The sequence below is a fragment of the Methylovulum sp. genome (assembly GCF_028687615.1).
Taxonomy (GTDB): domain Bacteria; phylum Pseudomonadota; class Gammaproteobacteria; order Methylococcales; family Methylomonadaceae; genus Methylovulum.
Window position 1 is genome coordinate 1 of sequence record NZ_JAQTZU010000010.1, and the last position, 57,671, is coordinate 57,671.

At 48.7% G+C, this 57,671-nt stretch carries 54 protein-coding genes and 2 pseudogenes; 24 read left to right on the top strand and 32 right to left on the bottom strand.

Annotated features, from left to right (window positions below):
* The coding region (locus PHH59_RS07635) for an integrase core domain-containing protein (protein WP_300013645.1) at positions 1-596 on the top strand (596 nt) is incomplete at its 5' end.
* Between the two features lie 329 nt (positions 597-925).
* Here PHH59_RS07635 and PHH59_RS07640 read toward each other — a convergent pair.
* The 10 genes and pseudogenes from PHH59_RS07640 to PHH59_RS07685 all read right to left on the bottom strand — a co-directional run bounded on the left by PHH59_RS07640 (position 926) and on the right by PHH59_RS07685 (position 13,199).
* On the bottom strand, positions 926-1,795 hold the full coding sequence (locus PHH59_RS07640) for a hypothetical protein (protein ID WP_300013648.1): 870 nt from the start codon (positions 1,793-1,795) through the stop codon (positions 926-928).
* A gap of 11 nt (positions 1,796-1,806) precedes the next feature.
* Positions 1,807-4,986 carry a tubulin-like doman-containing protein gene (locus PHH59_RS07645; protein ID WP_300013651.1) on the bottom strand — a complete coding sequence of 1,060 codons (3,180 nt, stop codon included), beginning with the start codon at positions 4,984-4,986 and terminating at the stop codon, positions 1,807-1,809.
* Positions 4,987-4,995: 9 nt separating this feature from the next.
* Positions 4,996-5,802, bottom strand: a complete 807-nt coding sequence (locus PHH59_RS07650) for a hypothetical protein (protein WP_300013654.1) — start codon at positions 5,800-5,802, stop codon at positions 4,996-4,998.
* Positions 5,803-5,826: 24 nt separating this feature from the next.
* A complete protein-coding gene (locus PHH59_RS07655; RefSeq protein ID WP_300013658.1) occupies positions 5,827-7,362 on the bottom strand; it encodes a caspase family protein in 1,536 nt (511 codons plus the stop codon).
* A gap of 248 nt (positions 7,363-7,610) precedes the next feature.
* Positions 7,611-8,201 (bottom strand): hypothetical protein, encoded by a 591-nt coding sequence (locus tag PHH59_RS07660; protein WP_300013661.1) that lies wholly within the window; start codon positions 8,199-8,201, stop codon positions 7,611-7,613.
* Positions 8,202-8,223: 22 nt separating this feature from the next.
* Complete coding sequence (locus PHH59_RS07665; protein WP_300013664.1) at positions 8,224-8,976, bottom strand: DUF4384 domain-containing protein; 753 nt, start codon at positions 8,974-8,976, stop codon at positions 8,224-8,226.
* Positions 8,977-9,088: 112 nt separating this feature from the next.
* Positions 9,089-9,325: pseudogene (locus PHH59_RS07670) on the bottom strand (transposase family protein); the annotation flags it as partial.
* A 317-nt stretch (positions 9,326-9,642) separates the two neighbouring features.
* Positions 9,643-12,471 carry an excinuclease ABC subunit UvrA gene (gene uvrA / locus PHH59_RS07675; protein ID WP_300013667.1) on the bottom strand — a complete coding sequence of 943 codons (2,829 nt, stop codon included), beginning with the start codon at positions 12,469-12,471 and terminating at the stop codon, positions 9,643-9,645.
* Positions 12,472-12,778: 307 nt separating this feature from the next.
* Complete coding sequence (locus PHH59_RS07680) at positions 12,779-13,048, bottom strand: Uma2 family endonuclease (RefSeq protein ID WP_300013670.1); 270 nt, start codon at positions 13,046-13,048, stop codon at positions 12,779-12,781.
* Positions 13,008-13,199, bottom strand: a complete 192-nt coding sequence (locus tag PHH59_RS07685) for a hypothetical protein (protein ID WP_300013673.1) — start codon at positions 13,197-13,199, stop codon at positions 13,008-13,010. The genes PHH59_RS07680 and PHH59_RS07685 overlap by 41 nt, the downstream gene beginning before the upstream one ends.
* Before the next feature lie 128 nt (positions 13,200-13,327).
* Between PHH59_RS07685 and trxB the strand changes: the two genes are divergently transcribed.
* The 4 genes from trxB to infA all read left to right on the top strand — a co-directional run bounded on the left by trxB (position 13,328) and on the right by infA (position 16,070).
* On the top strand, positions 13,328-14,299 hold the full coding sequence (trxB, locus tag PHH59_RS07690) for a thioredoxin-disulfide reductase (RefSeq protein ID WP_300013676.1): 972 nt from the start codon (positions 13,328-13,330) through the stop codon (positions 14,297-14,299).
* A gap of 68 nt (positions 14,300-14,367) precedes the next feature.
* Positions 14,368-15,063, top strand: a complete 696-nt coding sequence (gene aat, locus PHH59_RS07695; protein WP_300013679.1) for a leucyl/phenylalanyl-tRNA--protein transferase — start codon at positions 14,368-14,370, stop codon at positions 15,061-15,063.
* Positions 15,060-15,761: an arginyltransferase gene (locus PHH59_RS07700; protein ID WP_300013682.1), complete on the top strand. Its 702-nt coding sequence runs from the start codon at positions 15,060-15,062 to the stop codon at positions 15,759-15,761. Before aat ends, PHH59_RS07700 begins: the two co-directional genes overlap by 4 nt.
* A 90-nt stretch (positions 15,762-15,851) precedes the next feature.
* A complete protein-coding gene (gene infA / locus PHH59_RS07705) occupies positions 15,852-16,070 on the top strand; it encodes a translation initiation factor IF-1 (protein ID WP_023494599.1) in 219 nt (72 codons plus the stop codon).
* A 36-nt stretch (positions 16,071-16,106) separates the two neighbouring features.
* On the opposite strand, the gene clpA is transcribed toward infA, so the two are convergent.
* Both clpA and clpS read right to left on the bottom strand, forming a co-directional pair.
* Positions 16,107-18,374 carry an ATP-dependent Clp protease ATP-binding subunit ClpA gene (gene clpA / locus PHH59_RS07710; RefSeq protein WP_300013692.1) on the bottom strand — a complete coding sequence of 756 codons (2,268 nt, stop codon included), beginning with the start codon at positions 18,372-18,374 and terminating at the stop codon, positions 16,107-16,109.
* Positions 18,375-18,383: 9 nt separating this feature from the next.
* Positions 18,384-18,707, bottom strand: coding sequence for an ATP-dependent Clp protease adapter ClpS (clpS, locus tag PHH59_RS07715; RefSeq protein ID WP_300013695.1), 324 nt, complete (start codon positions 18,705-18,707; stop codon positions 18,384-18,386).
* Positions 18,708-18,898: 191 nt separating this feature from the next.
* Here clpS and PHH59_RS07720 point away from each other — a divergent pair, with 191 nt between their 5' ends.
* The 6 genes from PHH59_RS07720 (at position 18,899) to lipA (ending at position 24,687) form a co-directional block, all read left to right on the top strand.
* Positions 18,899-19,360 (top strand): NUDIX hydrolase, encoded by a 462-nt coding sequence (locus tag PHH59_RS07720; protein ID WP_300013698.1) that lies wholly within the window; start codon positions 18,899-18,901, stop codon positions 19,358-19,360.
* Positions 19,353-20,456, top strand: coding sequence for a tRNA 2-thiouridine(34) synthase MnmA (gene mnmA / locus PHH59_RS07725; RefSeq protein WP_300013701.1), 1,104 nt, complete (start codon positions 19,353-19,355; stop codon positions 20,454-20,456). Before PHH59_RS07720 ends, mnmA begins: the two co-directional genes overlap by 8 nt.
* A gap of 9 nt (positions 20,457-20,465) precedes the next feature.
* Positions 20,466-21,857: an ethanolamine ammonia-lyase subunit EutB gene (locus PHH59_RS07730; protein ID WP_300013704.1), complete on the top strand. Its 1,392-nt coding sequence runs from the start codon at positions 20,466-20,468 to the stop codon at positions 21,855-21,857.
* Between the two features lie 387 nt (positions 21,858-22,244).
* Complete coding sequence (gene eutC / locus PHH59_RS07735; protein ID WP_300013707.1) at positions 22,245-23,048, top strand: ethanolamine ammonia-lyase subunit EutC; 804 nt, start codon at positions 22,245-22,247, stop codon at positions 23,046-23,048.
* 74 nt (positions 23,049-23,122) lie between these two features.
* Positions 23,123-23,731, top strand: coding sequence for a lipoyl(octanoyl) transferase LipB (gene lipB / locus PHH59_RS07740; protein ID WP_300013710.1), 609 nt, complete (start codon positions 23,123-23,125; stop codon positions 23,729-23,731).
* Complete coding sequence (gene lipA / locus PHH59_RS07745; protein WP_300013713.1) at positions 23,728-24,687, top strand: lipoyl synthase; 960 nt, start codon at positions 23,728-23,730, stop codon at positions 24,685-24,687. Before lipB ends, lipA begins: the two co-directional genes overlap by 4 nt.
* A 275-nt stretch (positions 24,688-24,962) precedes the next feature.
* Here the strand turns inward: lipA and PHH59_RS07750 are convergent, their stop codons facing one another.
* From PHH59_RS07750 to PHH59_RS07825, 16 genes are all read right to left on the bottom strand, one after another.
* Positions 24,963-25,736, bottom strand: a complete 774-nt coding sequence (locus PHH59_RS07750) for a TatD family hydrolase (RefSeq protein ID WP_300013716.1) — start codon at positions 25,734-25,736, stop codon at positions 24,963-24,965.
* Positions 25,737-25,973: 237 nt separating this feature from the next.
* Positions 25,974-27,239 (bottom strand): HD-GYP domain-containing protein, encoded by a 1,266-nt coding sequence (locus PHH59_RS07755; protein WP_300013748.1) that lies wholly within the window; start codon positions 27,237-27,239, stop codon positions 25,974-25,976.
* A 423-nt stretch (positions 27,240-27,662) separates the two neighbouring features.
* Complete coding sequence (locus tag PHH59_RS07760) at positions 27,663-28,028, bottom strand: PilZ domain-containing protein (RefSeq protein ID WP_300013751.1); 366 nt, start codon at positions 28,026-28,028, stop codon at positions 27,663-27,665.
* A 2-nt stretch (positions 28,029-28,030) separates the two neighbouring features.
* Positions 28,031-29,020 carry a DNA polymerase III subunit delta' gene (locus tag PHH59_RS07765; RefSeq protein WP_300013754.1) on the bottom strand — a complete coding sequence of 330 codons (990 nt, stop codon included), beginning with the start codon at positions 29,018-29,020 and terminating at the stop codon, positions 28,031-28,033.
* Positions 29,017-29,640, bottom strand: a complete 624-nt coding sequence (gene tmk / locus PHH59_RS07770) for a dTMP kinase (protein ID WP_300013758.1) — start codon at positions 29,638-29,640, stop codon at positions 29,017-29,019. The genes PHH59_RS07765 and tmk overlap by 4 nt, the downstream gene beginning before the upstream one ends.
* On the bottom strand, positions 29,627-30,634 hold the full coding sequence (mltG, locus tag PHH59_RS07775) for an endolytic transglycosylase MltG (RefSeq protein WP_300013761.1): 1,008 nt from the start codon (positions 30,632-30,634) through the stop codon (positions 29,627-29,629). The genes tmk and mltG overlap by 14 nt, the downstream gene beginning before the upstream one ends.
* Positions 30,624-31,466: an aminodeoxychorismate lyase gene (gene pabC, locus PHH59_RS07780; RefSeq protein WP_300013764.1), complete on the bottom strand. Its 843-nt coding sequence runs from the start codon at positions 31,464-31,466 to the stop codon at positions 30,624-30,626. The genes mltG and pabC overlap by 11 nt, the downstream gene beginning before the upstream one ends.
* A 19-nt stretch (positions 31,467-31,485) precedes the next feature.
* Positions 31,486-32,730, bottom strand: a complete 1,245-nt coding sequence (gene fabF, locus PHH59_RS07785; protein WP_300013767.1) for a beta-ketoacyl-ACP synthase II — start codon at positions 32,728-32,730, stop codon at positions 31,486-31,488.
* An 82-nt stretch (positions 32,731-32,812) separates the two neighbouring features.
* Positions 32,813-33,043, bottom strand: a complete 231-nt coding sequence (gene acpP / locus PHH59_RS07790) for an acyl carrier protein (RefSeq protein ID WP_300013770.1) — start codon at positions 33,041-33,043, stop codon at positions 32,813-32,815.
* Between the two features lie 138 nt (positions 33,044-33,181).
* Positions 33,182-33,913: a 3-oxoacyl-ACP reductase FabG gene (gene fabG, locus PHH59_RS07795; protein ID WP_300013773.1), complete on the bottom strand. Its 732-nt coding sequence runs from the start codon at positions 33,911-33,913 to the stop codon at positions 33,182-33,184.
* Positions 33,903-34,871, bottom strand: coding sequence for an ACP S-malonyltransferase (gene fabD / locus PHH59_RS07800; protein WP_300013776.1), 969 nt, complete (start codon positions 34,869-34,871; stop codon positions 33,903-33,905). The genes fabG and fabD overlap by 11 nt, the downstream gene beginning before the upstream one ends.
* 109 nt (positions 34,872-34,980) lie before the next feature.
* A complete protein-coding gene (locus tag PHH59_RS07805) occupies positions 34,981-35,949 on the bottom strand; it encodes a beta-ketoacyl-ACP synthase III (RefSeq protein WP_300013779.1) in 969 nt (322 codons plus the stop codon).
* Complete coding sequence (gene plsX / locus PHH59_RS07810) at positions 35,946-36,974, bottom strand: phosphate acyltransferase PlsX (protein ID WP_300013782.1); 1,029 nt, start codon at positions 36,972-36,974, stop codon at positions 35,946-35,948. The genes PHH59_RS07805 and plsX overlap by 4 nt, the downstream gene beginning before the upstream one ends.
* A 78-nt stretch (positions 36,975-37,052) precedes the next feature.
* On the bottom strand, positions 37,053-37,238 hold the full coding sequence (rpmF, locus tag PHH59_RS07815; RefSeq protein WP_300013785.1) for a 50S ribosomal protein L32: 186 nt from the start codon (positions 37,236-37,238) through the stop codon (positions 37,053-37,055).
* A complete protein-coding gene (locus PHH59_RS07820; protein WP_300013788.1) occupies positions 37,238-37,780 on the bottom strand; it encodes a YceD family protein in 543 nt (180 codons plus the stop codon). Before PHH59_RS07820 ends, rpmF begins: the two co-directional genes overlap by 1 nt.
* A 471-nt stretch (positions 37,781-38,251) precedes the next feature.
* Positions 38,252-39,154 carry an N-formylglutamate amidohydrolase gene (locus tag PHH59_RS07825; protein WP_300013791.1) on the bottom strand — a complete coding sequence of 301 codons (903 nt, stop codon included), beginning with the start codon at positions 39,152-39,154 and terminating at the stop codon, positions 38,252-38,254.
* An 85-nt stretch (positions 39,155-39,239) separates the two neighbouring features.
* Between PHH59_RS07825 and PHH59_RS07830 the strand changes: the two genes are divergently transcribed.
* The 13 genes and pseudogenes from PHH59_RS07830 (at position 39,240) to PHH59_RS07890 (ending at position 52,949) form a co-directional block, all read left to right on the top strand.
* A complete protein-coding gene (locus PHH59_RS07830) occupies positions 39,240-39,374 on the top strand; it encodes a hypothetical protein (RefSeq protein ID WP_300013794.1) in 135 nt (44 codons plus the stop codon).
* Between the two features lie 175 nt (positions 39,375-39,549).
* Complete coding sequence (locus PHH59_RS07835) at positions 39,550-39,942, top strand: hypothetical protein (protein ID WP_300013797.1); 393 nt, start codon at positions 39,550-39,552, stop codon at positions 39,940-39,942.
* A 583-nt stretch (positions 39,943-40,525) separates the two neighbouring features.
* The gene (locus PHH59_RS07840) at positions 40,526-41,812 is read left to right on the top strand and encodes an integrase arm-type DNA-binding domain-containing protein (RefSeq protein WP_300013800.1); all 1,287 of its coding nucleotides are present in this window, start codon (positions 40,526-40,528) and stop codon (positions 41,810-41,812) included.
* A gap of 251 nt (positions 41,813-42,063) precedes the next feature.
* The gene (locus tag PHH59_RS07845; RefSeq protein WP_300013803.1) at positions 42,064-42,291 is read left to right on the top strand and encodes a DUF6290 family protein; all 228 of its coding nucleotides are present in this window, start codon (positions 42,064-42,066) and stop codon (positions 42,289-42,291) included.
* A complete protein-coding gene (locus PHH59_RS07850; RefSeq protein WP_300013806.1) occupies positions 42,275-42,547 on the top strand; it encodes a type II toxin-antitoxin system RelE/ParE family toxin in 273 nt (90 codons plus the stop codon). Before PHH59_RS07845 ends, PHH59_RS07850 begins: the two co-directional genes overlap by 17 nt.
* 488 nt (positions 42,548-43,035) lie before the next feature.
* Positions 43,036-43,401, top strand: coding sequence for a hypothetical protein (locus PHH59_RS07855; RefSeq protein WP_300013809.1), 366 nt, complete (start codon positions 43,036-43,038; stop codon positions 43,399-43,401).
* A gap of 31 nt (positions 43,402-43,432) precedes the next feature.
* Entirely contained in the window at positions 43,433-43,999 is a 567-nt protein-coding gene (locus PHH59_RS07860; protein WP_300013812.1) for a potassium channel family protein, read from the top strand.
* Positions 44,000-44,095: 96 nt separating this feature from the next.
* Positions 44,096-45,076 (top strand): annotated as a pseudogene (locus PHH59_RS07865) (sigma 54-interacting transcriptional regulator); the annotation flags it as partial.
* A 209-nt stretch (positions 45,077-45,285) separates the two neighbouring features.
* Complete coding sequence (locus PHH59_RS07870) at positions 45,286-48,039, top strand: sensor histidine kinase KdpD (protein ID WP_300013815.1); 2,754 nt, start codon at positions 45,286-45,288, stop codon at positions 48,037-48,039.
* 2 nt (positions 48,040-48,041) lie between these two features.
* Complete coding sequence (locus PHH59_RS07875; protein WP_300013818.1) at positions 48,042-48,737, top strand: response regulator; 696 nt, start codon at positions 48,042-48,044, stop codon at positions 48,735-48,737.
* Between the two features lie 644 nt (positions 48,738-49,381).
* Positions 49,382-50,347 (top strand): serine O-acetyltransferase EpsC, encoded by a 966-nt coding sequence (epsC, locus tag PHH59_RS07880; protein WP_300013821.1) that lies wholly within the window; start codon positions 49,382-49,384, stop codon positions 50,345-50,347.
* A 51-nt stretch (positions 50,348-50,398) separates the two neighbouring features.
* Positions 50,399-51,316 (top strand): family 2A encapsulin nanocompartment shell protein, encoded by a 918-nt coding sequence (locus tag PHH59_RS07885; protein ID WP_300013824.1) that lies wholly within the window; start codon positions 50,399-50,401, stop codon positions 51,314-51,316.
* Positions 51,303-52,949: a family 2A encapsulin nanocompartment cargo protein cysteine desulfurase gene (locus PHH59_RS07890; protein WP_300013826.1), complete on the top strand. Its 1,647-nt coding sequence runs from the start codon at positions 51,303-51,305 to the stop codon at positions 52,947-52,949. The genes PHH59_RS07885 and PHH59_RS07890 overlap by 14 nt, the downstream gene beginning before the upstream one ends.
* 104 nt (positions 52,950-53,053) lie before the next feature.
* Here PHH59_RS07890 and PHH59_RS07895 read toward each other — a convergent pair whose 3' ends face one another.
* From PHH59_RS07895 to edd, 4 genes are all read right to left on the bottom strand, one after another.
* Complete coding sequence (locus tag PHH59_RS07895; protein ID WP_300013829.1) at positions 53,054-53,515, bottom strand: YaiI/YqxD family protein; 462 nt, start codon at positions 53,513-53,515, stop codon at positions 53,054-53,056.
* A gap of 44 nt (positions 53,516-53,559) precedes the next feature.
* A complete protein-coding gene (gene gltA, locus PHH59_RS07900; protein WP_300013832.1) occupies positions 53,560-54,861 on the bottom strand; it encodes a citrate synthase in 1,302 nt (433 codons plus the stop codon).
* Positions 54,862-54,926: 65 nt separating this feature from the next.
* Complete coding sequence (locus PHH59_RS07905; RefSeq protein ID WP_300013835.1) at positions 54,927-55,577, bottom strand: bifunctional 4-hydroxy-2-oxoglutarate aldolase/2-dehydro-3-deoxy-phosphogluconate aldolase; 651 nt, start codon at positions 55,575-55,577, stop codon at positions 54,927-54,929.
* Positions 55,578-55,794: 217 nt separating this feature from the next.
* On the bottom strand, positions 55,795-57,615 hold the full coding sequence (gene edd / locus PHH59_RS07910) for a phosphogluconate dehydratase (protein WP_300013838.1): 1,821 nt from the start codon (positions 57,613-57,615) through the stop codon (positions 55,795-55,797).
* Positions 57,616-57,671 lie beyond the last annotated feature (56 nt).

Below are 57,671 nucleotides of genomic sequence, written 5' to 3' on the forward strand. Positions count from 1 at the left end.
CTGCATTTATGCCCTATGGGTACATCGACATCAAATACCTGCCCCAAATGCCTGACGGGGACAGCCGCCGCTACCGCCTCAAAGCCATTGACCTCGCCACCCGCCGGGTGTTTCTTGCCGTTTACGAGGAGCAGACCTGCGCCAGTAGCGTCGATTTCCTCAAGCGCGTTGTTCGAGCCGCGCCAATGAAAATCGTCAAGCTGCCCACTGACAATGGCACCCAGTTCACCGACCGTTTCACCGGCAAAGGCAAGCAGCCCAGCGGCCAACATGGCTTTGACCAGGCCTGTGCCGGACTCGGTATTGAACATCGCTTAAGTCCACCCCGCCACCCGCAAACCAACGGCATACCCTCTGGGGCACAAGTGGTGGAGCGTTTTAATGGACGGATCAGCGAATTGCTCAAGCAAACCCGGTTTAACTCCGCCGAGGAATTGGAGAAGACCTTGCTCAGCTACCTGGTTATCTATAATCATCATATTCCACAACGCGCCATCAACCATCAAACACCCATGCAAGCCGTCCAAAAATGGCAAGAAGATAAGCCCGAGTTGTTTGTTAAAAAGGATTATGATCAGGAGGGACTTGACAGTTAAGTAATACTTTCCTTAATAAAAACAACTAGACATCCATCCCGACAAGGCAATCCATCTGTGCCTTGTTCCAATGGAAGTGTTGGTTTGGCAGAGTCGATAGCTCGTTGAAGCGTGGCATCTTGTTCTATTTTGCAATTGCCAGTATTTTGCCATATTTTCAACGGGCTATTTTTTTGGCTATGTCACCGTTAATTGTTGAAAAAATTTTATTTTCTGCGAAAAGCCTTATTTCATGCGGATTGTAGTTTTCTCTCAAAGCCGCGTCGTTTAAGGCTTCCATAATTAACGGTGACATAGCCATTTTTTTTGTCATGGATAAGGGGAGAGTTTTACAAACAAAACAACTGATGTTTTTCCAGCGTCCGACGAAAATCTTCCTGCTTACGCAGGTTTTTCAAATCAGAGTCTTTACGCAATATCTCACAATCGTTAAAGCCGAGACTAAGTGCTTTATCCAGCGGCTCCAAGGCGAGATCAGTTTTATTGATGGCTGAGTAATAAGACGCCAGGTTATAAAAAATAACCGAGTCTTTATCGTCGCATTCACTAGCTTTAAGTAAATCTTTTTCAGCCAGATTGAGTTTTTTATCTTGCCAATAAGCGATACCGCGATTCATATAAGCACTAGCAAAACAACGGCCTTTCGCTTCTTCCTGTTTAACGGCGGCATCAAATTCCACCAGCGCATTTTTGATATTTTCACTGCGCGTTTTAGGACTTTGTTTTGCCAATGACACAAACATCATGCCTTGCTTAACATGTTGCTGAGTTTCCAATGAAGGTCCAGGGGCAACCGGTTCGGGTGGTGCAGGAACTACGGGAGCAGCGGGTGGTTGTTCCGGTTCAACGGCGGCAATAGCGGGCGGAGGACTTTCCTGGCTAACATTAGAGGCTTCCATACTAGCCAAATCCATGTCAGCCGATTCGGGTGCCGGTGTATCCGTTCCTCGCATAGCCCATACCAAAATACCGGCTAGACACAAACTCACTATGCCACCGCTGATTGCCATCAAGCGAACCCGTTTACGACGTGCTTGGTCTGTCGCGCTGTTACTGTTAAACCCTTCGGCTTGTAACGCTTGTCTACATTCAGGACATTTGCCATCTTGGGGGATTTCAATTAACTCATTTCTTAATGCCAGATCGCAATTGACGCGATTTGTGCATCTTGCTGTTGCTTGTGCCATTTTAAACTCCAAAAATTAAAAAATCAGGCGGGGCTATCGAGTAACGTGATGGCATTTTTAGTGCTCTCGCGCAATTTGATATAAAAAACATCTTCGACATTATTACCGCGATGCGTTAACACAATTCCTAATTGTTCACGTAATTTAACCTTTAAGGTTTCGCGGTTACTGGCGATCTTGTAATGTTCAGACTTGATCAGCGGATTAACGGCTTTCTCAAGATAAAACACTTGCTCTTCAGTAGCGCTATTGACCGCTTCTTGTAACACGCCGACAGCGACCATATTACTATCGGATGTTACTGTGAACAGCGAAAGTACATCATTCGGATAAAAGTGATATTCAGGCAACCCATCGCTATCCAATGTTTCCAAACGCCAGCGTTGCTTATCGGTGTTAGGATCGTGCTGGATTTGTAGTAATTCCAGTGCCAATGCCAATTGATATAAAGGCAAAATACGCTTGCCCATTTGGTCAGGACGCGGGCGGAATAATTCCGGCAAACGGTCGGCAGGATGATCTTCGATATGCACCTCAAGCCGCGCACGGGTCGGGTTTTGTTGTAGGCGCAAATCATATTTTTCTTTCAGAAATTGCACCGGCTGCAAAAAACGTAGCGGAAAGCCAAACTTAAAACAAACCAATGAAATCTGATTAAGATTACGCGAACTATCAACGATACACATCGTAATGCCGGGGGTTTGATTGCCCATAAACAAACCTGCCAATTCATCACGAAAGCTTTTTACTTCATCGCAACGCGGCAGAATAACCGCCATCACCGCACTGGGAGTAGTGGTGATTTCACTTTGGTTAAAGCGCATAAAGGTTTGGGTGCTGGCAACAATATCGCGAATATAGGTGCGTAATTTTTCCCGATCCTGAAATTGTCCCGCCAAACGTGACACAATATTGGCGCCAATCAAGTGATTATTCAGGCTAGTTGCTTCATCATGCTCCAATTGCGAATTATCACGCGCCACTTGTTCAAGTGTATTTCTTAGGTCACCATGATAGAGCAAGGCGCCGAAATATTTTTCTTTGCTGCGCGAATCAACTTTGTTAGTTTCAGCGGCATTAACAAACTCTGAGCGTGACCGTTGCGCCCATTGTTTTTGCTTGCTTTCCGAGGTCAGCAAGCTACGACAAAACTCCTGCACCTTGTCCGGCTCGTAAAACTTAATCAGATTCTGTTTAATATCGGTACTTTCCCCAGAGCGGCAGGTAGCAGCGCGGCGTTTATCAAAAAATTGCTGTGCGTCTTCGATAGCGCGTTTAAATTCTATAAAATTAACCTGAGTTTTATCACGCAATTCATTTAGACAGCGGAGCAACAGTTGTTCGGCGAAACGCCAGGCGGCATTCCAAGTTTGCAATTCGTAGTATTCCTTCAAGCATTCGGCTTGGCTATCGAAAAGTGCCTCACGTTTTCCCGCCATCTTGCCGAAAATACCGACATTGCCCCAGGCATCCTTGTTTTTGGAGATCAGGTCTAATAATTCGCTACGGCGAATTCCCATTGCCTTCAAACGTTCGGCAATTTTGCCGGTTCTGTTTCTGGTATCTTCGATTAGATCGTTTAGCAGGGTTTGTAAGTCAACAAAACCGTACTCGCCTTCCTGCCATTTTTGATACATCCATGCCTGTACCGCATTACAAACCTCGGCAATGTGGGTATTTTCCCTTCCTAGATCATCCTGTTTGGACTTATAAAAGGTTTCAACACCCGTGTTTCTAAAGTGTTTGTCATAATGTTCCTGAAACGCTTTTTGCAGTAAATCGAGGCGTTCATCGCGTCCGCCTGAAACCGGCACGACCCACGCATTGTTTTTAAGCTCATTCGCCGCTTGCGCCCATTCGCTGCCCAGATCATTCCAATGCGCATTGCTCTCGGTTTCCAGCAAGCCCTCGGATAAGGTAATCTGGTTATTGCTTAATTTCCACGGCCTACGATTAGCCTCTTTTTGGACAAAATCAGCAAAAGACTGGTTTTTAGGTTCGGCACGGAAACGGGTATCGCCAGGCATCCAATTGTTGTATAGCATTTGTAAAATGGCTTGTTCGGCAAAACAGGCGGATAAATGCTCGCGGATTTCCTCGTCTGGAATGACAATTTTTTTCACGCCAAAGGTTTGCAAACGCACGGTGCGCAATTTGAAATTATTGTCGCTGGCTTTGGCTTCATCAGGAATATTAAAATTTTCCAGTGAAATAGCTGATTTAACGTTTTGAGGAATGGAAGCCGCCGGATCGTCCAACAAAAATACCCGCTGATACAGCAATTGTGCAAACAACTGAGTGACTTCTTGCACAGGTATCTTAATGCTGGCTTCGTTGACATTATCCAGAATAAAACAGCCCTGCAAACGGTCTTTTAGCTTGGACGCATTGCCCAAGCTGGTGTTTTCAAAGCGCTGTGTTTGTCTAGTCAAATCAATTGGTGCGAATAAAGGGCCGCCTTTATTCGGGGTTTCGCTGGCATCGGAAACCAGATAAGCATTTAATTCCTGTAATGCAGCGTAACCATTAGCGTAGTAATTGGTTTTTTCGCCATTACTCGCCCAAGGTGAATTTTCTTCAGGTAACAGCAGATATAAAAAGATGGGATAGTGCGAGGAGTTAGGAAATTTGGCGCGTAATTGTGCAATCACATGCAAAAAAGAACCACTACCCGTTCCGCCAGCCAAACCGCTACAAACATGAAATTGCACGCCTTGTTGGGTACTGGCGCTTTCTAGTTGATGTGTAAGTGTCAGTACATGGATGCCAAAATTACTACATTCGGGTTCAAAGAGAGCCACACCCAAGCGGCGAATTTGTCCGCCCGCCGTTTCATTAATATTCATCGACGAAAAAATTTCCGCCCAGTCTTCTTTTTTACCAATATAACGGTGGGTAATCGGATAATTTTGTACGTCATTCAGACGCACACTCAAATTATTTTGTGAAATGGGGAACAGGCTTTCCTTGTTTAAACCAATATCACTACCAATATCATCTTGCGTCCGCCATTGCTCGCTTGCTGCCAAATCCGGCTTGCTAGAATCGACATACAGGTATTTGAGATAAATAGAAGAATCCGGCTTAAAACGCGATTGGTTCGGATCATTACAACGAAACTCCTCGTAAATCGCTTTTCGTAAATTTTTAATTGTTTTACCGCCAGTACCGCCCAAGCCGATAATTAGGTGATTGTTTGACATGGTATGTCTCTATGAGTTTATAGAAGGTGGAGTGTGTGCGGAATGAATGCGAATCTGGCTCAAAGCTGCATAAGCTATCCAGCCCAAACATATCGAGTAACACAAGGCCGTAAATAGAATCAGCAGCACACGGGTGATAAAAATAATGCGGGGAATCTGTGGTTCCAATTCGCGGTAAATTTGCTCGACCGCTAGTTGAATGCCGCGTGTATGCGGATAACTGGTGCCCGGATTAGCCTTGAAATAATTGCTTACATCCTCGCTAACCGCATTCGCCGATATGGCTGGTTTAGTACCGATAATGATGGATAGCAGTGGGAAATTGAAATTAAAGTTTTCAATCGCTGCTTCGGCGGTCATCTGACTCAGTTTGATACGTGTTTCTGTGTGATTCGCTGGAATCTTCTCACCACCTTGTTCCGGCGCTGGATAGGTGGAAAAATCCTCAAGTTTCATGTTTTTAATTTCATGATATTGGCTAGTAAATTGTTTATTCTGCCAAGCTTGACTACTCGCCAGCGCGTCACGCCAATGGGCAATAACCGCTGCAAAAGTCGGCGGCAAATACACGGCAGCAATATAAGTTGGCACAGTAACCGTCACCATCACGGCAAGCAACCCACAAAGGATATGCTGACCCATGCTTAAACGGTAAGGCTTATAAAACAAACGGCCAAAAAAAGTGCACAAAAGCCATAAGATTGAAGCAAGAGCCAGACCTGATAGCAATAACAGCACAAAGTATTTCGGATCGTGATCGATAAGCCTATGGATAGCGTCAGAGAATATCGCAAAAAAATTGACGATATAGTTCATGGTGTTTTCCGGTTGAGGAGTGGGTTATCTCGATAAATCAAAGTTGATACATTCATTGGGAGTACTGATCATTTCTGGGGTTTGTGAACAGTTTTCGAGACTATCGCTAACTACTTTTCTGGTTCTAATCCTTGCGTAATCAAATGCAGGGAATATTTGTCCATGAGAATTTTGCAAACCTTTCGCTAAATAATAAGTAAAATATGAAGTAGGCACTTTATCTGAATCAAATTGAGACTTTTCGTCACCGCTAGTGGCGGTGAGAATGATTTTTCCTTGCTGTTGTCGAATATTGGTATTGCCAAAAGCCGTGCGGAAATTTTCCATCATTTCATAATTATAATTTTCCCCTGACTGTGTTACTTTAAATTTATTTGTATCTGTCAAAAAAAGACTCTTGCTACCTTTACTGTTACATTTTTCCTGATCAGCGATAAGCTGTTGCTGGGTTTTTATACCAGAAAGTGCCGTGTTGTTATAACTACTAGCACTGCACATTTTACCACTACCAATTAAGTCACTTTTATTTTCAGCATTTAAGCTTTGTGAATAGTTTTGTTCACGTTCTACATATTGCGCACCCCCTACAGGATAAGTTAAAGCCCCCAGTGCTGCGCCGCTGTAACATGTATCAAGAACAGCAACGAACTTGTCGGTGTTAATGCCCGTTATAAAATCTTGTATATCATCAAACGACACTGCCGTTTTTAAGGTTGCAATTCGCTGTTTTACTATTTTTATAATGGCATCGTCACCGCTTTCATTCTTATTTATTTTGTCTGCAAGGGCTTGAACATCTTCCGTTTTTAAATCTGATTTAAGGTCGTATGGAATGATCCCCATTTTCCCAAAAGTATTGGGCGGAGTACCATGTGTGCTAATGTAAAACACCACCGAATCATTGGGTGACGCTTTATTCTTCAGTTCTCTCAACGCGTTTAAAATATTGTTTTTTGTTGCTCGCTCGTCTTTAATCAACGTAATGTTTTCTTCTTTAAATCCGCTACTTTTTTTCAACGCATCTTTTATCGATTCAATATCTTTAACGGCTGTTTGTATGCCGCCGATTCCATTTTGAAACTTTGACACCCCGACAAGCAGTGCATACTTTTCGCCTTTGCCACTCAAATTTTGTTGCGGCACATACGATTTAACCAACTTTATTTCTTGTAAATCGCGGGGTGTAACGGGTGAAATGTCCATTGAACTCGTACCGACAACTGTTAAGGCGGTCATGTAGGCTAAATCGACCTGATCTTCATTCAGGTAAGAGCCTTTGAGCTTAATGCGACCAGATTTGTCATAGCCCACAAAACCACCAGGTACACCCGCTTTTTTGATTAGCCTAGAAATCCGTTCACAATCTTCTTCGGCAACTTTAGCTATATCTCCAGGATAAGAAGCAGCGCAACCTTTAGCTTCTTCCTCTTTCGCCAAATCGAGTGCTAAATTGGCGCCTACCGTGGCACAACCTGTTAGCAGTAAGTTACTTGATAAAAAAATCCATATAAGTTGGGTAGTAATTTTTTTTATCAAGAAGGCTTTGGGTACGGCTGGCATAAGAATTCACCATGTAGGTTAAATATTTCCAGCAAATGCTGGATTAATAAAAAGGGCATACTGTGTAGTGTCTGTATGCCCAAGACTTCATATTTTTACTTTCTATTTGGCTTTTTGTTAAATCCGATAAACTTTTTCAGAAACAGTTTGGGTGGATGCTAAACCACATTTGTTAACACCATCATTAGCAACCGTGTAACAGAAATTCAGGACACCTCCTTCAATTTCACTGTTATTAGAAGCGTCAATCAATTTGATTGTCGTGTTATAGACACCTTCTTTATAGGTATGACCCAAGGTAATAAATAATCACCACCACATCCTTTTGTTATTGCCCTACCCGTATTTTTTTCTCCGCCAGAGGTTACATTATTTTTGAATGTAACCTCTTGCTCTTGACCACTTGCACCTGGTGTAGCTAAATCCATTTTAACGGAAATTTTCAAATTTTCTCCAGGGCTGACGACTTGCGCGGGTTGTTGTGCAAATTTGAGTAAAGCTACGGGGTTGCTTGAAGTTGAAGAATAATTCATGCGCCTTTTTACTGACGCACAATCCATTGCAGGTACCGCTTTTTCAGCCGCTTCATCCATAGAAGCCGCCCAAGCGCCCACGGCAGCACCAACCGCCATACCTGCCGCAACGCAAGCAGCAGTATTTTTTCCACCCGTCATCTTATCGCACAAAACACCCGTACCCGCGCCAGCCGCAACACCTGCCAGTATTCCTGTACCGGTAGACCCCATTGCGGTAGAAGCTTGTTGCATCGTTTCGCAACCACTGATTAAAAAAGTGGTAGAGGCAACTAACGCGACGATTTTGTAATTTATTTTTTTCATTATTATTTCCTTTCGGTGATTATTAACGGTGGGTTAAATTGAAATCAACAAACAAAACTTGGCCTTCGTCGAGTGCGGCAGCAGGTACGACTGAATAACTGGCAGGTTCAGCAGAAGTGGTATCTTCCTCGGCAAACATACCCTTAGAACCGGCATTGTGTTTGCTGCGCATACAATCAATACTAGAACCACTTTCTTCGGCGAACATACCTTTACTACCTGCGCCACCACTGTCTGCGCAATCAAAATACCGAGATTGTTCAGTGTAAGCCGCCGTAGTTCCCTTTGCTGAAGGTGTTGGTTCCGAATTGGGTATAGGGAATTTGGCAAGTGCAATAGTGACTTTTTCGTTACTCGGCACATTATCAAAAGCGATTGCGCCATGTGTGGGGATGGTATAAATGTGATTAGGCTCTATCAGGCCTGATGTCTGTCCCTTCGCCGGGTAAAGCGGCGTTTGTTGTCCTGAAGCATCTTGATTCAGGACATACAAATAGCCTTCAGTCTTACTTTTGATTTGCAATTTGATACGGTCACCGCTATGGAAAGTATATCCCGTTGTTACTTTCCGACTACTGCCATCGGCTTCCTGTAAATCAATCCAGTATTGCAAACCGGCATAACTGACTGGGGTTTGTTCAGTTCTATCATTGCGGGCTTGAGAAATAACCCTTGGTTTGGGTCTCGATGTCGTTGGTTTTACTCTGGCAGGCGTTGTATCTGTATTAGCATCTTCATCATTCATCATGACTGATGTGCCTTCATCAGCAAACATAGACTTGGCGCCCGCTTCGGCTAAAGCTAACGTTGGACAAGTTAATGCACACAATGCCGCCGCTAAAATGGCGTTATTGAGAGGTGGCCTTTGCGTCCGGCGCTCCGTGCCGTCAATGATGAATTCCCGCTGGGACGAAGCTTCGAGGCGTTGTTCCGCCGAAACGGGGCCACGCGCCGGCCATCGCCAACGCCTTTTGCAGGATGGTGCTGAGGCGGGCAATCCATTCATGGGCGCGGCCTTGGGACATCCCGAACAGAAAACCCATGACCACCTGTAATGGGTACAACTTGAGGTAAACCAATATGAAAAACAGCCGGTCTTCCGCTGCCCGCAGTGTGGTCGGCACCGCGCCGCCACCGGGCTTGCGCCGCCGTTCCTGGTGGGCGGAGGCGGCCTCAAGGTGTTCTTCCCACGCCTTTTCAAAGTGGCCCGGCAGACCTTCAAATTCAGCGGCATCCAGCCCTGTGAAGCTTCTGAAAACGGAAGGGCAGGTTATGACATTGGCACAAAAAAGCATGGCGTATCAATCTCATTGGGCAAAGGTTTTGGGGCGGGTCCGCTCAATAATGGTGGCTTGGGGGGGGGGAATATAAAAAAACTCAGTTTCAACGTTAATTCGGATAATGTCTAATATTTAGGAAAGATGTCTAATAACTAGACCTGTCAGGTCTTGGTGAGGAAAAACCGCCGCAAATAAGTCCCCGTATGCGAAGCCGGATTTTCGGCAACCGTTTGCGGCGTTCCTTCCGCAACTAACAAGCCGCCGCCATCCCCGCCTTCCGGTCCCATGTCTATCAGCCAATCGGCGGTTTTTATCACATCCAGGTTATGTTCGATGACGATGACGGTGTTGCCGTGGTCGCGCAGGGTGTGCAGCACGGTCAGCAATTGTTTGATGTCGTGGAAATGCAGGCCTGTGGTGGGTTCGTCGAGAATGTACAGGGTTTTGCCGGTGTCGCGTTTAGACAGTTCTTTCGCCAGCTTGACCCGTTGCGCTTCGCCACCCGATAGCGTGGTGGCGTTTTGCCCCAAGGTGATGTAGCTGAGGCCGACTTCCACCAGGGTTTGTAATTTTTTTGCCAGACTTGGCACGGCTTTGAAAAATTCCGCCGCGTCTTCGACGGTCATGTTCAGCACGTCGTTGATGGTTTTGCCTTTGTAGCGGATTTCCAAGGTTTCGCGGTTATAGCGTTTGCCGTTGCACTGTTCGCAATGCACGAAAATGTCCGGCAAAAAGTGCATTTCCACCTTAATCACGCCGTCGCCCGTGCAGGCTTCGCAGCGTCCGCCTTTGACGTTGAAGCTGAAACGCCCTGGCGTGTAGCCGCGTGAGCGGGCTTCGGGCGTGGCGGAGAAAAGCTCGCGTATCGGCGTGAACAAGCCTGTGTAAGTCGCCGGATTCGAGCGCGGGGTGCGGCCTATCGGGCTTTGGTCTATGTCCACGACTTTGTCGAAATGTTCCAAGCCTTCAATCGCATCGCAGGGTGCGGGGATGATGCCCGCGCGGTTGATTAAACGGGCGGCGTGGGCATACAGCGTGTCGTTGACCAGCGTCGATTTGCCGGAACCGGACACGCCCGTGACGCAGGTGAACAAACCCACCGGAAAGGCAATATCGACATTTTTCAGGTTATTGCCGTGGGCGTTGCGGACGATGATTTGTTTGTCGGGGTTGACGGGCGTGACGTTTTTCGGCACGTCTATGCCGGTTTGACCGGACAAATACTGCCCCGTCAACGAATCGGCGTTGCCCAAAATATCCGCCAAGCTGCCTTGGGCGATGATCTTGCCGCCGTGGATGCCCGCGCCTGGGCCAATGTCGACGATGTGGTCGGCGGCGCGGATCGCATCTTCATCGTGTTCGACCACAATGACGGTGTTGCCCAAATCCCGCAAGCGGAACAAGGTGCCGAGCAGGCGTTCATTGTCGCGCTGGTGCAAACCAATGGACGGTTCATCCAGCACATACATGACACCGACCAGCCCCGCGCCGATTTGGCTGGCAAGGCGTATGCGTTGTGCTTCGCCGCCGGACAGCGTGTCGGCGCTGCGGTCTAAGGTCAAATAATCCAAGCCGACATTCACTAAAAATTCCAGACGTTCCTGGATTTCCTTGACGATTTTCACGGCAATTTCGCCGCGTTTGCCCGCCAGATGCAGTTCCGAGAAAAACGCCAGGCTTTTGCGTATCGGCAAGCGGGTGAGTTGGTTGATCGGCAAATCATCGACAAACACATTCCGTGCGGCAATATTCAGCCGCGCACCGTCACAGGCATTACAGACTTTTTGCGATAAATATTTCGCCAGTTCTTCGCGCACCAGGCTGGAATCGGTTTCGTGGTAGCGACGATCCATATTGGCGACGATGCCTTCAAAGACGTGGCGTTTGATTTTTGTCGGCCCCGCCCCGATGGCATATTTGAATTCGATGGTTTCATTGCCGCTGCCATACAAGAGTACATCTTGGATAGTTTTCGGCAATTCGGAATAGGGTATTTCCGGGTCAAAGCCATAATGCGCCGCCAAAGAACAGATGAGTTGGTAATAATAGCCGTTACGCCTGTCCCAACCGCGTATCGCGCCACCCGCTAGGCTGATGTCGGGGTTATGGATAATCAGCGTGGGGTCAAAATGTTGGCGCACCCCCAAACCATCGCAACTGCTGCACGCGCCTTTGGGGTTGTTGAAGGAAAACAAACGTGGCTCCAGCTCGGTCAAGCTGTAGCCGCAATGTGGGCAGGCGTAACGTTCGGAAAACAGCAATTCCGTGCCGCCGTCTTCCAGGCTGGCGGCGATGGCGATGCCATCGGCAATGCGCAAGGCGGTTTCAAACGATTCGGACAGGCGCAGGGCGATGTCGTCGCGGATTTTGAAACGGTCAACAATCACCTCTATCGTGTGTTTCTTTTTTAAATCCAGTGTCGGCGCGTCGTCCAGGTCATACACCACGCCGTCGATACGGGCGCGGATGAAGCCTTGGGCGCGGCAATCGTCCAGCAATTGCACATATTCGCCTTTACGCTGGTTGACGACGGGCGCGAGCAGCATCCAGCGTTGGTCTTGGGGTTGGGCGAGGACTAAATCAACCATTTGGCTAACGGTTTGTGCTTCCAACGAGACTTGATGTTCAGGGCAGCGCGGTGTTCCGGCACGGGCAAAGAGCAGACGGAGGTAATCGTAGATTTCGGTGATGGTGCCGACGGTGGAGCGGGGATTGTGTGACGTGGATTTTTGTTCGATGGAAATGGCGGGGGATAAACCTTCGATATGGTCAACATCCGGCTTTTCCATCATCGACAAGAATTGCCGCGCATACGCCGACAGCGATTCGACATAGCGCCGCTGGCCTTCTGCATAAATGGTGTCAAATGCCAGCGAGGATTTGCCGGAACCGGACAAGCCCGTGATGACGATGAGCTTGTCCCTGGGCAAATCCAGGTCAATGTTTTTTAGATTATGCGTCCGCGCACCGCGTATGCTGATCGTATCCATCAATAAATCCGCCAAATGTAAAGGGTGGCATGATACGTTTAAAAAGGCGTTGTGTGCAAATACATGGAACTTGATGGATTGGACAGGTAGGCTTGGCAAAACGGCTATGGAAAACGTCACCGCCATTAAGTTTACGCGTTAAAATGGCTTTTGGTGATTTTCGAGAAAGAACATACCATCAAAAATCTGATTCGTAGAAAAACTAAAGTCCACGAAAATCACGAAAATCACGAAAAAATAACATGGAGACGTTTTTTCGTGTCTTTCGTGGACAGATTTTTTGGTAAATTCATTGCAGGAAATCACCTTAACTCCATAAGTCCGCCAACGAAAAAGTCACGGCATCAAACGGCGGCACGGCAACGGCGTCATCATCCTTAAGCGTGGCAATCAAAGTCCAGCGGCCTTGTTGCAACTCAAACGCCTCCAAAGTTTGCGCCAACGGATCGACTATCCACACGAATGGTACGCCATAACGGGCATAAATCGGCAACTTCACCACGCGGTCTTTTTGAGCGGTGGACGGCGACAAGATTTCACACACCCAATCGGGGGGCAATATCAAAACGTTGGTCATCGGGAACATTGGGCATCCGCTCACGCCGCCAGCCCGCCAAATCCGGCACGGCGACTTCGACATCACGGATTGCGCTTCGGGTTCTATAAGAGACATCTTTCCTAACCGAGACAAGTTGGGGCTTGATTTCAGGCCAAGCCCGTCTATCCATTCGGTTTGGCTAAACGGTAATTTTCAAATCTGGAAGCTTTTTTGTATAAAGGTCTTAGATATAATTGTCGAAATACGCTTTCACCTGCATAATTTGCTGACTTTCCTTTTTCTTGTAGAGATTTGCCCATGAGTGATTCCAAGCCAACAGATATTAAACATTGCCGCCTGTTGATTTTAGGTTCCGGCCCCGCCGGTTACACTGCCGCCGTTTATGCCGCCCGTGCCAATTTAAAGCCTGTCATGATTACGGGTATGCAGCAAGGCGGGCAACTGACCACCACCACCGATGTCGATAACTGGCCTGGTGATGTCGAAGGTTTGCAAGGCCCTGATTTAATGGAGCGTATGCGCTTGCATGCCGAACGCTTTGACACTGAAATTATTTTCGACCATATCCACACGGCGGATTTATCGGCGAAACCGTTCACCCTAACCGGAGATTCCGGCGTTTATACCTGTGACGCGCTGATTATCGCCACCGGCGCTTCGGCAAGGTATTTAGGGCTGGATTCCGAAGAAGCCTTTAAAGGCAAAGGCGTGTCCGCCTGTGCGACTTGCGACGGTTTTTTCTACCGCAACAAGCCGGTGGCAGTGATCGGCGGCGGCAATACCGCCGTTGAAGAAGCCTTGTATCTCGCCAATATTGCGTCAAAAGTCACGGTCGTGCATCGCCGGGATAAATTCAGGTCAGAAAAAATCCTTTCCGACAAATTATTGGAAAAGGCCAAAAACGGCAATGTCGAAATCGAATGGAACCATGCCCTGGATGAAGTGTTGGGTGATGACATGGGCGTGACCGGATTACGGATTAAAAATGTCGATGACGGATCAGCCAAAGACTTGGATGTGCATGGCGTGTTCATCGCGATAGGCCATACCCCCAACACCAGCATTTTCGAGGGCCAGTTGGACATGGATCACGGTTATATCAAGGTGCACAGCGGCATCCAGGGCAATGTCACGGCGACCAGCGTCGAAGGCGTGTTTGCCGCTGGCGATGTGATGGACTCGGTTTACAAACAAGCCATCACGTCGGCGGGTGCGGGTTGTATGGCCGCCTTGGACGCCGAAAAATATTTGGATGAATTGGCGGGTTGAACACCTTAGCCCCGCTATCGGAAACATTATCGGCGTTTGTCACAGGGGTAGATTGGCATGGCAGATAGATGAAACTGACTATCCTAAATCCGAAAAATCCTGAGCAAGCCTTTCCGTCGGTCACAAAAGCGTTGAAAGAACCGGATGGTTTGTTGGCAATCGGCGGTTGCCTGTCGAAAAAACGCTTGGTCAATGCCTATCGGCAAGGTATTTTCCCTTGGTATAACCCAGGTGAGCCGATTTTATGGTGGTCGCCAGATCCACGCTTGGTGTTGTTTCCCGAAAAATTGCTGATTTCACGGAGTTTACGCAAAACGCAACGGCAACATATTTTTTCGGTGACCCTCGACCAAGCTTTCGATGAAGTCATCAACGGTTGCGCCCAACCCAGGCCAGGGCAATCAGGGACATGGATAACCAAAGACATCAAACAGGCTTATGCTGAATTATTCCGTTTAGGAATTGCCCATTCTGCGGAAACCTGGCTCGATGGAAAGTTGGTCGGCGGGCTTTACGGAATCGCATTAGGCCAGGTCTTTTTTGGTGAATCCATGTTCCACACCCAAACCGACGCGTCTAAAATTGCCTTTGCCGCCTTAGTCGGGCAGCTTAAATCCTGGGATTATCGGTTAATAGACTGCCAGGTGCATTCGCAACATTTGGTCAGCTTAGGCGCAGAAGAAATTCCGCGTGATGATTTTGTGCAATGGCTTGACCACTATTGTGATTTGCCCGCCAGCCCCTTGGCTTGGCGGCCTTTATGAAAAATATCCCTTTATTTGTGACCCAGGAACATCCTTGCAGTTATCTGGAAAATGAAATTGCCCGGTCAGTATTCATACACCCATCCTACGCCATGACTGCCGATTTGTATGGACAGCTTCTGGCACAAGGTTTCCGACGTAGCGGCGACGAAGTTTACAAACCGTATTGCCGGCACTGTACCGCCTGTGTCCCGATCAGATTGGACGTGGTCAAGTTTAAACCTAACAGAAGCCAAAAACGGTGTTGGGGAAAAAACCACGCCACCCAAGTGCAAGTGAAACCGGCAATCTTTGAACAAGCGCATTATGAAATGTACTTGCGTTACCAAGCCAGCCGTCATACGGACGGTGACATGGCGCATTCCAGCCCTGATGATTATATTGGTTTTTTGGGCAGTTCTTGGTGCGACACCCGATTTGTAGAACTGTCGATCAACAACCAATTAGCAGGTATCGCCGTTGTCGATCAGTTTGCTGACGCGTGGTCAGCGGTTTACACCTTTTTTGAACCGTCGTTTTCTGATTACAGCCTCGGCGTTTATGCGGTTTTGTGGCAAATAGAACAAGCCAAACAATCTAGTCGGGAATTTTTGTATTTAGGCTTTTGGATACAGGCGTGTAAAAAAATGGCTTATAAAAGCAATTACCAGCCGATGCAATTATTGCTTAACAAACAATGGACTGAGATGGTTCTTTAAAGCCAAAAAAAACATTTCGAGCCACGCACTTCTGTTGTTAAACACGGGCTTATGTTATAGTGGGGGCTTTTAAATATCGAGGTAATATAAATGGCTAAAGAAGATCAAATTGAAATGGAAGGCAAAGTCATCGACACGCTTCCTAATACCATGTTTCGTGTGCAACTGGAAAACGGCCATATCGTCACGGCGCATATTTCCGGCAAAATGCGTAAACACTATATCCGTATCCTGACTGGTGATAGTGTCAAAGTTGAAATGACCCCTTATGATTTGACCAAAGGCCGAATCTCCTTCCGTATGCGCTAATCCCGCCAGGGATCAGCGCAATCATCCCCATGCCGCTTAACTGTCTTCCGAAACGACCAATTCCTTGCCTTCTATGGCAAAACCCAGTTCGTTGTTTTCCATGTAAATAGTGACATGCCCGCCGTTTGCCAGTTTGCCAAACAACAAATCATTCGCCAGGGGTTTTTTAATTTTCTCTTGTATCAAGCGCGCCATCGGCCTCGCCCCCATTTTGGGATCACAACCATGCTCCGCCAACCATAAACGCGCCTCCGCCTCCAGGGTCAGCGTGACTTGCTTATCCGCCAACAAAGCTTCCAGTTCAAAGATAAATTTGTCAACCACATGCCCGACTATGGAAATGTCCAGCGGTTTGAATTGGATAACTGCGTCCAAACGGTTGCGGAATTCCGGTGAAAAACTTTTTTCTATGACCTTCATGCTGTCGCTGGCATGGTCTTGATGGGTAAAACCAATCGACGCACGGCTACCTTCTTCTGCGCCCGCATTCGTGGTCATGATCATGATGATGTTGCGGAAATCCGCCTTACGCCCGTTGTTGTCCGTCAAGGTGCCATGATCCATCACTTGCAACAACAAATTGAACACATCAGGATGCGCCTTTTCCAACTCATCCAACAACAGCACCGCATGGGGATGCTTGTTGATTTGCTCGGTCAACAAGCCACCTTGGTCAAAGCCAATATAGCCAGGAGGCGCACCTATCAACCGGGATACGGTATGCCGTTCCATATATTCCGACATGTCCAGACGGATCAATTCGACGCCCAGCACTTTTGCCAATTGCCGTGTAACTTCCGTTTTGCCAACCCCCGTCGGGCCAGCGAACAAAAATGAGCCGATAGTTTTTTGGGCGTCCCGAAGACCGGCGCGTGACAATTTGATCGCCGATGCCAGTGCAGAAATCGCTTCGTCCTGACCAAACACCAGCATTTTGAGGTTTTTCTCCAAATTGGCGAGTTTGTCCACATCATTGGAGGAAACTGATTTGGCGGGCACCCGGGCAATTTTGGAAACGATTTCTTCAATTTCGGACGCATCTATCAACTGCTTGCGTTCGGATTCAGCCGTCATGCGTTGTTTCGCACCCGCCTCGTCAATCACATCTATGGCTTTGTCTGGTAAATGCCGGTCAGTGATGTAACGGTCGGACAATTCCGCCGCCAAACGCAGGGCATCGGGCGAGTATTTGACATCATGATGCTCTTCAAAACGCGACTTAAGCCCTTTCAAAATCAAAATGGTGTCGGCAACTGACGGTTCCAAAATATCCACCTTTTGGAAACGGCGGGCAAGGGCATGGTCTTTCTCAAACACGCCACGGTATTCCTGATACGTGGTCGAACCGATGCAGCGTAAATGACCGGAAGCCAAAGCGGGTTTAATTAAATTGGACGCATCCATCACCCCGCCGGATGCCGAACCTGCACCGATGATGGTATGGATTTCATCAATGAAAAGAATGGAGTTAGGTTCTTTTTTCAGTTGGTTCATTAACGCTTTCAGACGTTTTTCAAAATCGCCCCGATACTTGGTACCCGCCACCAACGCGCCCAAATCGAGCGAGTAAATCACGCTTTTCAGCAACACATCGGGCACATCTTCTTCGACGATTTTTTTTGCCAAACCTTCGGCTATGGCGGTTTTGCCAACACCGGCCTCGCCTACCAACAAGGGATTGTTTTTCCGGCGGCGGCATAAGGTTTGTATCGTGCGTTCAATTTCCATCTCGCGTCCAATCAACGGGTCGATCCGGCCTTTCAACGCTTCTTCATTGAGATTGGTGGCATATCTATCCAGCGGGCTGCCTGATTCGGTCTCGGAATTGCCATTATCTGAACTTTGCTCGTGGTTGCCTGGGTTGCCCTGTTCGATTTTAGAAATGCCGTGCGAAAGGTAATTGACGACATCCAACCGCGATATGTCCTGCTTGTTCAGCAAATACACCGCATGGGAATCTTGTTCGCTAAACAAGGCGACGAACAGGTTGGCTCCAGTCACTTCTTTTTTATCTGAAGCTTGGACATGAAAAACCGCACGTTGCAAAACGCGCTGGAAGCCTAGCGTCGGCTGGGTATCGCGCTGGATACCGGGCGGAATCAGGGACATCGTTTCGTCAATAAACTTGGTCAATTGGCTACGCAACAAAGGGATGTTGCAACCACAGGCATTCATAATGGTTTCTGCGGACGCATTATCGAGTAGGCCCAGCAATAAATGCTCAACCGTGATAAATTCATGGCGTTTATCATGGGCATTTTTAAACGCGGTATTTAAGGTAATTTCAAGTTCTTTGCTTAACATAGATGCTCCTTACACGACTTCCATCGAACACAGCAACGGATGTTGGTGTTCGCGCGAATATTCATTGACTATAGTGACTTTCGTTTCGGCAACATCCTTTGTGTACGTCCCACAAACCCCAACCCCTTGCGTATGTATCTGCAACATCACCTGGGTCGCCAATTCCTCGGACATACCAAAAAAATCCATCAACACTTCCACGACAAAATCCATCGGTGTAAAGTCATCGTTCAACAAAATGACTTTGTATAAAGGTGGTATTTGTAACTTGGGCTTGGTTTCCTGAACAACCAAGTCATCATCGTTATCTTGGAATGGATTAAAATCGGACATGGCAACCAAAAAAATAACTTTACGGGTATTAACATAATGCTAAGTGTAGAGTATTTCAAGCTTGTCTACACAACAAATTATCATGACTGCCCTGACGAGGGTAAGTTGTGTGGACAATCGGCAAGCTTTATCAATATCCTGTCACTAAATCGAGTAAAATACTTCATTTAATTCATGCTTGGAGACTATTGATGGTTTGGAAACCCAACGTTACCGTCGCCGCAATTATCGAACAAGACCAACGCTTTTTGCTGGTTGAAGAAGAAACCGCCAATGGCCTGCAATTTAACCAGCCGGCCGGACATTTTGAAGAAAACGAAGACTTGATCACTGCCGTCAAGCGGGAAGTGCGGGAAGAAACCGCCTGGCAATTTGAACCGGAAGCGATAGTCTCCATCCAGCTTTGGCGTAAAAACCCTCACACCACGACCTTCATCAGGGTTTGTTTCGCGGGTTCCTGCCATAGCCATAACCCGCACCAGCCACTCGATACCGGCATCGTCGGCACCCATTGGCTAACCCGTGACGAAATCGCCGCACAGCAACATCGGATGCGCAGCCCTTTGGTGCTGATCGGCGTAGACGAATACCTGCAAGGCGAGCGTTACCCCTTGGCTTTATTAAAATCATTTCTCGATTTGGATCATGAGTAAAAATAGTATCGTCGGCATGTCCGGTGGCGTCGATTCCTCCGTCACCGCCCTGCTGTTGCTGGAACAAGGCCATAAGGTCAGCGGCTTGTTCATGAAAAACTGGGAAGAAGACGATGGCACCGAATACTGCACCGCCATGCAGGATTTGGCGGATGCACAGCAAGTCTGCGACAAGCTCGGCATACCATTAAAAACCGTCAACTTCGCCGCCGAATATTGGGATGAAGTGTTTGAAGTGTTCCTGTCCGAATTCGCCGCTGGACGCACGCCCAACCCGGATATTTTGTGTAACAAACACGTTAAATTTAAAGCGTTTTTAAATTACGCGATTGAAGACTTGGGCGCAGACACCATCGCCACCGGACACTACGCCCGTGTCGCCGAGCGCGACGGCACATTCCAATTGCTAAAAGGCTTAGACCCGAACAAGGAACAAAGCTATTTCCTCTACGCAATGGGACAAAAAGCCTTATCGAAAACCCTGTTCCCCATCGGGCATTTGCACAAACCGGAAATCCGCGCCTTGGCAAAAAAAGCCGGTTTCGACAACCACAAGAAAAAAGACAGCACCGGCATTTGCTTCATCGGTGAGCGCAAATTTAAAGAATTCCTGCAACGCTACTTGCCCACCCAACCCGGCGAAATGCGTACTCCTGAAGGCCAGTATATCGGTAAACATCACGGCTTGATGTACTACACCTTTGGGCAGCGGCAAGGCTTAGGGATAGGCGGAGTCAAAGATGCGCCGGATGAGCCGTGGTATGTGTTGGAAAAAGACTTAGAGAACAATGTGCTGATCGTCGGCCAAGGCCATGACCATCCGCTGATGCTGCACAACAGCCTGGAAGCAGGGCAATTGGATTGGTGTAGCGGCAAACCCTTGCTTGAACCGCTACGTTGCACCGCCAAAACCCGTTACCGCCAAGCTGACCAAGCTTGTTATCTTGAGCCATTGCCAGACGGACGCTGCAAAGCCGTGTTTGATGAACCGCAACGGGCGATTACGCCTGGGCAATCGGTGGTGTTTTATGACGGCGAGGTGTGTTTGGGTGGCGGGATTATTGAATCTAAATCAAACACAACGAGTGGCTTTTAGCTAACCACCATGTACAAAACCCACCTAGCCCAGCAATCCTACGATTTCAAAACCCTACGCAAGCTAATGGCGAAAGCCAGCCCTGCGCGTTCCGGCGATTGTCTGGCGGGTGTGGCGGCGGTGAACCATTTGGAGCGGGTGGCGGCGCAGTGGGTGTTGGCGGATGTGCCGCTGAAACAATTTTTGACCGAAGCCTTAGTGCCTTACGAAAGCGACGAAGTGACGCGGCTGATTATCGACGGGCATGACAGACAAGCGTTTGCGCCCATCAGCCATTTGACCGTCGGCGATTTCCGCAACTGGTTGTTATCCGAACAGGCTGATACGGCAACGTTGACAAAAATCGCCGCTGGCCTGACACCGGAGATGGTCGCCGCCGTGTCGAAAATCATGCGAATCCAAGATTTGATTTTGGTGGCGAAAAAATGCCGCGTGGTCACGCGTTTCCGTGGCACGATAGGTTTGGCGAACCGTTTGTCCACCCGCCTACAACCCAACCACCCCACCGACAATCCCGCCGGTATCGCCGCCAGTATCTTGGACGGTTTGCTCTATGGCTGCGGCGATGCAGTGATCGGCATCAATCCCGCCACCGACAACCTCGAAGCCACGACGCGCTTGTTGCACCTGCTTAACGATGTCATCGAGCGTTACCAAATCCCCACCCAAGCCTGTGTGTTGGCGCATGTCACCACCACGATGAAAGCGATGGCACAAGGTGCGCCCGTGGATTTGGTGTTTCAATCCATCGCCGGAACCCAAAAAGCAAATGATAGTTTCGGTATCAATTTGGCGATGTTACAGGAAGCCCACGAAATGGCCTTAAGTCTAAACAGAGGCACAGTCGGCGACAACTGCCTATATTTTGAAACCGGACAAGGCAGCGCCTTATCCGCCAACGCCCACGAAGGTTTGGACCAGCAAACTTGCGAGGCGCGGGCATACTCGGTGGCGCGGCAATTTAAACCGTTGCTGGTCAACACCGTGGTCGGTTTTATCGGCCCCGAATACCTGTACGATGGCAAGCAAATCATCCGCGCCGGATTGGAAGACCATTTTTGCGGCAAATTGCTCGGCCTGCCGATGGGCTGCGATGTCTGTTACACCAACCACGCCGAAGCGGATCAAGATGATATGGATATGTTGCTGACGCAATTTGCCGTGGCGGGCGGCACGTTCATCATGGGTGTGCCAGGCGCGGATGATGTGATGCTGAATTACCAATCGACCTCGTTCCATGATGCGCTGTATGTGCGGCAAATTTTAGGCTTGCGACCCGCGCCTGAATTTGAGCAATGGTTGCAACAACATCAAATTTTTAATGGTGATAACCAATTGATGCGGCAAGGAATTCCTGCGCTGTTTGGTGGTGTGGGCATTTTGCCTACGAATGGTTCTTAAGATTATGCTACTTACCAAGCTCCTGCTTACCCGCAAGGCATAAAACGATAGGAAGCAAGAGCTTCCCATACTGCGTTCCCAAACTGGAGCTTCACTGTCATTAAGTTAAGTATTTTTACCTTTAATTTCAATAATATAAGTATATTGTAGGGCGCATTAGCGATAGCGTAATGCGCCGGATGCTTGAAATCCAACATGCGGTGCAATACGGCTATCGCCTATTGCACCCTACAAAAGGTGTTTTACAGATTTCTCAACAAATTGATTTTAAAAATAATTCCTTAACTTAATGGCATTGAAGCCGGAGCTTGGGAACGAGCGAATGGAGTCCAAAAACCTGTTTTTGGACTCCATTTCAACACTGACAATTTCTACTCCCAACCAGCCATGAGCAACCCACAGCAAATCACCCCAGACCCTTGGCAAACCCTAAGCCAATTCACCGCCGCGCGTATTGCCTTAGGCCGGGCGGGAATAAGTTTGCCGACCCGTGCCTGTTTGGACTTCCAACTCGCCCATGCCTTGGCGCGGGATGCGGTGAATATCCCGCTGGATTTTACCGAACTTGCCGGACGCTTGGCGGCAAACGGCATTGGCTCTTTAACTTTACAAAGCCAAGCGGAAAACCAACGCCTGTATTTGCAACGGCCTGATTTGGGGAGATTGTTAAGCCCCTCTTCGCAAGAACGCTTAAAAAACCACGCACTATCACCCGCCGATGCCGTTGTGGTGGTTGCCGATGGTTTGTCATCCACCGCCATCGCCCATCATGCCGAGCCATTTTTAAACTTATTGCTGCCGGAACTGCAAAACAACAACTACCAAATCCCGCCCGTTTGCCTAATCAAACACGGGCGTGTCGCCGTGGGCGATGCCATTGCCGAAGCTTTCGCGGCGCGGTTGTGCCTTGTTTTGATCGGCGAACGCCCTGGCCTAAGCTCGCCGGATAGCATGGGCATTTATTTTACCTATCAAGCTAAATCCGGCCTTAGCACCGATGCCGACCGCAATTGCATTTCCAATATCCATCACAATGGCTTAAGTTATGCCCAAGCATTAAAAAAACTGCTATTTTTAATCGCCGAAGCAGAAAAATTGCAACTGTCGGGAGTGAATTTAAAAGATGAAACGACCGAAACAGAGTTAGAGAACTTGCCGCCATCAAGTAATTTTCTCCTAACTCACCGATAGTACAGGGACAGTCCGTACATTGCCTAAGCCATCCCGGCGATTTTCACCGTGCAAACCATCTGTAACGCCAACTAATGCCTCCTACCCTACGCTATCTCAACCAACAAGCCTACGCCGACACCTGGCAAGCCATGCAAGAGTTCACCGTGCAACGCAGCGCCGATACGCCGGATGAACTTTGGATAGTCGAACACCCGCCCGTCTACACCCTAGGCTTAAGCGGCAAGCGCGAGCATTTGCTGGCTATGACCGATATTCCCGTCGTGCACAGCGATAGGGGCGGACAAGTGACTTACCACGGCCCAGGGCAGTTAGTGATTTACACCTTGCTGGACATTAAACGTTTGCAAATCAATATCCGTGAGCTAGTCAGCCTACTGGAAAACGCCATGATCGTCACCTTGGCGGATGTCGGCATCACCGCATTAGCCAAAGCCGACGCGCCCGGCGTGTATGTGCAAGGCAAAAAAATCGGCTCGATTGGTTTGCGTATTAAAAACCATTGCAGTTATCATGGCTTAAGTCTGAACAACTCTATGGATTTGCGCCCGTTTTCGCACATCAACCCGTGCGGCTACTCCGGTTTGCAAATGACCCAACTGGCCGATTTGGGTGCCGCCATTGACACCAATGATTTAGCCGCCCTAGTTATTGAACACATCACCGCAGCCTTACCGTCATGAATTATCAAGCCCCCTCACGCGCCACCCCCGAATCCCACCAACGTAGCGCGGAAAAACTGGCGCGTATCCCGATTAAAGTCGAGCAACCGGAAACGGCGTTGCGCAAACCCGATTGGATACGCATCAAAGTCACCGCTAACGAAGAAATCACCCGCGTCAAGCAATTGCTGCGCGAACATAAACTGCACACCGTCTGCGAAGAAGCCGCCTGCCCGAATTTGGCAGAATGCTTCCAGCACGGCACGGCAACCTTCATGATCATGGGTGATTTATGCACCCGCCGCTGCCCGTTCTGCGATGTCGCCCACGGTAAACCGCTGCCCTTGGATGCCAACGAACCGCAACACTTAGCTGATGCGATAGCCGCAATGGCGTTGAAATATGTCGTCATCACCTCCGTAGACCGCGATGATTTGCGCGACGGTGGCGCGGGGCATTTCGCCGAGTGCATCAGCCAAATCCGCGCCTTGACACCATCCACCAAAATCGAAATCCTAGTCCCCGATTTTCGTGGACGGGTAGAAAAAGCCATCAATATCTTGGTGCAACAACCTTGCGACGTGTTCAACCACAACCTGGAAACCGTGCCCCGCATCTACAAACAAGCGCGTCCTGGTTCGGATTACCAAGGCTCTTTGGATTTATTGCGCCAACATCATGAAGCGTTGCCGCATATCCCGACCAAATCCGGCTTGATGATGGGTTTGGGCGAGGAAACCGACGAAGTGATAGCCGTGATGAAAGATTTACGGGCACATGGTTGCGCTATGCTGACTTTGGGGCAATACCTACAACCCAGCAAAGCCCATTTGCCCGTACAACGCTATGTCACGCCGGAAGAGTTTGCCGATTATGGCAGGGTTGCTAAGGAATTAGGCTTTAAACAAGTGGCTAGTGCACCGCTGGTTAGGTCTTCTTACCATGCGGATTTGCAGGCTAAGGATGTGATTGAATAAGTGGTTGTAAGGAAGGTAACGCAGCACGTAGCACGTAGGGCGCATTAGCGGTAGCGTAATGCGCCAGATGGTTGAAGACCAACATGCGGTGCAATACGGCTATCGCCTATTGCACCCTACGGAGTGCGTCTTGCGAGTTAGGTACAAAGACATATGCAAAGGTTGCCATCCTTGGCAATTCTATTCATTTGGGAGGTCAACGGCGGCAATCCCTTTCTATGGGCATTTCAGATAAGGGGCGATTGCAAAATTATAGGTTTCTGACTGAATCGGTTTTACACAAAATTAAACAACGTATAAAAATTCCGCGTGGACAACCCGGCTATCTCCTCAAACGTAGCCCCGCGCAACTGCGCAATATGTTCGGCGACATGGCGGACATATAGCGGATAATTGGTTTTGCCCCGGAACGGTACGGGAGCCAGATAAGGGGAATCGGTTTCGATCAGGAAACGGTCGGCGGGGACTTTTTTGGCGACTTCTTTGATTTCTGTGGCATTGTTAAACGTGACGATGCCGGAAAAAGAAATGTAGAAATTCAAGTCCATCGCTTTTTGGGCGAATCCCCAATTTTCGGTGAAGCAGTGGATGATGCCGCCGACTTCATCTGCGCCTTCTTCCGCGAGAATTTTCAAAGTGTCTTGCCCGGCTTCGCGGGTGTGGATGATCAACGGTTTTTTCAACGTTTTTGCGGCGGCGATGTGGTTTCTAAAGCGGTTATGTTGCCAGGTTAAATCCCCGTCGCTACGGAAATAATCCAAGCCGGTTTCGCCGATGGCAATCACTTTTTCGTTCTGCCCCAAAGCAATCAGTTCATCGGCACTAGGGTCGCGGCCTTCATGCTCATTGGGATGCACACCGACGCTGACCGAGATTTGCGGGTAATCCGCCACCATCGCCAACATGGCGGGATAGGCTTCCAAATCTATGGCAATGCACAATAAATGCTCGATATTGCTGTTTTGGACTTGCTGCATAAAACAGCTAAAGTCGTTTTGGTAGGGCTTAAGGTCGATACGGTCGAGATGGCAATGGGAGTCAATCAGCATGGCATAACCTAAGTTTTTAAGGAAAGGTATTTTCTAGGATTATTGGTAGTGGCTAGGATGAAATATCTAAAAACTCTTCACATCCTTGGAAACTGAATTTCGCTGCGGGGACTAACGGCTGCAATGTGCCGGAAGGATGGCTTTAATAGCAACAGCCGGCTTAAGCACCACCTGATTTTTTATGGGGCTAGAAGAGTCGCGGAATGCTTAGTTGCTCTTTTATCACGCTCAATTTTGTCAAAGCAACTTGGTAGCAGAAGCCGTTTTTACGCCCAATTCTTTGACAATATATTCGCCAAGATCAATGTCCACCGTGTGCGGCTGAATTACTTTATTAATAAATAACAATGGCTTGCCTTCGTGATCACGAAAACGGTCAAGGTTGATGATTTGTGGCGGATGCCGGATTTCACCCGTGTTGTCGCGGATAACCATGACTGTGGGCAATAAATGTTTATCGGATTTGACCCCGATTACAATGCCAGTACTGCCATTGTTAAGATGTACAATGCTACCGACAGGATAGATGCCCAGACATTTGATAAAGCTTTCGACCAGTTCGGCATCCAACACGGTATCACGCATCGCATAAATGGACTTAAGGGCGTCGGAGCACGATATTTGTGCATTTGGATCGGCACTGTTGCTGATTTTTTCATAGCTATCAACAATTGCGATTATTTTCGACAACAAACTGATTTCGGAGCCTTTTAGACCACGCGGATAACCTGTGCCATCGACCTTTTCATGATGGGAGTAGGTAATCTCGATGACTTCGGCGGAAATTTCCGGAATTTTACCCAACATCTCCGCACCATATTGAGGGTGCAGTTCCATCAATATTTTTTCTTCGCCAGTCAAGCCATGATTGCATTTGTCCAAAATTGCCTTGGGGACTTTTGCTTCGCCAACATCATGCAGTAATGCCGCAATACTCAATTGCGTCAATTGTTCATGGCTCAAGCCCAAATAACGGCCAAACAAAGAGCTAAAAATACAGCTATTAATGCTATGGGCAACGGTGTCTTTCCGGTTTGAACGCAGATTGCTCAATAATACCAATGTGTTATGGTTACGCATGACGCTGCTTACCACGTCTTGTACGCAGGATTTTATCTCCGGCATGGCGATATAGTTATTGAGGCGGAAATTATTCAGCACTTTGTTCAACGAAACCGTGGCATGTTCATAGGTTTCAGACGCTATCGCCAAGTCTTCCACAAAGCTTTTTTTAACGCCGTGTGCGGCATCATGGCGGGCATGTTCCGTTGTAGCGTGGCTGTCGTCTTTTTCGCCAGAGGATTTGAACGCTGTAAACGACAGGGTTTGGACGCTCTGTTCCTCATCAATCTTGACCGTTTTGCAAAAACGTCGAAGCTCCTCGATTTGTTTGTCGTTCTCAATACGAAAGCCTTGAAACATAAATGATGTTTCTAACCACGACCTATCTAAATGAGCAACAAACATACCTATTTCCAGGTCTTTTGTATCAATTTCTATCATGTTCAATTCCTAAAACTGGGCTTTGAGGTAAACGGCACATTCCCCCCCGCCTTAAAGATAAAAATAATAAATTCATAATACCGCACCCAGCACCTGACCGCATGCTGTTGTTCGGGACGGAGTTCACCTTTTGATGAGATCGTTAGCAAATCAAGTCCTTATAGGTAAGGGACCGTTGAAAATACGCAAAAAATCTTTGCCATTGGCACTAATTGCTTGATAAATCGCCGATTATTCCGGCCTTCCGAGCGGCTTGAGTATTAAGCATAGGTTTTCAGGCAGTATTTAGGAGTGCAAACCTAGGTTTGCACTCCTGATTGATTTAAAAAAATTCCTGAAAACTTTTGCACCAGTACTTAGCAAAATACCGGCTTTGGTAACCTCGGCATCCCGTATCGACAAGCCCCACACATTCTACCCCGCCTACATAGTGTGGGTCTGTCGTTCAGAACCCAAAGCCCCTGCCAAATAAGCTTCTATTTTAGTCCGCGCCACACCACCGCCAGCTTCGGTAAATTGGACACCTATGCCTGATGAACGGTAGCTTTGCGATCCTGCGGGGGTTTTCCAGACCACTTTACCCTGTACGGGTATTTTTTCGGTTTCATCCATTAGGTTTAGCAACATAAACACTTCCTGTCCCATTTTATAGGGACGGTTGGTCGGTATGAACAAACCGCCATTAATTAAGAAAGGCATATAAGCGGAATACAGCGATTTTTTGTCTTTGATTGACAGCGTCAATATGCCAGATCTTGGCGTTGTGGTGTTTGAAGTGGAATCTGCCATGTTTACTTACTCTGGTTAAGCTGTGACCAATAAATTAAGATTTCTTCAAAAAGAATCTGTTTGTTGATGGTGGTGTCCAAGCGTTGCCGGCTGCTGAGCAACAAATCATATAAGCCATAAAGTTTTTTTAATGCCATGCCCTGTGCCAAAGCTTGCAGGGGTTTAATCAAATCAGGATTGAACAAGCTATCGGTCGAAGCATGATAAACGCACTTTATTAAATCCATCACCCATGAGCTGATCCAGAAAAGCAATTGTGATGCAGACAGGGCCTGCCAATTTTCAGCAACGACAACCGGATGCGTTTGTTGTTTGGCTATGGCTAACCATTCCTTGAAACAATCATTACGTTGTTTCAGCGTATCTTGATGGGCATATTCTAATGCCAATAACGGGGCGTATTGCGCCAATGCCAACAAAATCGGCAAATCTGCTGATGATAATCCTGGCTTTTGCTCCCTTAACCAAGCACTTAGAATATTTATGCCCGCTGCCGCAATCGCCAATTTTTGGCAACGGCTGACAATAGTCGCTGGCAGTTTGGCGGGTTTGTCGGTGATCAGCAGAATCACCGTCCGCTCAGCCGGCTCTTCCAAGCATTTTAAAAACGCATTCGCCGCTCTGGTGTTCATGGCATCGGCGGGATTAACAATGACGACACGGTATTTATCGTACTGCGGCTTTAAGCTGATGCGCGTGATCAAGGTGCGGACTTGTTCTATGGCAATCCCTTTTCCGGCTTCCTCCGGCTGCAAGGCAATGAAATCAGGATGGGTTTGGGCGGTAAACAGCAGGCAACTAGCACAGGCTCCGCAGGCCAGGCCATCACGTTGGGGATGGTTGCACAGCAAAGCATTGGCAAATTGTTTGGCGAGCTGTTGTTTACCATAGCCTTTTTTTCCCGTAATCAACAATGCCTGGGGTATGCGTTGCTGGACGACATAGTTTTGCAGATGCGTCCAATTTTGTTGTTGCCACGGTAGCAGGGTCATCGCAACAAAATCCGCAAATTTTCCGTTATGGCCTGTTGCACTTCCACCAGCGGCTGGTTGGCTTTAATCAGTTTGATGCGCTGTGGATGCAGTTCCATCTGTAATAAATAGGCCCGTCTGACCCGTTCAAAAAAGCTGGTTTTTTCCGCTTCAAAACGGTCAACCACAACACGTTTTCTGACCCGCGCCATACCAATTTCAACTGGCGCATCCAACAACAAGGTTAAATCCGGCCGTAAAGTGCCTTGGACAAAATTTTCCAGCCACTCAATGGTACTTGCTTTCATATTTCGCCCGCCACCCTGGTACGCATAGGTCGCATCGGTGAAACGGTCGCTCAGCACCCAGTTGCCTTGTGCCAATGCTGGTTCTATCACATGTTTGATGTGCTGTGCCCTGGCTGCAAACATCATCAGCAATTCGGCCTGTTCAGTCACGGTTTCACTACCGGCATCCAGTAATAATTGGCGTATTTTTTCGGCAAGGAACGTCCCGCCCGGTTCACGGGTGACAACAACCGGAATATGATGTTTTTCTAAATAATCTTTGATAAACGCTAGATTGGTGGTTTTACCGACACCCTCGACACCTTCCAGAGTTATAAATTTACCGCGTATCATGTTTCTTCCTCTGGTAATTGTCCACCGCCAGATTATGGGCTTTTAAGCTTGCAGAAAAGACATGGGTGCCATCACCACGCGCAACAAAATAAAGATTATCGGAGTTATCGGGATGTAAGGCGGCGTTAATGGCTTCCCGCCCTGGCATGGCAATAGGGGTGGGTGGCAGGCCAGCAATCACATAGGTATTGTAAGGTGTCAGTGCCCTTAAGTCTTTGTAGGTGATATTGCCTTGATAGGCTTCGCCTATCCCGTAAATGACGGTCGGATCGGTTTGCAGGCGCATCCCTTGTTGCAGGCGGCGGACAAACACGCCGGCAATCTGGCTTCGCTCCGGTTTGGCGGCGGTTTCTTTTTCGACAATAGAAGCCATAATTAACGCTTCGTAGACATTTTTATAAGGTAGGTTTTCGGCTTTTTTAGCCCATTCCTGATCAATTATAGTCTGCATTTTCACGTAGGCCCTTTGCAGCAAAGCGAAATCAGTCGTGTGTTTTTCAAAAAAGTAAGTGTCCGGGAAAAACGCGCCTTCGGGATGTGGAATTTGTGCACCCAACTTAGCCATTAATGAAACGGCATCGCCTTCTTTAAGCGTATGGTCAAGGTGGGGGTTTTTTTCAATTTCTTGCCTTATCTGTTGGTAATTCCAACCTTCTGGAAAAGTGATTGCGTATTGTTTAGTCTTGCCTGACATCAACAAGGCTAAAATGCCTTGCATAGTCAGTCCCGGCGCCAATTCATATTCGCCGGTTTTAAGCCGTTTAAACGCATCATCTTGCAAGGCCAGTAACTTAAACCACACGGGATTAAGGGGCAGTTGTTGTTCCAGCAATTTGTCGGTAATCCGCGCGAAAGAATCGCCTTTGGCAATTTCTACCGTGACCGGATTGCCTGTTACTACAGGCATGTACAGTGCGTCCTGATACCCCAGCCATGCCCAAAAAACCGGGCAAGCCAAAAGCAAAACCAAAATACCAGCCACTTTATGCCGCAACGCCAACACCCGCAAATTTAGATCGGGCCAACCATTGTTGAATTTGCCGGCTTATCGGCCCAACTGAAAAAGGGCTGCCTTCAATTTGCCTGACCGGCCAGATGCCCATAATGGAATTGCTAAAGAAGATTTCATCAGCCGACAGTATGTCGGCTTTTGTGTAGTGATGCTCGATCACAGCCAGCTTGTTTTGCGTACAAAGCCCAATGATAATCTGGCGCATAACCCCGGCAACCCCCGATTGCGTCAATTGTGCGGTATATAAGACATTATTTTTAACATAAAAAATATTGCTCATCGTGCCTTCAATCACATGATCATTCATATCGAGCATAATCCCTTCTTGGATGCCGGGATCTGACCATTCTGCCCTGGCCAAAACCTGTTCAAGGCGGTTCAAATGCTTGATTCCCGCTAAAGCAGGATTTAACCCCAAACGGGTATGGCAGAAACGGGCAATGACGCCCTGTTGCGGGTATGAATCGGGATAATCGGGGAAAGGATGTAAGCTTATGACGCGGGTAGGCTCAATAATATCAGGCTGCCGGTAGCCTCTGCCGCCCGCCCCTCGGGTGAGGATGAGTTTTACAACGGCTTGCCCCATTACAGGGGCAAAAGTACAAACTTTATTAATTTCAGAGACAAGTAGCTTGGTATCGGGTGTAGGAAGATAAAGCCTGGCGCAACCTGTTTGTAAGCGTTGTAAATGCTGTTCCAAAAAAACAGCTTGCCGGTTGAAGATTTCTATGGTTTCAAATAAACCATCGCCGTATTGGAAACCACGGTCTGCTACGTCAATCGTCGTGCTGGCTATGCCGTTGACAAGATACATGTAGAGCAGGCAAGGCAAGCTATCCGTAACGTTTAAAGACCAACGACCCGTTGGTGCCGCCGAATCCGAAGGAGTTGGACATCGCCACATCAATTTTCATGTTTCTGGCGGTGTTCGGGACATAATCAAGATCACACGCAGGGTCTTGATTATCTAGGTTGATCGTTGGCGGGGCAATTTGATGTCTAATGCTTAATGCCGTCAACACCGCTTCAATACCGCCTGCCGCACCTAACAAATGGCCTATCATGGACTTGGTTGAACTGACCGCAACCTTATAAGCATGATCGCCAAGAGCCGCCTTCATCGCCATCGTTTCGCCCAAATCACCTGCGGGAGTTGACGTGCCATGCGCGTTGATATAATCAACTTGGCCAGCATTTAAACCGGCATCATGTAATGCCAGCCTCATGCAACGGGCCGCACCTTCACCACCTTCCGATGGCGTGGTGATATGGTAAGCGTCACCGCTCATGCCAAAACCGATCAATTCGGCATAAATAGTGGCACCGCGGGCTTTGGCATGTTCCAATTCTTCGAGGACCACCACCCCTGCCCCATCACTCAACACAAAACCATCACGGTCTTTGTCCCAAGGACGGCTTGCGGATTGGGGATCAGCGTTGCGGCGTGACAACGCCTTAGCCGAAGCAAACCCGCCCATTGCCGTAGGTGAAGAAGTGCAACGCTCTGCGCCACCCGCCACCATGACATCGGCATCGCCGTACATGATCAGACGCGCCGCATCACCGATATTATGCGTACCCGTGGCACAAGCGGTGACGATAGCGTAGTTTGGCCCTTTCAAACCATACTTGATCGAAAGGTTGCCGGAAATCATGTTGATGATGTTGCCAGGCACAAAAAACGGCGAAATACGGCGGGGGCCGCTTTTGTCATAAGTCGCGTAACATTCTTCGATACCAGTAATGCCACCGATACCGGAACCGATGGCAACACCAATACGTCCGGCATTGGCTTCAGTCACTTCAATCCCAGAATCTTCAAACGCCTGGCAACCGGCGGCAATCCCATAATGGATAAAGCCATCCATACGTTTAGCATCTTTTTCGGCTATGTATTGGGTGACATCAAAATTTCTGATCACGCCACCGAAAGTGGTCGCAAAAGGCGAAATATCAAATGAATCAATCGGAGTTATTCCGCTTTTACCGTTGACAATACCATCCCAAGTTTCAGAAACGGTGTTAGCTAAGGGGGTGACAGCACCCAATCCAGTTATTACAACTCGACGTTTGCTCAATGTCATGTCCGTAAGAAATCAAGAAAGGAATTAGAAGGAGGGAAAGTTAGTGGATGAAACGGGTTCATCCACTGGATGGTCATCAAACGTGCTTTTCTACATAATCAATGGCTTGTTGGACGGTAGTGATTTTTTCAGCATCTTCATCTGGAATTTCACATTCGAATTCTTCTTCAAGAGCCATCACGAGTTCAACTGTATCCAGAGAATCAGCACCAAGATCGTCTACAAAAGAAGCATCTGTAGCAATTTCTTCCTTAACACCCAGTTGCTCCGCAACAATCTTTTTTACTCGTTCTTCAATGTTACTCATAATTTATATCCTCAAACAATGTAAGCTTTTCTATTTTGCTTACAAAAGTATTGTTATTAATTTTTACTAGAAATCCCGTCCCCGGCAATTCCAGACGGTCGGGGAATTATACTTTCATATTACAATAATGTCACAATTTTAAGGCATAAACATCCCGCCGTTGACATGGATAGTTTCGCCAGTAATGTATGCCGCCCCTGATGATGCCAAAAACGACACGGCATGGGCTATTTCATCGGCATTGCCTAATCGGCCCAAAGGAATGCCCGCCAACAATTTGATTTTGATGTCGTCATTCAATTCTTTGGTCATATCGGTGTCAATAAAACCTGGGGCGACGGTGTTGACAGTAATGTTGCGCGAACCGACTTCCTTGGCCAGGGACTTGCCAAAACCGATCATGCCCGCTTTTGCCGCCGCATAATTGGCTTGCCCTGCATTGCCCGTCGCCCCGACTACTGAGGAAATATTGATGATGCGCCCGTATTTTTCTTTCATCATGCCGCGCAGCACGGCTTTGCTCATGCGGAACACGGAAGTCAGGTTGGTGGTGATGATGTCATCCCACTCCTCGTCTTTCATGCGCATCAGCAGATTATCGCGGGTAATGCCGGCATTGTTGACCAATACCGTCGGTACACCGAATTCGTCGTTGACGGTTTTGATCAATCCATCTATTGATGCTGCATCCGCAACATTAAGCTTGATGCCTTTCCCTGATACACCCAGATAAGCCGTAATGGACTCTGCGCCGTTATCGGTCGTTGCCGTACCCACGACAAAAAAACCATCCGTAGCCAAACGTTCGGCAATCGCCTTGCCAATACCACGGCTGGCACCCGTCACCAATGCGATTTGCTTAGTTGTCATAGCTTAACTCCGATTGTTGGGCTTCCAATAGATCATCTAATGTTTTCTGGTCATATAGGGCGAAATGTCCGGCATGTTTCGCGATGCGCTTGTTTAGCCCCAACAAAACCTTGCCCGGCCCGCACTCGACAAAACAATCGACACCTTGTTTAGCCATAGTCTCAACCGTATCCACCCAACGCACGGGCCTATATAACTGCTCAACCAAAATATGCTTTATCGCCACGGGATCGCTGTGCGACTCGGCATCGACATTGTGGATCAACTTTACCTGAGGTGTGGCAATGGACACGTCCAATAGAAACCCGCTCAGTTTTTCGGCTGCCGGTTTCATTAATTCGCAATGGGACGGTACGCTGACGGGTATCGGTAAGACACGTTTCGCGCCTTTGTTTTTGGCGGCAAGCATCGCCCTTTCCACAGCCGCCGCATGGCCTGCTATGACCACTTGTCCAAGCGTGTTGAAATTTACGGCGGCAACCACTTCATCGTTTGCCACGTCGGCGCACACGTCCACAACATCTTGGTCGCTCAACCCTAAGATGGCCGCCATTGCCCCCATGCCTTCCGGTACAGCTTCCTGCATTAACCGGCCACGAAGGGCGACCAAGCCTATGGCATCTTCAAATGATAAGGCATCAGAACAGACCAAAGCCGTGTATTCCCCCAAACTATGGCCCGCCATCCAAGCAGGACGCACCGGACTCAGCTTGCACCAAATTTCCCAGACCGCAAATCCGGCAGCCAGCATGATAGGCTGGGTGTTATGGGTTTGATCCAGTTCATTGTCAAAATTTTCGGTGACAATGCGCCAAAGATCAAGCCCCAAGACCTCAGACGCCCGTGCAAAAGTGTGTTTGACAGAGGGATAATGCCCGGACAAATTTGCCAACATCCCCACAGTTTGTGAGCCTTGTCCAGGAAAAACAAAGGCCAAATTATTAGACTGATTGCTCATTACCAATTTTAATTATTTTTATACGGTTGTTAATATTTAACTACTAAGTGCTTGCCCAAAAAAGCGTGGGAGGGGCATTCCATGTCCAATGCCAGCACTTATGCAAGCATTAATATCTGATAAGCGCGGAACCCCAAGTAAACCCTGCGCCAAAGGCTTCCAGCAAAACCACTTGCCCGCGTTGTATGCGTCCATCACGGACCGCTTCATTAAAAGCCAGCAACACCGACGCCGACGAGGTGTTGCCCTGGGTTTCCAAGGTCACGACCACCTGTTCCATCGACATTTTCAGCTTTTTGGCGGTGGCGGCAATGATACGGATATTGGCTTGATGCGGCACCAGCCAGTCTATATCCGTTTTCTCCATTTGATTGGCTTCCAAGGTTTCATCAACAATACGCCCCAATGTATTGACCGCCACTTTAAAGACTTCGTTGCCACGCATATTGATATAGCCCAACTCATCTTTCCCTGCATCAGTCGCCACTTGCGGATTCGGGCAAAACAACAAATCTTCGTATTCGCCATCGGAATGGATGTGTGTGGACAAAATACCCTTTTCTTCCGCAGCCTGCAACACCACAGCCCCCGCACCGTCACCAAACAGGACGCAAGTGCTACGGTCAGTCCAATCGACAATGCGCGAACAAATTTCCGAACCGACCACCAGAACGGTTTTTGCCGCGCCGGACTTAATGTACTGGTCAGCAATGCTCAAACCAAAGATCGAACCGGAACAGGCGGCCTGCACATCAAACGCGACACAGTTTTTTATCCCCAAACGCTGTTGCAACAAACAACCCGTACTCGGATAAACACGGTCAGGTGTTCCGGTTGCGACAATAATCAAATCAATCGTTTCAGCGTCAATCTGCGCCGCTTCAAGCGCTTGTCTGGCGGCGATTTCCGCCATGCTTGCAGAACTTTCTTCGGCGGCGGCGATACGGCGGCTTTTAATGCCTGTGCGTTCGTGTATCCAATTATCAGAAGTATCCACCATCAAAGAGATTTGCTCATTGGTCAGCACTTTTTCCGGCAAATAGCCGCCCGTGCCTATCACTCTTGAATAATGGCTCATACGCTTTCCCTTTGAGCTAAGATTAGTTGGATTTGCTCACTGACTTTTTTGATCACGTCATTTTTCACTTCGACTTCGGCCAATTGGATTGCCGTCTTAAACGCCAACACATCGGCGCCGCCGTGGCTTTTAATCACCAATCCGCGCAAACCTAAAAAGCTCGCGCCATTATAACGCCTCGGATCTATGCGTTTTTTAAAAGCCTTGAGCACCGGATAAGCGGCCAAAGCCGCCAGGCGGGTAAGCGGATTTTTGCCAAACGCTTCTTTCAGCGCGAAGCCCATCATCTTGGCGGCACCTTCTATGGATTTCAGCGCGACATTGCCAACAAAACCATCGGCAACAATCAAATCGACTTTGACACTACCGGCAGTCAAGGAATCGCCTTCGACATAGCCAATGTAATTCAAGGAGGAGTTTTCCAGTAACTTAGCCGCCGCTTTCACTTGCTCGTTTCCCTTCACCTCTTCCTCGCCGATATTCAGCAAACCGACTTTAGGATGCTCTATTTGCTCGATGGCCTTGACCAATTCGTTGCCCATAATGGCAAACTGGAACAGATGCTCGGCGGTACAATCGACATTCGCACCCAAATCCAAGGCGTGGGTATGCCCGTAGATAGACGGCAAAGTCGAAACAATGGCAGGACGATCCACACCTGGGATCATTTTCAACACAAACCGTGCCGTCGCCATCAACGCGCCCGTATTGCCTGCACTGACGCAAGCATCGGCGGCACCGTCACGCACCAAATTGATGGCGACCCGCATCGACGAATCTTTTTTGTTCTTTAACGCTTTCGATGGCGACTCATCCATGCCGACGCATTGGGAGGCATGGTGGATGGACAAGCGTCCTTGATAGTCAAGCAATGCTTGCGCCAAATGTTGTTTAAGTAAAACTTCGTCACCCACCAAAATCAGCGTTAAGTCTGGATTGCCCTTTAAGCAATCTAAGGAGGCAGGAACCGTCACAACAAGACCATGATCCCCACCCATTGCATCAATTGAAATTGTTAAGCCCACGCTGCCTGGTGACCCCGCCTTAAATTAAAAAAGCCGAACCCGCAAAGGTTCGGCATATCATCAGGCCTTGAAAAAGCCTTAGTCTTCTTCAACAACCGCACCAACAATTTGACGGCCTTTAAAATAACCATCGGGTGTCATGTGGTGACGCAAGTGCATTTCGCCTGTGATTGGATCTTGGGTCAATGCACGACTGGTTAACGAATCGTGTGAACGACGTTGGCCACGTCTTGAACGTGACACTTTACTTTTCTGAACGGCCATTAGGAATCTCCAGTATTTTTTAAATTGGCTAAGATGGAAAAAGGGTTTTCACGGGATGATGGTTTCTCATCCCCAAATAATTCTGCTTTGTTAGTTGGTCTGTTTTTTTCAAAGTGGCCGGTCTCAAAACAAGCGTGCTGGTGTTTTGGAAATGCCGGCAAAGCCAGCAACAGCTCATCTTCGACAATGTCCTTAAGCAATAGGGTTTCGCCTTCAAGCATCAGCGGCTCAAATTCTTCGGGCAATTTATCGGCTTGCTCTATAGAAGTGACAATGCCTAATTTGACCTCGCTATTGACAGGCCATTCCAGTGCTTCCAAACAATTCTGGCAACGCAATTGCAAAACGGTTTCCAGTCGGCCATCAATCGTCGCCAATCGGCCTTCGCGTTGAAAAAAAAGCTCAATAGCAACCGCCCCCGAATCATCGAACAGCAAATCTGCCAAACGTTTCAGGTTATGCAAAGGAATTTGACCCTTTAAAGCACCACGCTTGTCGGCGAGATGCAACGGGTCTATGTATTCAGGTAATCGAGCTAACATAACCGCACAATAATATATGGAAACGCCAAAAGCGTCAAACATTCAAATACAAAGCAATTTAACGTGCCGCCCTGCACCATCCTCCACCAATAGGAAGCATTGTCTATCTGGCTTCGCGGGGAAGGCACATCCGGTTAGGGCTGCGCCCTAACCGGCCGCCACATAATTTTGACAAAACCGCAATCATGTGTGGATTGCCGCGCTTTCCATCCACCCGCATCATAAGGAGGCTGCCATGTTAGATAGTGCAATCAATTTCAGCCGCGCATCCGTTACCCCTAGTTAATTCTGCCGATTCCCACGGATCGGGGCTTCCACAAAAAAAATAGGCTATGTAGCGTAAAAAAACGCCGCGCAAAAACCTGCAATTATGTAAAGAAGCGGCGCGGATAGTCGCGCTGGTGCTGACGGGCGAAACCCAGCAACCTTTGTTGCGGGATTTGCTAGCAGCCTGCCGGACTTAGCCCCCAGTTAACTAGACAATCCGCTTTCAAAAACAAAAAATACGGATTTCAAGGTTACTAACGCGGTTTGGTAGTCCTGCAATCGGAATGATAATAGATTTGTCAATAAAATATTGCGATGACTGTACGCCTTGAAGTACGGGCATTCGACCCAATAAATCGGTAGGCTTGACTTTTTACAAATCATTCCGATTGCAGGACTACCTTCATAAGTATCTACGATATTTAATACTTCCCCAATTATTCCCTTGATATATTGAAATTCTTCATCTGATTTACCAAAATACAATTTACGATTCACTTCAATCATAATAGATTTCAAATCTTTATTCTTTTTATAATGAACCAATGGAACAATAGTACCAGCGAATGGTTTATTGATAAAAACAACATAACCTTTACTTTCTAAGTAATTTTTAATTTCATCAACCAAAATTTGTGGCGTATGAAATTCATCAATACCAATACAAAAATCTGGCCGAATAACATCTTGATCTGGTTCATGTGGTAAAGCTTCATTAGAGAAGCTATGGCAATCAACTATAACAATTTCTTTAAATAAGGATAAGCAGTGATTACAGGCAATAGAGAATTTAGTATGATGAGGTTTATAATATTTTTCAATTATATCTTGTCTTTCTTCATCAGTAACATTTCTTAACTGACCGCCAAAACTGTCCCTTGTGTAACAAATCCCATGCCCTTGTTGCTCCATTGGTTCATCATCAATAAATCGTTCTACATCGCAAAATAAACGACTCCAAGGAAAAACAATAGTCTCCATTGAAGAATATGAAAACAATTCATCAGTATACCAATCAGTCATCCTTAACAAATCTTCTTCAATTGATTTATCAAATTTTACCCCATCTGGGATTTTAGTTGAACTATGCGGAATATGTAATATCATTTTACTTTCCTATGATTTATTTACGAATTTGATTGGCCAAATCGGATTGGAATCCACATCTCACGGTTTTTAGAGCAGAAATTATATGACAAAACATAAAGAAAAAACTAAAACACAAACGGATAATGATAAAAAGATGACCGATAAAGAGAAACAGCATCTTTTAGATAAAATGAGTAGCGGAGGATTTGAGGTTTTAAAGCCAAAGGATAAAAAATAAGGCTATCATTTGTCATGGCTCCCTATGACTGTGGCTGTACAAATCACAACTTGTGAGAACCGACATCCCCCCCTTAAAATAACTTTAAAATCTTAGTGTTATATATAAAAATAGTAGCTGTCAATTATGCAATTAAACTCTAGGCTACCCTCCAAGTAACAAGCCATTATTTACTATGAGACTACCTTGTTTTGATGAATTGGCGTTAGATATAAAAGAGAACGGAAACAAACCTCTAAGGCTCAGTTATGCTACGAATATGCACCCAAGCCCCTATTTTTACAAATATTATTGGTGGGTCTTTTGGCTTGGCAGTCAAATCGATGGTCGGGAATTTTTGGGAAATGAATATCGGTTATGTACTCATGATGCTTTTATGTTGCTTGACCAACTCAGAGCAAATGGGGATAGCTGGATACTTTATAACAAGCATAGTCCACGCCATGACCTGATAAACACCCCATTTGATTTTGATCACCCACAATGGAAAAACAGGGTTCTTGCACCTTCTTTTGAGAACGACGTTGATCCTGTTTGGATAAGCAAGAATGGGGTAACGTACAAGTAAACCTGTATCTAAACGCCAGTTCTAGCTGTTTGGGTTAATTGATATTTTACAGATAAGCCGCTCAGAATTTATCCCTAGCAAGCTTTTTCCTTTATAGCCTTAATTCCCTATGTCTTAAGGGTAATAAATCCTGTGAAGCGTTATTTTGCAGTCTATTTCTAAATCCTACCCCACCATCCCCCTTGTTACAGCTATGAGGCAAAGTATAGTTTCAATTTCAGCACAATTTTTAAAAATTGTATTTGTTGGCTACTGATAACGGTATGGAAAATAGGCTTATTGGTGCGATACATTGGTGTGATACATTGGTGTGATACATTGGTGTGATACAATTTAGTTAATTTCAACTAATAGCACCTTGGTTTCAAGTACTTGCGGACGCGGGTTCAATTCCCGCCGCCTCCACCAATTTAAGATTCAAAGACGTTCAAAGAAGTACATCAAACCCGCAAGTCATAAGGCTTAGCGGGTTTTTTATTGTCCAACGATGTGCAGTAAAATACAATGCAATCTACCATCAATTGATGGTAAATATGCTGGTAGGCCGTCTACCAGCAACGCATCTACCAGCAAGGGGCTGTACATGGCTAAAACACTGAACAAACTATCGCCGCTTACCATCAAGAGCTTGGTGTCAACCGCTAAGAAAGAGGGGCGGGTGATAAAAGCCCCTGACGGTGGAGGGCTGTATTTTGTCGCCGAGCCGGAAAGGTCATCATGGTGGCGTTTTGATTATCGGATCAACGGCAAGCAGAAAACGCTATCCGTTGGCCTTTACCCTGAAATATCAGTCCCCGAAGCCAGGGCTAGGCGCAGTGAACTGAGGGAGCAGGTGGCTAACGCCATTGATCCTAGCGAACAGCGCAAGGCCGAACGCGCCAGCCAAAGCGGGGCAGATAGCCTTGAACCAATAGCTAGGGAATGGTGGGAGCATAAACGGGGGCAATGGACGGAAGGCCACGCACAGCGGACGCTTACAAGGCTGGTTAATGACGTGTTCCCCTATATCGGCAAGACCCCCATTAATTCCATAACGGCAATAGTGTTGCTCGAAACCATCAGGCGGATTGAATCACGCGGTGCAATCGAATCGGCACACCGAACCAATCAGGCATGTGAAGGCGTTTTTGCTTACGCCATTGGTACGGGGCGATGTGAGAACAATCCCGCCACCGCCATCAGGTCAGTGTTAAAACCCGCCCCGCCACAAAAAAACTTTGCGCGGCTCACAGACATTGGCGACATTTCAAGGCTACTGAACGACATTGAAACCTATAAAGGTTCAGCCACAGTCCGTTCGGCACTGCAACTGCTTCCCCTCACCTTCGTGAGACCGGGCGAATTGGCAAAGCTGGAATGGGCGGACATTGATTTTGACAAAGCCTTGTGGACAGTTCCGGCACACGTCAAAAAACAGTCGGCGGCTTATAAAAGCGACCCTGAGCGCGTCCACATCGTCCCGTTGTCACGGCAAGCAATCGCCCTATTGCGGGACATGCACCTATTGACTGGCGGGGGGCGTTATGTGTTTACAGGCTTAAGGACAGCATCAGGCAGCCAGCATGAACGGCACATGGCAATGGAGGCGTTGCTATCTGGATTACGCCGCATGGGTTACGACAAGGACGAAATGACCGCCCACGGGTTTAGGGGCATAGCATCAACCAAGATAAGGGAAATCGGGAAAGGGAAATTTAGAGAGGAAGTCATAGAGGCACAACTGGCGCATAGTACAAAAAGCAAAACCCAAAAGGCTTACGACCACGCCGAATACCTTGAAGAGCGCACGGAACTGATGCAATGGTGGGCGGACTATCTGGACGGCCTCAAAAACGGGGCGCAAGTGATACCGTTTAAAAAGGCAGTGTGATCGCTTTCTTGTACCACCGTACCACTTTTATTTAAAAAACAACATTCCCCCAGATTTTTACCTAACTGATAAAGTGAGTTGTCAGTGCATTTTTTTATAGTTGTGTTGTGTTTGCGATTTTTCCGGTGGTATCGGTGGTACGGGGATAACGTTTCCCGTTAAACAATGCCGCGTGATGCCGTGCGCTTATGTCGCTTGGATTGTCCAAAGACGTATAATAAAGCCCGATAAGACACTAACAGGGGCAAGCCATGACAACCTTAGAACTCGACAACGAAACCACCGCCTTGCTAGCCGCAATGGCGGCACAGGAACACACCACCTTGGCGCAACTGGCAAACAGGCTATTGACCGAATGCCTTGAAGACTGGCAGGACGCGCGGGCGGCTGATGCCGCGCTGGCGGAACTGGAAGGCGGCTCAGATACCGTTATCAGCTTCGAGGAATGGGAGAACCAGCTAGATGCAATGGCGCGTTGAACTGAAAGCCAAAGCCGCGCAAGCCATCAACAAACTGGATGCCCCGCAACGGGAACGCATACGCGCTTTTTTAAAAAAACAATCGACCCAAACCAACCCACGCGCCACCGGAAAAGCACTACAAGGCCAACTTGCCGGATATTGGCGGTATCGTGTCGGCGATTACCGCCTTATCTGCCAGATCTGCCAGATAAAAGACGGCGAACTGCTTATCTTGGTGCTTGAAATAGGCCACCGCAAAGACATTTACCGCTGACACGCGGACACCCCTTTAACCGGATAGCCCGACGGGGCGACAAGCGGGAGTCCTACCTCGTTTTCGGTTAATCTTTAACGGCTCGTTCTACCTTACCAAGCATTAGCAGGAAGTTTTTTCGACATCCATGAAACTTTCCCAACAATTCAAAATGAACAGTAAAGCGTTGGGCAACCGCTTTTGTTGCCCAACATTTCAATACGCCAAGGCTCCAAGAATCGGGTGGCAAAAAGCGGTTGCCCAACCCATATAGTGATATATAACACATTGATTTTTAATTGATAGTCGTTAATTTAATGGCAGTGACGCCGGAGCGTGGGAACGATGTAAGCATTGCCGAAGGACATGAACGGCATGACTGTCCATATTTTAAGCGGGATGCTTTGAAATGTTCACCACCCGAGCAAGCCAGTCTGTGCAAATATTAACAACATTTTTACAAGCATTTGCATAAACTGGGGGTGTTTTTAACAACACAGGGTAAAAAAATGAATGACCGATGTTATGTAGGGATCGACAATACAGATGAAAATGAATGGCTTGTGGCCTTGTTGGGCAAGGACACGGTTATTCTGTCAAAACCTTTCAAAAACACCCCCGCCGGACTTGGCGACTTGGTGCGCTTTGTCACTGAACACGGTATTAGGCCAAAAATTTGCCTCAAACCCAGCCATCCCTCACTTAAATTAATTAATACTATCGGCAACATCCCCGATGTTGAAGTGGTGCTGATGTCCAATGCCGGCCTTAAAATGCACCTGGCCTGGCTGCCTAAGGTAATGGCGGCATCGTATATACAAAATGGCCCCTGCCAAGCGCAGTTGTTGGCCTATTGCGCGGAACGGGTGGCCTGATATTCAAAATCTACAAACAGGAGAATGAAACATGCGTTGCTTAGCGGAATGCCATAATGCAATCAAATGGGCGAACACACTTAAGGTAGACTTAATCAAGGCCAGAAACCTCGGTTACCTGGTTTTGCTGGCGGTCATGGTGGCCTTGGTTGCCGGTTTGTTGCTGTTTTTGATTGACCCCAACATACAATCGCCGCTGGACGGGATATGGTCGGCTTGGGTGACGATGACCCATGTGGGTTTCGGCGATGTGGTTCCGGTTTCCTTTTTGGGGCGTTTGTTGGCGGCGGGACTGATCTTGTGTGGCTTGGTGTTTTTTTCACTGTTCACCGCGCTGATTTCAGTGACGTTGATTGGCAGGAATATGGATGCCTTAGGAGGGAACGTACTGCGGATCGAAAAAGAAACTAGCAGTATCCAAGATGAGGAAAGCCAGATTCTCGCCGAATTGGTCAGGCTGAACAAACGTCTGGAAGCACTGGAGAATCAGTTGTTATCCGGCTCAAGCCAATGCCAAAGCCAAAGCCAAAGCCAAAGCCAAAGCCAAAGCCAAAGCCAAAGCCAAAGCCAAAGCCAAAGCCACAGCCAATTCAATTAATCCAACACTACTTGACCCCAACGGAGAGCAAGCATGAAAAGCTTAGCCCAGGTTTATCGGCTGAAGCAAAACCCGCCTTCGACATCTTTTGCCATGCCGGAAATCATTGGCGAATCCCCAGCCATGCAGGAAGTCTTTCGTGCCATTAACCGGCTGGTGCGGTTTTCTGTTACGGTGTTGGTCAACGGCGAATCGGGTACGGGTAAAGAATTGATAGCCCGCGCCTTACACGGACACAGCCCAAGAGCGGACAAACCGTTCATCGCCCTGAATATGGCGGCTATACCGCGCGAATTGCTGGAGTCGGAATTGTTCGGTCACGAGCGCGGCGCGTTCACCGGTGCCCATGCCCGCCGGATCGGGCGTTTCGAACAAACCGACGGTGGCACGCTATTTTTGGATGAAATCGGCGATATGCCGATGGAAATGCAAACCCGCTTGTTGCGTGTGCTTGCAGAAGGGGAATTTTATCCCATAGGCGCACAGTCACCCGTCCGTGTCGATGTGCGTATCATCACTGCAACCCATCAAAACCTGGAAGACAGGGTAGCCAAAGGGTTATTTCGCGAAGATTTGTATCATCGTTTGAACGTGATTCGCCTCAATCTTCCGTCTTTGCGGGAACGCCGCCAGGATATTCCCATGCTGTTGCGGCATTATCTCCAGAATGCCAGCATCTTATTGGGTGAAAAAATTAAATTTTTGCTTCCTGAAACAGAAGACTATCTGTGCAATTTGAATTGGCCTGGAAATGTGCGTCAATTGGAGAATGTCTGTCATTGGATTACCGTGATGGCTCCTGACCGTGAAGTCCATATCCACGACTTGCCCCTTGAATTGCTACGGATGGACATATTCAAGAAGGATGCTGATTGGCAAGAGGTTTTACGCCAATGGGTTGAAAGTCGGCTGGAAAGCGGTGCCAATGATGTCGCCAAAGAATTCTTCATATCCGCCGAGAAAGTGCTGATTGATTCTGCTTTACGGAAAAGCAGCGGGCAACGTTATGTCGCAGCCCAACGTTTGGGCTACAGCCGCAACACCTTAACCCGAAAGATGCGCGAACTGGCTTTGTAAACCTGTCAGTTTGGTTCGACTAGATACTATAGTGCCTTAGAACGTGTTTTAAAAGCGTCGCGAGCGGTTCGAGCAAGGCGCACGGAGCGCAGAAACCGGAGTGTGCATGGAGTACATGAGGATTTTGAGCACCGCGCAACGCCGCAATCGAACTGCATAGTAGCTTTTAAAGCACGTTCTTAGCATGATACTGAAAATGGAATGTGACCATGAATCTTGAACGCCCTGATCCAGATGACCTTCTTGCCCGTGTCGAACGTGACCAGATTCGCGCTTGCCGAGGACGGCTGAAGATTTTTTTCGGGGCGGCGGCAGGTGTCGGCAAGACCTATTCAATGTTGTTGGCAGCCAAGGAAAAACGCGCCGAAAATATCGATATTATCGTCGGTTTGGTGGAAACGCACGGGCGCAAGGAAACGGCGGCCTTGTTGGAAGGGTTGGAAGTGTTGCCGTCCAGGCAGATCGACTATCGCGGCACGGTGCTGCATGAATTCGACCTGGATGCCGCGCTCAAGCGCAAACCGTCCATCATCATCGTCGATGAATTGGCGCACTCCAATGCCCAAGGTTGCCGCCATCCCAAACGTTGGCAGGATATTGAAGAACTGCTTGAGGCAGGGATAGATGTTTATACCGCGCTCAATGTGCAACATCTGGAAAGCCTTAATGACGACATCGGACAAATTTCCGGCATCCGGGTGTGGGAGACGGTGCCGGATACGGTGTTTGAGCAGGCTGATGAAGTCGAGCTGGTGGATTTGCCGCCCGACGAGTTGCTGGGTAGGCTTAAAGACGGCAAGGTGTATGTGCCGCAACAGGCCCAGGAGGCGGCCAAGAATTTTTTCCGCAAGGGCAATCTGATTGCGTTGCGGGAAATGGCTTTGCGGCAAACCGCCAGCCGTGTCGATGCCCAGATGCTGGATTACCGCGAAAATCATTTTATCCGCGATGTTTGGCAGGTCAGTGAACGGATTCTGGTTTGCATAGGCCCCAACACCTTAGCCGAGCGGCTGGTCCGCGCGGGCAAACGCTTTGCCACCAGTTTACGTGCCGAATGGATAGTCGTGTATGTCGAAACACCGGAATTGCAACGCTTGCCAGCGGAAAAGCGCGATGGCGTGTTGCGGATTTTACGCTTGGCGGAACAACTGGGTGCCGAGACCGCAACCTTGAGCGCGCCCGAAATGAGCACCGCCATCATCAAGTATTCCAACGAACGCAATGTGACCAAGATCGTCATGGGCAAACCCACCCGCCGGGGTTGGAAGCGTTTGTTCTTGGGTTCGGTGGTGGATGTGCTGATCAGCGACGCACACAACATCAACCTGTATCTGCTGGGCAGCCCTAGGCCTGACAAGAACGGTAACGGCGACAAACCAGAACTCTTGTACCGGAAAAACCCCTTGCCGGGGCTGGGCAAAAAACGCTTAGCGCAACAAAAAAGCATCCAGGGTTATGTCTGGGCAATGCTTGTGACTATCGCCAGTACCGTGCTGGCTTACCTGATGTTCGGCAAGTTCGCGCTGGCTAACCTCAGCATGGTGTTTTTGCTGGGCGTGGTTTTTATTGCCACGCGTTATGGGCGCGGCCCGTCCATTTTTGCGTCATTCCTGGGCGTGGCGATCTTTGATTTTTTGTTCGTCCCCCCTTATTTCAGTTTTTCGGTGTCCGATAGCCAATATCTGGTGACGCTATTGGCGATGTTGACGGTGGCGGTGCTGGTCAGCAGCCTGATGGCGAATGTCCGCTCCCAGGCCAAGGTGGCAGGGCATAGGGAGCGGCGGGCGATAGTCCTTTATGCGATGAGCAAGGAGCTGACGGCTAGCCAGAGTGAAGATGAGATCGTATGCACCGCCGTGCATCATTTTTATACGGAGTTTGGCAGCCGTAACGTCATCTTATTTCCTGATGCCAATGGACGCATTGTTTATCCGACCGGCAATGATATGCCAGAATCGCTGCACGGTGCTGATTTGAGCGTGGCGCAATGGGTCATGGATCATAACGAGATCGCCGGGCAAGGCACCCATACTTTGCCGGGTGCCGAGGCTCTTTATTTCCCGTTGAGCAATAAAGAAACCATGTTGGGGGTTTTGGTCTTGCTGCCCGTCAATTTACGTCGGGTATTTCTGCCGGAACAACAAAAATTGCTGGAGACGTTGCTTGGGCAGATTGCCCAAGCGATTATCCGTGTGCGTTTGACCGAGCAAGCCCGCAAAACGCAAGTGGCAATGGAAGCCGAACGTCTGCGTAATTCCTTGCTTAGTTCCATTTCCCATGATTTACGCACACCCTTGGCGACTATCGTCGGCTCGGCCAGCACCTTGGTGGAAGATGACAATTCGCTCAAACCGGAAGACAAGCTGGAACTGAACCGCGCCATTTATGAAGAGGCGCAACGGATGTCGAGCCTAGTCAATAATATCCTGGATATGGCAAGGCTTGATGCCGGTACGGTTGAACCGAACAAACAATGGTATCCGCTGGATGAAATTATTGGTGTGGTGCTGAACCGTTTGCAAAAACGTCTCAAAGGCCGCCGGATGACAGTCAAACTGCCGCCTGGCATTTTGATGGTTTATGTCGATGCCGTGATGATTGAGCAGGTGTTGATTAACTTGCTGGAAAACGCCTTGCGTTACACGCCGGACAACAGCCCTTTGGAGGTTACGGCCAAAGCGTCTGCGGATTCGGTGGAAATCTCGGTGGCCGATCAGGGTCAGGGGCTACCTGAAGGCGGCGAAAACAAATTGTTTGAAAAATTTTATCGGGTGCGTAACGAGGCGGCACAAAGCGGGGTAGGTTTAGGTTTGGCAATTTGCAAAGCGATCATTGAGGTGCATGGCGGGAGCATCCATGCCCAAAATAGGCCGGAAGGAGGCGCGGTGTTTTCGTTTATGATTCCGCTGGGCCACGCGCCACCTGTGGTGTGCCAAGAAGAGCCTTGCGGTATGGTTGGCTAGCCATGACGAACACCAACCCAGTGATTATTGTGATAGAAGATGATCCGGCAATACGCCTGTTTTTGCGGACGGGTCTGGGTGCCCACGGTTTCAAGATATTTGAGGCGGACAAAGGCCGGCAAGGCATTATCGAAGCGGGGGTGCGCAAACCCGACCTCATCATTTTGGATTTGGGTTTGCCGGACATGGATGGTGTCGAGGTTATCAAAAGCATACGCGAATGGTCGGCGATGCCTATCATCATTTTGTCGGCACGGAGTTCCGAGCAGCATAAAATCGACGCGTTGGATGCCGGAGCGGACGATTACCTGACCAAGCCGTTTGGTTTGGGGGAATTGCTGGCGAGGATACGGGTCGCGCTACGCCATTCGGTCAGCTGCCCAGCGCAAGATGCGGATGGTGTATTTAATACTGGCGAGTTGAAAGTCGATTTGTTGAAACGCCAGGTTTTCGTTGCCGATAAAGAAATCCACCTGACCCCGATTCAATATCGACTATTGTCACTGTTGATAGTCAATGCTGGTAAAGTGTTGACGCACCAATACATACTCAAGGAAGTCTGGGGGCCGTCGTACAAGGACAATTCGCATTACCCACGAATTTACATGAGCCAGCTTAGGCAAAAACTGGAAGCCGACCCGACGCAGCCACAGTATTTGTTGACGGAATCGGGTGTAGGCTACCGTTTGAAAGTCTAATCTCCTTTGTCTACCTGAACGTCAGTCGCAGCAGTTTGGCGAATGCCCGGCAGGGCTTGTTTGAAAGGGGGGAGGGGATTTGTAAGTCCGCAATTGGTTTTTCCATAAGCAACTTGATCGCCCAGAAATTTATCTGGATAATCACGCCCTTGCTTAACTATCGTACCGATTTTTAAGGATTTTCTCACTACATGAACAAGCCCGTCAGTTTCCCCTGCCCACCGACATCCACAGCCCCGCCGACGTCCACCAGTTGCCCAAAGAGCTGCTCAAGCCGCTGGCGAAGGAGCTGCGCGAATTCCTGACCCGGTCGATGGACAAAAGACCCTGAAACCCATATAGAGCCTTTATTTTTTAGCACTCCACAGCGGCATAGCCCCAAAATTGGCAAACGCTTTGGTTGCCAATGGGTACAAAGTTTGGTACTTTGTACCAACAAGACAACTTGCCGAATGACAAATAGCCATTAATAAATAGTTTCGTGCTGACTGGATAACCAGAAGCCAACGGGCCTTCAAGCCCGTTGGTTTTTTTTTGCGCTGATTTTATTGCAGGGTTTGTTTATTGGGTTTATCCGCTTGTTAAGCGTGTTATTTTTTTGATTTATAAATAAAAATTTTATCTTAGACGAGGTCAAAATTAACATGGACATAACTCCAAAAACTGAGATTCATTGGAACATCGAGACCATTGTCTCTGAACTTCGCTTGTTACGGAATAAATCCTTGGAAAACAGGCAACGGGAAGGACGGCCACCCAAACTGCCGTCCCGTAAAGCCTTGGTTGCCATTTTGGAAGGTTTTTCAGCGGCGTTGTTCCCGAACCGCTTGGGTTCGGGTGAGCTTTCCGATGAAAGCGTCGATTATTTCGTCGGACAGACTTTGGATGCCGCGCTTCGGGGCTTGTTTGAGCAATTACGCCGTGAATGCCGGTTCAAAGCCGAGCAACAAGGTTTGTTCGATATTGATTGCGGGCAACAGGCGGCGGTTATCAACCGTGAGTTTGCCGCGCAATTGCCCGCGCTACGGGTTTTACTGGATAGCGACCTGATTGCTGCCTACGAGGGTGATCCGGCGGCAACCAGCCTGGATGAGGTGCTGGTCTGTTATCCGGGCATGATCGCGATTATTTACCACCGGATTGCCCACACACTTTATATGCTGGGTTCACCACTGGTTGCGCGGATGATTGCCGAAATATCGCATTCGGCGACCGGCATTGACATTCATCCCGGTGCAACAATTGGTGCGAGTTTTTTTATTGACCACGGCACGGGTGTCGTCATTGGCGAAACGGCGGTCATTGGTCGGCATGTGCGTTTGTACCAAGCGGTGACATTGGGAGCCAAACGTTTCCCGAAAGACCAGGACGGCAGTTTAGTCAAAGGCAATGCGCGGCATCCGATAGTTGAAGACGATGTTGTGATTTACGCAGGTGCGACCATTCTGGGGCGCATCACCATAGGCCAAGGCTCTTCGATAGGCGGCAATGTCTGGCTGACCCATAGCGTCGCAGCGGGCAGTGTCATCACCCAATCGCTGGCGAATAATGAACCGTCGGCAAATTTAACCACGCACCACTTAACTTTACTCAATAACAGAAATACATAAGCAGTTGTTTTTAAAAATTAACATTCACCCAACACCACGAAGGAACAAACCATGTCCGATATTCATGAAGCCCATACTGCGTTAAGCGACGTCGCAGCCCGCACCCTGGCGAACGCCACCAAAACCGTCCCCATGATGTCAACCATCACGCCACGATGGTTGGTGCATTTGCTCCAGTGGGTTCCGGTCGAGGCAGGGATTTACCGTGTCAACAAAGTTAAAAATGAAACCGGCATCGCTGTCGATTGCTCGAATCTCGATGAGCGGGATTTACCGCAAACCTATGTCGATTATGAAGAATGGGGCCGCGAGTATCGTTTAGGTGCGGTCAATAGCGTCGTTGACATTCACACCCGCGTCTCTGACCTGTACAGCAGCCCGCACAACCAAATCCAAGAACAATTGCGCCTGACCATTGAGACCATTAAAGAACGTCAGGAAAGCGAGTTGATTAATAACAGCGAATACGGTTTGCTACATAATGTCGCCGCCATCAATAAAATACAGCCGCGTAAGGGTGCGCCTACTCCTGATGACTTGGATGAATTGTTGGCAAAAGTTTGGAAACAACCGGCGTTTTTCTTGGCGCATCCGCTCGCGATTGCTGCATTTGGACGCGAATGTACCCGCCGTGGCGTACCGCCTGCTACCGTGACTTTGTTTGGTTCGCCGTTCATCACTTGGCGCGGTGTGCCGGTCATTCCGTCAGACAAGCTCAAAATCGTCAACGGCAAAACCAATATTTTGCTGATGCGTACCGGTGAAAGCCGTCAAGGCGTGGTAGGCCTTTATCAACCCAATCTGACTGGCGAGCAAAGCATGGGCTTGTCCGTGCGTTTTATGGGTATCAACCATAAAGCGATTTCTTCGTACTTGATTTCGTTGTACTGCACCTTGGCGGTGTTGACGGATGACGCGCTCGCCGTGCTTGAGAACGTCGAAGTGGGCAAGTACCATGAATACCAGTAATTCTGACAAGCAAACTGGATTTCCAGGCGACGATTTGGGGGAACTGTCGGTGGAACAATTGGAACGTATGGCGAATGAACTATTTTCGGCGTTGCCAGGGGCGATAGGAAATGATGTCGTTGGTTCAGCCCATCAGCAAATAGACGCGCAAGTAGCGGCACATCCACGGGCCGTGGCTTGTGCCGCAAGGCTTGCCGATTTGGCCAGCCAGACAGGGCGTGTGGCAGCCGATGCGGTCATCGCGGGCGAGTTGCAATGGCAGGAATTATCAGCGCAATTTCCGCAGCCTATTGTCAATCTGCCCGTCAACACGACAAGCAATTCATCATTTTCGTCATTTTATTTTCTCGATGAAATACCGGCTTTTGCCCAGGCTTTGCACACGCCCTCACTTGCCAATAGCCATCCTACGTTTGATGTTGATGCCGTGCGCCGGGATTTTCCGATCTTGCAAGAGCGGGTCAACGGACGCCCGTTGATTTGGCTGGATAATGCCGCGACGACGCAGAAACCGCAATGTGTCATTGATAGGCTGAGCTATTTCTACCAGCATGAAAATTCCAATATCCACCGCGCCGCGCATGAACTGGCGGCACGCGCCACCGATGCTTATGAAGGTGCGCGTGCTACTGTCGCACGATTCCTGCATGCGTCCGCCAGCGATGAAATTATCTTCGTGCGCGGTGCAACCGAAGGCATTAACTTGGTCGCCCAGTCTTGGGGCCGCCAACATATTGGCAAGGATGATGAGATTGTCATCACTTGCTTGGAGCATCATGCCAACATCGTACCCTGGCAGCAGCTATGCACGGAAACCGGTGCACGCTTGCGTGTGGCTCCGGTCGATGATGACGGGCAAGTCTTGTTGGAAGAGTACGAAAAACTGCTCAATCCCCGCACCCGTCTGGTGGCTTTCACGCAAGTTTCCAATGCCTTGGGTACGGTGACACCGGCGCGTGAGATGGTTGCGATGGCGCATCGCCACGGTGCGCGGGTCTTGGTTGACGGGGCGCAATCGGTTTCGCATTTGCGGGTCGATGTCCAGGCCTTGGACTGTGATTGGTTTGTGTTTTCCGGTCATAAGATTTTCGGGCCGACAGGGATTGGCGTGGTATACGGCAAGCGTGGGTTGCTCAACGCAACGCAACCCTGGCAAGGTGGCGGTAATATGATTGAGGATGTGGCTTTCGAACACACCCGCTATCAGCAAGCACCCGCGCGTTTTGAAGCCGGTACCGGCAATATCGCCGATGCCGTGGGCTTGGCGGCGGCATTGGATTATGTCGAAATACTGGGGATTGAAAATATCAACCGCTATGAGCATGAATTGTTGGTCTATGCGACACAAGCCCTTAGCGAAATTCCAGGGCTGCGCCTAATCGGCACGGCACCGGACAAAACCAGTGTGTTGTCTTTTGTGCTGAAAGGGGCTGCGACAGAAGAAGTCGGTACGGCGCTGAACAAGGAAGGCATCGCGGTGCGTTCCGGCCACCACTGCGCCCAACCGATATTACGTCGCTTCGGTTTAGAAAGCACAGTCCGCCCTTCATTGGCGTTTTACAATACCTACAGGGAAATTGATGTGCTGGCAGCGGCCTTGCGGCGTATCCAATGCGGTCGCACGGTGTTTTAAGGATGTAACGATCTGTCATGAACCGGCATCCAAAACCAGTTTTTGGATGCCGGTGCCATTAAAAGCATTGTCACTGAAGCATGGCTAAAATTCGGCTGCCACGATCAAACGGGTTTCTTTCTGATGTGCTGGGCTAAGAAGGCGTCCAATTGATTGGCAAACGCTTGTATGTCACGGGGGCTTAAGGCGGCAGGCCCGCCGGTCGCTATGCCGCTGGCGCGTAAGGTGTCCATAAAATCACGCATATTCAAACGTTCCTTGATCGTGTCCTCGGTATAGCGTTCGCCACGGGGATTGATCGCATGTCCGCCTTTGGCAATCACTTCACTCGCCAGCGGAATGTCGCCGGTAATCACCAAATCACCAAGGTTTAGCCTGTTGACGATTTCGCTATCGGCAACATCAAAGCCTGGGTGTACCCGCAACATTTTGATATGGCGTGATGGCGGGGTTGCCAGATGCTGGTTGGCAACCAGGGTCGTGGTGATAGCGGTACGTTCCGCCGCCCGAAACAGAATGTCTTTGATCGCCTTCGGGCAAGCATCTGCATCAACCCATATCTGCATGTTGGTCCCTTGCCGCACTACGCCAATTGGGGAGATGGTGTTTTTTAATTCGATTTACGATGATCCGCCGGAACGTCACGGCGTGTTGCCCCAGTGTATAACTGGCGTGGACGGCCGATTTTTTGTTCCGGGTCGGCGATCATTTCATCCCAATGCGCTATCCAGCCGACCGTCCGGCCCATTGCAAACATCGCGGTGAACATATTGGTGGGTATGCCCAGTGCGTGCAGGACGATGCCGGAGTAAAAATCGACATTGGGATAGAGTTTTTTCTCGATGAAATATTCGTCTTCCAGAGCGATACGCTCCAGTTCCAACGCGAGTTCAAACAATTTTATGTCGTGCAGGCCTAATTCGTTGAGGACTTCATGACAGGTCGCCCGCATTAATAGGGCGCGGGGGTCATGGTTTTTATAGACGCGATGACCAAAACCCATGAGCCTGAATGGATCGTTCTTGTCTTTGGCTTTTTGGATATATTCAGGGATGCGTGAGACATCGCCGATTTTTTCCAGCATGTTCAAGACCGCCTCATTGGCCCCACCGTGGGCGGCCCCCCACAAACAGGCGATACCGGCAGTGATGCAAGCGAACGGATTGGCTCCGCTGGAACCCGCCAAACGGACGGTGGATGTCGACGCATTTTGTTCGTGGTCGGCGTGCAGGATCAAAATCCTGTCCAATGCCCGCACCAGCACCGGATTGGCATGGTAGTCATCGCAAGGCGTCGCGTGCATCATGCGCAGGAAGTTTTCCACATAATTGAGTTTGTTTTGCGGATACATGAACGGCATCCCCGTGCTGTACTTATGGCACATCGCAACGATGGTCGGTACTTTGGCGATTAGCCGGATGGAGCACATCTCGCGGTCTTTTTTGGAGCGGATGTCCAGGGCGTCATGATAAAACGCCGATAATGCCCCGACGACTCCGACCATAATCGCCATCGGATGCGCGTCACGGCGGAAGCCTTTGAAAAAATTGGTCAATTGGTCATGCACCATCGTGTGCATCGTGATGTTGTATTGGAATTTTTCCAGTTCTTCGCTGGTGGGCAGTTCACCGTTGAGTATCAGGTAGCAAACTTCCAGGAAATTGCATTGCTCGGCAAGCTGTTCGATAGGATAGCCACGGTACAACAAAACGCCTTCTTCGCCGTCGATAAAGGTGATCGTGGAGCGGCAACTGGCGGTTGAGTTAAATCCAGGATCGTAAGTGAACAAACCTGTGTTTTTGTACAAGGCTTGGACATCAACCACATTGGGGCCGGTGGTTCCAGTTAAAACAGGTAACTCACATAAAGATTGGCCGTTCTCATTTAAGCTAAGATTGTTTGGATGGGTCATGGATATTCTCTCTGTTTTAGGTTCGTTAAGTGGTACCACAAGCCTTTAGTTGATCAGGTTGTTGATCAGGCTGATTTGACATTTGCAATGGCTTGCCTTGCCAATTCAGTGACTTTCGCCCAATCTTTGGTTTTTACGGCCTCGGCTGGAGCCAGCCAAGAACCACCAACACACGCGACATTGCTTAGGGCGAGATAAGCATTGTAGTTTTCTGGTGAAATCCCCCCCGTTGGGCAGAACGTGACGTAAGGCACTGGGCCCGCAATGGCTTTTAACATCGGTATGCCGCCTGCGGCTTCGGCGGGGAAGAATTTAAAATGATCCAAGCCGTATTCCATGCCCAGCATCAGTTCGGACAAGGTGGCGATACCCGGAATCAGCGCGATATTGCCGGTTTGTGCGGCAGCCAGCAATGTGGGTGTCAGGCCAGGGCTGATGGCAAACACGGCACCGGCATCTTCTGCGGCTTTGAGTTGTTCTGGGGTGGTGATTGTGCCTGCACCGACAATAGCGTCTTTGACGTTATCGGCAATCAGTTTGATGGCTGCCAGTGCGATAGGTGTGCGTAAAGTGATTTCCAAGACTCTAATACCGCCAGCGACCAAGGCTTCTGCGAGGGGTACGGCATCATCCAGTTGTTGGATGACCATCACGGGCATGACAGGGCCGGCAGTTAATACCGCTTTCGGGTGGATTTTCCAATTGTTTGTCTTCATTATTGTTTAGCCAAAGTTTACGTTTAGATTTTAGGGTGGGTTGATTGTTGTGGGTTGCGCCCATGCTAATCCAACTGACGCATCGTATTTATTGCGGCTTGTTAATCACAAACGAATTAATCACTGATGTTACGCACCGACTACGAACTATCAATAACTTACAGTTGTTTTTTTGCTTTGTAAGTCATTGATTCTTCGTTTGCCTGCGTAACATCAGTTAATCACAAATAAACAAATTAGACGCACCGGTTTCCGCCGATGAGGCGTTCAAGCGGAAGTGTCCAAACATTTCCCGTCCCATGCCGTAGTGGTGGTTTTTGGCGGTGTTGGGCAAGGGTTTACGGGCGTTGAATTCCGTTTCGTCAACCAACACGTTACAGTCGCCTGTTTGCAAATTCAGCGAAATGATGTCGCCATTGAGGACTTTGGCGAGCGGGCCGCCTGCTTCGCATTCGGGGCAAAGATGGATGACGGAAGGCACTTTACCTGACGCGCCGGACATGCGCCCGTCGGTGACCAAGGCGACTTTAAAGCCTTTGTCTTGCAACACGCCGAGCGGCGGGGTCAGTTTGTGCAGTTCCGGCATACCGTTGGCCCTAGGGCCTTGGAAGCGGATGACGGCGACAAAATCTTTTTCCAGTTCCCCGCGTTGGAATGCCGCCAAGAAATCGGCTTGGTCGTCAAACACAACCGCAGGGGCTTCAACGATTTGGTGGTCTTCGGAGACGGCTGACAATTTGGAAATCCCTCGCCCTAAATTGCCGTGCATTTTGTGCAGGCCACCGCCAGTGGCGAAGGGTTGGGCGACGGTGCTTAACACTTCGGTGTCCAAAGAGGTTTCCGGTACGGCTACCCAGACCAGTTTTTCGTCGATGAGTTTAGGTTCTTGGCAATAGTGGCTCATGCCGCGTTCGTCGCCAACAGTGATGATGTCTTCGTGCAGCAAGCCGTTGCGTAACAGCTCGGCAATCAACACGCCCATGCCGCCAGCCGCCTGGAAGTGGTTCACGTCAGCCGGGCCGTTGGGGTAAATTTTGGCGATCAACGGGATGGCTTTGGAAAGATTGTCAAAATCGTCCCAGTTCAGGACGATGCCGGAAGCACGGGCGATGGCAATCAAGTGCATCGTGTGGTTGGTGGAACCGCCTGTTGCCAATAAACCAATCACGGCATTGACAATGGCTTTTTCCGAAATCATGTGGGCAATGGGACGGTAATCATCACCTAAGGCTGTAAATTTCAGGATTTGTTTGGCGGCGGCTTGGGTCAGTTCGTCACGCAACGGCGTGTATGGGTTGATAAAAGAGCTGCCAGGCAAATGCAAGCCCATGATTTCCATCATCATCTGGTTGCTGTTGGCAGTCCCGTAAAAAGTACAGGTTCCAGGGCTGTGATAAGACGCGGATTCCGCTTCCAGCAATTCTTTACGGCCTATTTTGCCGACGGCGTAGGCTTGTCTGGCCCGGGCTTTTTCTTTGTTGGTCAAGCCGCTAGGCATAGGGCCTGCGGGGATAAAAATGGCGGGTAAATGTCCAAAACTCAATGCGCCAATTAACAGTCCAGGGACGATTTTGTCGCAAATGCCCAGATAAAGTGCGCCGTCGAACATGTTGTGGCTCATGCCAATCGCGGTCGCCATTGCAATCAGGTCGCGGCTGAACAAGGACAATTCCATGCCCGCCTGGCCTTGCGTGATGCCATCGCACATCGCGGGCACACCGCTGGCGACCTGGGCGACGCCACCCGCTTCCCTGATTGCCGCTTTGATCAAATCCGGCGCATTTTTGTAGGGTTCATGGGCTGACAACATGTCATTGTAAGAGGTGATGATGGCGATATTGGCTTTTTGGTCGCCCGTCAAATCCGCTTTTTCAGCAGCGCTGCAAGCGGCAAAACCATGCGCCAAGTTACCGCAGCCCATGCCTGAACGGATCGGGCCTTTTTTAGCAACGCCGTCAATATATTTCAGATAAGCTGAACGAGTGGGATGGCTACGTTCAATGATGTCTTGTGTCACTTTTTCAATGATCGGATGCATTATGTCTTCCTTCCTGTGCGATAACTTGTTTATTGGCTGTTTTTATATGTCTGGGC

What these genes read in the sequence shown, in the direction of transcription:
- PHH59_RS07645 (WP_300013651.1), bottom strand. Translation starts at nt 4,986, where the DNA reads ATGTCAAACAATCACCTAATTATCGGCTTGGGCGGTACTGGCGGTAAA.
- PHH59_RS07650 (WP_300013654.1), bottom strand. Translation starts at nt 5,802, where the DNA reads ATGAACTATATCGTCAATTTTTTTGCGATATTCTCTGACGCTATCCAT.
- PHH59_RS07655 (WP_300013658.1), bottom strand. Translation starts at nt 7,362, where the DNA reads ATGCCAGCCGTACCCAAAGCCTTCTTGATAAAAAAAATTACTACCCAA.
- PHH59_RS07660 (WP_300013661.1), bottom strand. Translation starts at nt 8,201, where the DNA reads ATGAAAAAAATAAATTACAAAATCGTCGCGTTAGTTGCCTCTACCACT.
- PHH59_RS07665 (WP_300013664.1), bottom strand. Translation starts at nt 8,976, where the DNA reads ATGTTTGCTGATGAAGGCACATCAGTCATGATGAATGATGAAGATGCT.
- uvrA (WP_300013667.1), bottom strand. Translation starts at nt 12,471, where the DNA reads ATGGATACGATCAGCATACGCGGTGCGCGGACGCATAATCTAAAAAAC.
- PHH59_RS07680 (WP_300013670.1), bottom strand. Translation starts at nt 13,048, where the DNA reads ATGACCAACGTTTTGATATTGCCCCCCGATTGGGTGTGTGAAATCTTG.
- PHH59_RS07685 (WP_300013673.1), bottom strand. Translation starts at nt 13,199, where the DNA reads ATGGATAGACGGGCTTGGCCTGAAATCAAGCCCCAACTTGTCTCGGTT.
- trxB (WP_300013676.1), top strand. Translation starts at nt 13,328, where the DNA reads ATGAGTGATTCCAAGCCAACAGATATTAAACATTGCCGCCTGTTGATT.
- aat (WP_300013679.1), top strand. Translation starts at nt 14,368, where the DNA reads ATGAAACTGACTATCCTAAATCCGAAAAATCCTGAGCAAGCCTTTCCG.
- PHH59_RS07700 (WP_300013682.1), top strand. Translation starts at nt 15,060, where the DNA reads ATGAAAAATATCCCTTTATTTGTGACCCAGGAACATCCTTGCAGTTAT.
- infA (WP_023494599.1), top strand. Translation starts at nt 15,852, where the DNA reads ATGGCTAAAGAAGATCAAATTGAAATGGAAGGCAAAGTCATCGACACG.
- clpA (WP_300013692.1), bottom strand. Translation starts at nt 18,374, where the DNA reads ATGTTAAGCAAAGAACTTGAAATTACCTTAAATACCGCGTTTAAAAAT.
- clpS (WP_300013695.1), bottom strand. Translation starts at nt 18,707, where the DNA reads ATGTCCGATTTTAATCCATTCCAAGATAACGATGATGACTTGGTTGTT.
- PHH59_RS07720 (WP_300013698.1), top strand. Translation starts at nt 18,899, where the DNA reads ATGGTTTGGAAACCCAACGTTACCGTCGCCGCAATTATCGAACAAGAC.
- mnmA (WP_300013701.1), top strand. Translation starts at nt 19,353, where the DNA reads ATGAGTAAAAATAGTATCGTCGGCATGTCCGGTGGCGTCGATTCCTCC.
- PHH59_RS07730 (WP_300013704.1), top strand. Translation starts at nt 20,466, where the DNA reads ATGTACAAAACCCACCTAGCCCAGCAATCCTACGATTTCAAAACCCTA.
- eutC (WP_300013707.1), top strand. Translation starts at nt 22,245, where the DNA reads ATGAGCAACCCACAGCAAATCACCCCAGACCCTTGGCAAACCCTAAGC.
- lipB (WP_300013710.1), top strand. Translation starts at nt 23,123, where the DNA reads ATGCCTCCTACCCTACGCTATCTCAACCAACAAGCCTACGCCGACACC.
- lipA (WP_300013713.1), top strand. Translation starts at nt 23,728, where the DNA reads ATGAATTATCAAGCCCCCTCACGCGCCACCCCCGAATCCCACCAACGT.
- PHH59_RS07750 (WP_300013716.1), bottom strand. Translation starts at nt 25,736, where the DNA reads ATGCTGATTGACTCCCATTGCCATCTCGACCGTATCGACCTTAAGCCC.
- PHH59_RS07755 (WP_300013748.1), bottom strand. Translation starts at nt 27,239, where the DNA reads ATGATAGAAATTGATACAAAAGACCTGGAAATAGGTATGTTTGTTGCT.
- PHH59_RS07760 (WP_300013751.1), bottom strand. Translation starts at nt 28,028, where the DNA reads ATGGCAGATTCCACTTCAAACACCACAACGCCAAGATCTGGCATATTG.
- PHH59_RS07765 (WP_300013754.1), bottom strand. Translation starts at nt 29,020, where the DNA reads ATGACCCTGCTACCGTGGCAACAACAAAATTGGACGCATCTGCAAAAC.
- tmk (WP_300013758.1), bottom strand. Translation starts at nt 29,640, where the DNA reads ATGATACGCGGTAAATTTATAACTCTGGAAGGTGTCGAGGGTGTCGGT.
- pabC (WP_300013764.1), bottom strand. Translation starts at nt 31,466, where the DNA reads ATGTATCTTGTCAACGGCATAGCCAGCACGACGATTGACGTAGCAGAC.
- acpP (WP_300013770.1), bottom strand. Translation starts at nt 33,043, where the DNA reads ATGAGTAACATTGAAGAACGAGTAAAAAAGATTGTTGCGGAGCAACTG.
- fabG (WP_300013773.1), bottom strand. Translation starts at nt 33,913, where the DNA reads ATGACAACTAAGCAAATCGCATTGGTGACGGGTGCCAGCCGTGGTATT.
- fabD (WP_300013776.1), bottom strand. Translation starts at nt 34,871, where the DNA reads ATGAGCAATCAGTCTAATAATTTGGCCTTTGTTTTTCCTGGACAAGGC.
- PHH59_RS07805 (WP_300013779.1), bottom strand. Translation starts at nt 35,949, where the DNA reads ATGAGCCATTATTCAAGAGTGATAGGCACGGGCGGCTATTTGCCGGAA.
- rpmF (WP_300013785.1), bottom strand. Translation starts at nt 37,238, where the DNA reads ATGGCCGTTCAGAAAAGTAAAGTGTCACGTTCAAGACGTGGCCAACGT.
- PHH59_RS07820 (WP_300013788.1), bottom strand. Translation starts at nt 37,780, where the DNA reads ATGTTAGCTCGATTACCTGAATACATAGACCCGTTGCATCTCGCCGAC.
- PHH59_RS07825 (WP_300013791.1), bottom strand. Translation starts at nt 39,154, where the DNA reads ATGATATTACATATTCCGCATAGTTCAACTAAAATCCCAGATGGGGTA.
- PHH59_RS07830 (WP_300013794.1), top strand. Translation starts at nt 39,240, where the DNA reads ATGACAAAACATAAAGAAAAAACTAAAACACAAACGGATAATGATAAA.
- PHH59_RS07835 (WP_300013797.1), top strand. Translation starts at nt 39,550, where the DNA reads ATGAGACTACCTTGTTTTGATGAATTGGCGTTAGATATAAAAGAGAAC.
- PHH59_RS07840 (WP_300013800.1), top strand. Translation starts at nt 40,526, where the DNA reads ATGGCTAAAACACTGAACAAACTATCGCCGCTTACCATCAAGAGCTTG.
- PHH59_RS07845 (WP_300013803.1), top strand. Translation starts at nt 42,064, where the DNA reads ATGACAACCTTAGAACTCGACAACGAAACCACCGCCTTGCTAGCCGCA.
- PHH59_RS07850 (WP_300013806.1), top strand. Translation starts at nt 42,275, where the DNA reads ATGCAATGGCGCGTTGAACTGAAAGCCAAAGCCGCGCAAGCCATCAAC.
- PHH59_RS07855 (WP_300013809.1), top strand. Translation starts at nt 43,036, where the DNA reads ATGAATGACCGATGTTATGTAGGGATCGACAATACAGATGAAAATGAA.
- PHH59_RS07860 (WP_300013812.1), top strand. Translation starts at nt 43,433, where the DNA reads ATGCGTTGCTTAGCGGAATGCCATAATGCAATCAAATGGGCGAACACA.
- PHH59_RS07870 (WP_300013815.1), top strand. Translation starts at nt 45,286, where the DNA reads ATGAATCTTGAACGCCCTGATCCAGATGACCTTCTTGCCCGTGTCGAA.
- PHH59_RS07875 (WP_300013818.1), top strand. Translation starts at nt 48,042, where the DNA reads ATGACGAACACCAACCCAGTGATTATTGTGATAGAAGATGATCCGGCA.
- epsC (WP_300013821.1), top strand. Translation starts at nt 49,382, where the DNA reads ATGGACATAACTCCAAAAACTGAGATTCATTGGAACATCGAGACCATT.
- PHH59_RS07885 (WP_300013824.1), top strand. Translation starts at nt 50,399, where the DNA reads ATGTCCGATATTCATGAAGCCCATACTGCGTTAAGCGACGTCGCAGCC.
- PHH59_RS07890 (WP_300013826.1), top strand. Translation starts at nt 51,303, where the DNA reads ATGAATACCAGTAATTCTGACAAGCAAACTGGATTTCCAGGCGACGAT.
- PHH59_RS07895 (WP_300013829.1), bottom strand. Translation starts at nt 53,515, where the DNA reads ATGCAGATATGGGTTGATGCAGATGCTTGCCCGAAGGCGATCAAAGAC.
- gltA (WP_300013832.1), bottom strand. Translation starts at nt 54,861, where the DNA reads ATGACCCATCCAAACAATCTTAGCTTAAATGAGAACGGCCAATCTTTA.
- PHH59_RS07905 (WP_300013835.1), bottom strand. Translation starts at nt 55,577, where the DNA reads ATGAAGACAAACAATTGGAAAATCCACCCGAAAGCGGTATTAACTGCC.
- edd (WP_300013838.1), bottom strand. Translation starts at nt 57,615, where the DNA reads ATGCATCCGATCATTGAAAAAGTGACACAAGACATCATTGAACGTAGC.